We start from the raw sequence: 43,093 nt of genomic DNA on the forward strand, positions 1-43,093 counted from the left end.
GCGCGGCTCGTCAATACCCTGAATTGGTCTTTGAAATTTTGGTAATACGTTTTTCATGTGGTTAAATTTTGGGAGTCTTAGAAATTGTCTCTTTACAACGGCTAATCCGTTAATTTATTTTTATCTCATTCTCCGATATGAATATGAATTGAACTCCATACAAAGGTCTTCGTAAATAGCGGTTTATGTAAACCTGATTGCAGTGAAACCAATTACCCTGAAAAACGGGAGGTGAATCAAATACGAGTTTTGTTTAATTATTGATGAAAAATTGCTCACAAAAAATAGGAGTAACGGCACTTCTCTGTTACTTAGTTTAGGTGAAAATTCAAAACAAACAGATCGGAAAATGATTGCCACTACACAACTTGAAAGCATAGTTGGCCCTATTGCAAGAAATACAAACATTTCCATCTTGGCTACTGCTGCCAAGACGACCAGCTTAGCGAAATTCTTGAGTGCTGAGAGGCCATTTATTGCATTAGTTACTAGCTATGAGGGGGCTGAAATTATCCAATAAAGCGGTAGCTAGTGGGTTGATTCTGATGTTAAAGCCGATGAAGTCACTCTTTCCCCAAAAAGATGGTTGAATGATGCAATAGGAGGTATGTATGCCGTAGTAATTGTTGCTATTGATAGCAGTATCGGTCTTATTGAGACTTTTGATTTTGTCGTCATGCCTGTATAGCAATATGACGAAATTGCTCCTAACAAAAAAACCGCTGTTTTTAATACCAGCGGTTTTTTATAATAGCTATTGTTTGCTCAATCGGCAGAAGTTCCATTATTGGATTTTGCTCTGCGCAGCTGCCGCTGTATTTTCTTAATTGCCGATTCAATAGACTTTTCAGGTTCGATAATATTGTACTCACCCCAAAAATCTGGATCTGCGAAACCTAGGGCCTCATCATTTAATATAATAGAATACTTCATTCTGTCTTTGAACTTTGGTACTTGGCTATCCATATTTTTTTCCCAATCAGTAACTGCCATTTCACATGCCATACTATAGACGGAGTTAAACAGCTTTTTATCCCAATCTACTTTAAACTCTAACAGAACATTACTGTATCCGTAGTACCACCGGCCATTTTTTTCACGGTAATCTACCCGATAAGCTACCTCTGTTGGCCATACTTTGGCATTTCTAGGTTTTTTTCGTACAAACATTTTAGAAGCCTTTACTCTGTCTGTAATGTTTAAGGAGTAAATAGCACTTGTTAGAATTTTGTTTTCAGCATCGATATATAATTTGCCTTGATACAGCGGGTCAAGAATATCTCCATGCTGCTTAAAATTCACAATAAATATGAGCTTGTCGTTCACTCTAGTTGAACGATCAAAAGTAAAAGCATAATTATCAATAGATTCTTCAGTAAAGATATATTCTGGATATTTCATAAGGTCGACAAACAAAGCGTTGAACGGCCCACCTTGTAACTTGAGAGCAACAGTGTCTAATTTGTTATAATCCGTGCTCTTTCGTGCCTTATATAGTTTCACTGCATCTTTTCGTACCGAGGTATATGGCGTTTTGTAAATATTTACCACTGCCTCTGATAAAGAGACGTTCTTTCTTCTCTTTTTAATAGTCTCTCGATAAAAAGCAGTCATCAAAGTTGGATCGTCAAAATAATTTTGCCCCCGCTTACTAAGTGTTTCCTTCACCAGGGTTTTTGCATCCTTTGGAACACTCAAATCAACTCCTGAAAGTTCCATTACCGAAATATTCATCAAAATTTTATTTTTCCCGTCAGAAAGTTCGGAAAGTGGAATTGTTCTTGATTTATAACCTAAAAAAGAAACCACTACCTTATCAGAATCAATACCTTCAGGCACTTTTAGAGTAAATTCACCTTCGGTGTTCGAGATGGTGCTTATATTCGAGTTGGCCATAGAAAGAGTAGCAAAAACCAAGGGTTTTTTGCTGTCAGCATCTAAGATTTCCCCAGTATACTGTGTGTATGCAACAGTTTGCTGTTCCTCCTCTTGCAATAAGGCGAAGGCGCTATGAGTTCCAGTTACCCCAACCAATACTAACAGTAGTAGCATTGAAATCAAGGATTTTTTAGATAAACCGCTATTTTTTTGTATCATGATCGAATAATTATTGGCAAACAATTTTTTTAAAAATCGTATTCTACCCTAAGTTACGAATTTGTAGTCACAAAATTTGTTAAAAAAGATATTCATATTAGTATGGCAAAGCCTTGTATCGCTCACCTTGTCTTAAACTAAGCCCGTTTGCTCTGGTATTGCTAAAGGTAGTGGGAAAGGACGTATATGGATACTCCCATGAATCATTAACCGTGGCGACAAAATGCAAATGCGGATATCCGGCAAGCCCGGTACTGCCACTATATGCTATTAATTGCCCTTTGTTAATTCTTTGACCTACTTCTACCGCTGCACCATTGTGCGTAAGATGCATATACTGCAAATAGGTGCCATCTGCATGTTGAATGACCACCTTATTGTTCGGGAATTCGCCATCATAACCTGATTCTTCCACAAAAATCACCTCACCCGCTCGCGAAGCAATAATTTTGGTTCCGATATCCATATTAAAATCGATCGCAAACTGATCAGGAAGACCTATGCCGTGATATGAACCTGAGCAATGTGATAACCCTATAGCATACGCTTTGCCAACCGGAAAAGGAAGGATGTATTCAGAGGTTTCCCAGTCGGCATATTTGGTGCTGTCACATCCTAGATTGACTTCTTCCAAGCCTATTTCCGCAGGAGGCCTAGGGGTTTCTTTAATACAACTACCTTGTGCTAAAACGAGAATAAAAAAAAGACTTATTAAACGTATTATTGATTTCATCATCTTTTGCTAACTGAGTGAAATGTACAAAGCAGTTTGAATGTAAGTGTCACTCCTTAAGAAGATTGACAACTTTTATAGCGATTTATGATGCTTTGGTATGCTTCAAATATTCAGTGGGGTTATAATCGGTAAATTTTTTAAATGCTTTATAGAAAGATGCTCTATTGTTGAAGCCAACATCGTAGGCGATTTGAGTAGTTGTCAAGCCATTCTTTTTCGTGTGCATCAATAGATTTTTTGCATCCTTGATGCGATAGCGATTTACGAAATCAAAAAAAGACAAATTAAAATGTTCGTTGATGATTTGCGAAGTATGATTTCTTGATAAGTTCATTAAGCGCGAAATATCGTCCAAACGTAGTTCGTGGTTGAGGTAAGGTTTTTCACGTTGCATGATCTCTAGTAGTTTTCCCTTCATCTCGAGCGATAGGGCCGCCGAGAGTCCTGTTTTTTGATATTTTATAAAGGGAAGGATTTCTTGCAGAGATTTTCCTTCGAAAACCTCAGGCTGTACAAAGCCAAAGAAAGAGAGCATTCCTATGAAAAAGACTATCGCGATATCAACCAAATAGTCGTAAGAAGGATCCATGATTTGGAACCGGACTAAAAAGATGTAAAGCCCGAAGGCAAAGACAAACCCGAAATAGGAGCCGACAAACCATTGTAACCATCTATTTTCACGGAAACCCAGACGTTTGTTGTACCCAAACTTAAAGTAAGTGTAGAACGCGTAAAAGAACATCAATAGAATTACCAACCAAATGGCATAGGATGGAAAGCTTGCATATTCCCAAGTTCTGCCTTCCTTTACGATCTGCAATTTATCACTAGCTCCATTGAAATAAAACGGCGATAGCAGTGCGAAAATAATTGCTGGAGGTGCTAAAAACAACAGGTCGGAAGATTTGAATTGGGTTCCTTGCAATATGTTTCGAACATGAATAAAGACCAAGGGACCATAAATAAGCCATAATGGAAAGTGCGTTAAATCGATATGAATAAATTGCGTTGTATATAACCAGCCAGACCAGCGTAGGCAGTTGTTTAGCATTTCGAAAGCAAACAAGAGGGTATAGAGGGCGAGAATGCGATTCGCAAACCTATTTCCTTTCTTTTTTAAGAGGAAAAGTGCAGAAAGCAAAACGCCAAGAAATACAAAAAAGAGAAATAAAATGATAACGGGTGACATCGTGTGATTAATAGCTTTTAAAGATACTATTAACCATTTTTATAGGTGTCTCTTTCTATAGGGAGATGGCTGCTAAGATTCAGTTCGTCTTTGAAGAATCAGAAACCAATATATGAATCTCTCGGAGTTCTTCTGGGGTCAAATCACGCCATTTGCCTAAGGGCGTATCCAATTTAACATTCATAATACGCACACGTCTTAGCTTTTTTACCCGGTAGTTTAAATATTCGCACATACGACGTATTTGCCTGTTAAGACCTTGTGTCAATATAATTTTGAACTGGTATTTGCTAATTTCTTCTACCTCGCATTTACGCGTAACGGTACCGAGAATAGGCACGCCATTTCTCATTCTTTGCAAAAAAAGAGGTGTTATGGGTTGATCTACCGTGACAATATATTCTTTCTCGTGTCGGTTTCGCGCTCGCAGAATTTTATTCACAATATCCCCATCGTTGGTAAGAAATATAAGTCCCTCACTAGGTTTATCTAGTCGGCCGATGGGAAAAATTCGTTTCGGATAATTGATAAAATCAATTATGTTGTCTTTTTCAACTCTAGTATCTGTAGTGCAAACAATACCAATGGGTTTGTTGAAAGCGATGTATACGGGTTTTTCCTTGGGCTCTGAAATAGGTTTCCCGTCAACGCGAACTTCATCTCCTTCAAAGATTTTCGTTCCCATTTCTGGAATTTCTCCATTTATCGTTACCCTACCTTGCTCAATTAATTTATCTGCAGCTCTGCGTGAACAATATCCTACTTCACTTAGGTATTTATTGATACGGGTTTGTTTGGGTTCACTCATTATGTTACCACAACCAGATTAATATATAGGCGATGACGATTACTAAAACTACAATATGATAGATATAGTTTTTATACCAAGGTACATCTTCGAAACCATCCATCAAGAGTTCTTTTCGATAGGTGAGCAGTTTCATCTTTTCACTATCTGGAGCAGCGGTCATTAAACTGACAACAACAAAAACTACGGTTGAAAGTAGAATCATCAGGCCAACATTTATAGTGTAATGCAAATGCCACATATCGAATTGTTCTAGAACGAAAAGACATATTCCTGCCAAAGTTCCTAAAATCAACGTCCAAAAGGCGCCATCTCCATTTCCTCTTTTAAAGAAAACACCAACTAAAAATATAACGGCTACGGGAGGTACGATGATAGAGAACATTTGTTGCAGGTAATCCCATAAACCTGTAAAATTTTGAATCTGGGGAGCCCATAGGGCCGCAATGACCATGAATACCAGAGTGCTAATTCTTCCGTATTTTACAATATCTTTTTCTGTAATATCTTGCTTTACGGGTTTTATAAAATCAATTACCAACAAGGTAGAGGAAGAGTTTAAGGCAGAATCTACACTCGACATAATCGCTGAAATTACCCCCGCTAATACAAGGCCTATTAAGCCTACAGGAAGCACCTTGGTAACCAAAGTTGGAAATACTTGGTCACCATTGGCTATACCCGGAAACAGGCTTATCGCCATCGCTCCAGGAATCACCATGATAAAGAGTGGAATTATTTTCAAAAAGCCTGCAAAAATAACCCCCCAACGTGCTTGTTTTATGTCTTTGGCACCCAACACACGTTGAAAAATGTATTGATTGGTAGACCAATACCAAAATCCCAAAAATGGCACACCCATCAGCAAACCTGGCCATGGAAGGCCTTCATCATCTAAAGGTTGCACTACCGAAAAATGGCCCTCTGGCGCTGCCGCAACGACACGAGCCCAATCATAATCTAATTTGCCAAAGAGAATCCAAGTAATAATACTACATCCAACAATTAATATTACGGCTTGAATCGCATCGGTATAGACCACGGCTTTTAGTCCGCCACCAGCAGTATAAATACCTGCTACGATGGCTAATACAAGCGATGTCTGCCACATTATTAAATTTGGAAAAAAGGTTTGGAGTACCAAGCTACCTGCATAAAGTGCCCCAGCGGTTTCAATCATTATGGTACTGAAAATAGTGATGATAGAGAAAAACTTCTGAGACCTCCTATCAAATCGCAGTTGCAAGAATTCTGGAATGGTGGTGATTTTACTTCTTAAATACAGTGGAATAAAAATAAGGGCCGCAATGATCAAAGGCAGACCTGACATCCATTCGTACACAGAATTTACGATTCCTGTCGTGTATGCTGCGCCTGCTAGGCCTACAATGGTAGACCCTGAAATGTTGGAGGCGAACAAAGACAATCCGATGATACCCCATCCGAATGTTCGCCCTCCTAAAAACAGGTCTTCGCCAGTTTTGGTTTTTCTCGATATCCAAAGACCAATGAACAAAACGATAAGAAAATAGGAGATGACAATGCCAATGTCAATAGTTGAGATGGTACTTTCCATAGAGCAATAGGTTTGGTTTAGTCGATTTTTATAAATATAGTGAAAGAATAGCTCTTAGCTTCAACTTGGTATTTCTCCATTGGAGCTGAAAGCCATGAGTCGATTCCGCCAAGTCCCATATGCTTATGGTCAATACACAAATGTACCCCACCTGCTTTACTCAGTTCGTAATCTCGACCTTTATCTCTATCAGTTCGATTCAATTGCTCCGGACTATATTCTAATGCGCTGAATCCGAAGGAGTCATGCGTGCTAACCTTGATATTTCTACCGTTTTGGTCCTCCAACTGCAACCACTTACAGTCTTGTTTTGCACCATTTTCTTGGTGAGAGATATAAGGCACATATTGTTCGGAAATGGAGGTCTGGTAGCTATCGATATCGGCAGCATATTTTCTATCAGGATAGTTTTCAAAAGGCCCCCGGCCATACCACTTTATGTTTGAGAAGGCATCATCTATATTGAAGTGAAGACCAAACCTAGGTAATATTGGAAGTGGATTTAAAATTTTCAACTCTGTGCTTAGGGCTAGTTTTCCCAGGCCAACCAAACGGTAGGTTAATTTGATTTCTGCATCGGCCTCGCCTAAGTTGAGAACGACTATCACGGTGTTGTCTTCTCCTTTTAAAGAAATCAATTTTAGATTTTGGTTTACGGTTCTCCAAAAAGCACATTTTTTGGGCATATCCCAACCAAAATCATTGTCTACTGGAGGGCGCCAAAAATTCGGCATTACCGGTTTTATAAGCACTTCTTTATCCTTTGAAACCAGTGAGGCGATAAGTCCGGTTTTAGTATCGATTTTTATGGCAATTTCACTATCGCTCAAGGTCCAATAATCCTTGGTTTTTAAAACACGATTTTTCCCTTTATTGACTTCAATAGCTAACTGGGTATTACTTTCAACAAGCTGAAACTGTTCTTTTGACAGTATATCGCCCTTTGTTGCCCATTTTTTTTCAGTATTTGATACAATGGAAAGATTTAAATACCAATCAAATTGCCTGTCTATTTCGACTAAGGAGTAGGGCAAATCTATAGTTTGTTCAGAAGTAGCTGGAATGTTCATTTCCAATTTTCCAGAATCGTAGATTCCCTTTTCTGAGGTAATGCACCAATGCAAATGGTATTGATTTTTGTCTAGGGAAGTAAAAAGCCATTCATTAATAATTTTTACCCTTCCTGTGTCAGCATGCTGTAAAGAGAATTTTACCGGAGCGTAAAGTTTTCTAACTTCTTCTAGAGCCGGTTTGGGAGTGTGGTCTGGCCATAGTAAGCCGTTGATGCAGAAGTTTCCGTCACTTGGGGTGCCTGATGGGCCGAAATCACCCCCAAAGGCCCAAAATGTCCTTCCATCTTTTTGTGTAACTAAACCTTGATCCATCCAATCCCAGATAAAACCACCTTGTAGGCAAGCGTATTGATTGATGATATCCCAGTACTCCTTTAGATTACCATTGCTATTTCCCATAGCATGTGAATATTCGCACATAATAAAGGGGCGGTCACCTCTATTTTTAGCATAGTCTTCAAGATGCTCAGGTGTCGGATACATGGGGCAAATTATGTCGGTATTCGCTTCCTCCATAGACTGCTCGTATTGTATAGGACGCGTTGGATCTTGCTTTTTTAGCCAGTCATAAATCACCTCAAAATTGACACCGTTTCCCGCCTCATTCGCCATTGACCAGATGATAACGGAACAATGATTTTTACTGCGATGGTACATGCGTTTAACCCTATCCAAATGCGCATCTTGCCAATCGATGTCTTTCGCCAGACTATCTTCTTCGTAACCCATGCCGTGACTTTCGATGTTCGACTCATCTACCATGTAAAGTCCATATTCATCACACAACCTATACCATTCCGAATGATTGGGGTAGTGGCTGTTTCGCACCGCATTGATATTGTACTTTTTCATCAGTAGAATATCTTTCACCATAAGCTCTCTGGTAATTATATGCCCCGTATGCTGATCGTGTTCATGTCGGTTAACTCCTTTTAAGTTCAACGGTTTTCCGTTAATACAAAGTTGGTTTTTATTGATGTTAACCGTGCGAAAACCAATTTTACTTTTAATTCTATCCTTAGTTATACCACTTTCAACTAGCTCTAGAGAAAGTTCATAAAGGTTCGGATGCTCTGCACTCCATGGCTTTACCTCAGGAATTAGATGGTCAATCTCTATATCTATTTCCTTATTGCAAGCACATGAATACGAGGTCTTCAAGGAGGCCACTTCTTTTCCAGCACTGTCTACTATGGTAATTGAAAGTTCACCATGCGAAGTCTTTTCAGAAGTATTGGTAATCTTCGTATTTAGAACAAACTTTCCGTCGGTATAGTCGTTTTCTAAACCGCTTATCAAATTATGGTCGCTGAAACGAACTTTGTTTCTAGCCACTAAATATACCTCTCGTTCTATACCGCTTAATCTCCAAAAATCTTGACATTCCAAATAGCTGCCATCACACCAGCGAAAGGCCTGAATGGTGATTTCTATGGCCGAATGTGCATATTTGGTAACATCAAAAACGACTTCTGTTTTACTGTCTTGATTGTAGCCTATAAACTCCCCATTGATCCAAAAGTAGGCGGCTGATTTGATAGCACCCACGACCAAAAAGATATGTTGATCTTGCCAGTTCATGGGAAGCTCAACTGTTCGTTTATACACCCCTGTTGGATTATCGCTGGGCACCAAGGGAGGGTTCTTTTCAAAGGGGTAGCGATCGTTTACATATATAGGAATGCCATAACCCTTGAGTTCCCAATTCGAAGGAACTTCAATTTTATCCCATTGCGAAGTATCAAAACCAAGTTTCTCGAAACCTTGAGGTAAATTCTTTTTGTTTTCGGCCCATACAAAGTCCCACGCTCCATTCAAGGAGATTATGTTTTTGCTGTCAGGTTCTTCATGGCGAAATGAAGCCGGTGGTTCTTGGCCAATATTGTAGACCGACGGGTTGGCAAGCCAATCGTAGGTTGGGGTCGGTAGGAGTTGGTTTTTTTTCATGATTTATGAAGCAGATGACTTTGCTAAATTACCGCTTTTAACAAAACGCAATCCATTACATATTCACAAACTGAAACCCCGCTAGCGGAATGTCTCGCAAATCGAATTCTGTTTCATTGAGTAGGATGCCATGTTCGAGATAGGCTTTTAAATTGGCAAGCCAAAACGTCCATCCGTTGCTGCAGCCATGATGAATGTTGAGCATACTTTCTTCATCGGTAGGAATGTCATACTGCTTTAGCGTGAGTAGTACGGCAGTACCCTTATCTTCTAAAGTAATGGATACCTTGCTCGGGTCTGCGAAAACAATTTCTATACAATCGGTTCCGTTGGCTTTCAATACGGTTCCTTTTTCTTGGCCATCCCAATTGTGCCATTCCCAGATATAGGCATCTCCAGCTTGTATTTGCTCATCAAGATTGCGCGGTTGACCCGCTGCGTCGAAATATTGTGCTTTGCTTAGGAACCAGGTGGAAATACCTTCGCTCGTTGCCCAAGACCAGTATAACTTCTCAAGGGAAGTTTTGATGTAAATTTTCTTGGTAAAAGAATCGAAACTGAGCTTTTCCATGTGGTGTTATTTTTTTTGGTTCAATTCGTATTCGTATAGTTCTCTTCCCAAAGCCGCCAAAAATGGGAAGCCGATCTCATCGTATTCATAGGTGTTATCATTAAAAATACCATTTTTATTGATCAAAATTGTAGCCGTTAACAGGAATTCTACATTGTTTTTGGTATCCTGTATATAGGCGCAATCGGTCAGCGTTCCGTAGGCATCGCCCACCTTATTGTAGATTTTTATGTGATCAGGAATGTTTTCTTTAGTATCTCCGAACATGAAGAATTTGCAATATCCGTCGTAATAGGTTTGAGCATCGTAGCCGGTATTTTTAGGTAGTGTACTCATTGCTTTATGCACAAAGCCTAGCTGATCCTTCGTAAGGTTTAGCCTTTCATTCAATTGATATTTTTCAGGAAACATGACGGTCTTGAGGAACCTGTGCTGAGTTGCAATAGGATAATAATTTTTCAAACGAAAGTCGAAGGCGCCGTCCATCAAAGAATCTTCTACTATATAGCCCAATCCTTTTTGAGTATCGCTCATCTCCAAAGGCTGAGCTGATGTATTTATGGTGTTTGCAATGATCGCGGTTGTGCTGTCGTTCTGATAAACGATCAACGGTTTTGTCGTAATTTCTTCTGAATTCGGCGTAGACAATCGATGTGAAATACGCACTGGTCCAATTCCAATAGTGTTTAATTCACGATTAATATAGTCTTGTCCTAAGAACTCGAAAAGCCTGTTGTACGATTGGTTGTCACTAACGGCAAAGATCTTTTCTATTTCACGAGCAAATGTTGATTCTATGGTATCACCCTCAACATAAAACCTGGTGTTTCTATTCAAGTGTTCGTTGTCGTTAAGTTTCGATAAGGCTAATAAGGCAATAGGAAATTTCACTGTACTTGCCGGATAGAAGTATCGATTAGCATACACCTGAAAGTCATAATCTTGAAAAGAGATTTGGTCATCTTCTCGTTCGATCTGAGTGAACCTAATTTGTACGGCATGTTTATGAACACTATCTATAACCCTTTTTATACTTGGGTTTTGCGAGGCAAGTACAATTTGTAGTGGATTTCTGGCCTCAATTTTTTCTTGACTGCCGCAGGAGAAAACCAAAATTAGGGTAGTTAGGTAAACTAAAGTGAATTTATTACGCATGTATCATAACCTTTTTTATTGACCTGATAATTATTCGCTTTCTTTTGAGTGCTAAGAGGAGGCCTCTTGGTATACCTCTCCGCGATGCGGTTTCAAAGCATCTCTTAGTGTGATCATATTTGATTCTTCGGTCACCATAAAGGCATAGCTGTGAATTTCACTGACATGCTGAAAACCTGTGATATTCAAGTCGAGTGCTTCAATGGCAATATATTCTTTAAGATGTTTTTCATGATGTTCCGCAGTCTTTGCGGCCGCGGGGCCCCTGAAATCCCAAATCAGTTTTATTTTCCGCATCATCGATTGATTTTAGCAGTGTATGGTAACGAAATTAGCAAATTCTTGAGAAGCACTATAAAAATCTGTTAATCATTATAGCAACTACTTGCCGGGCATACGATATTTGTTATTTTTGCGGGATGTTTTTAAAGAAAAGAAAAGCGCTAACCCTTGGTTTTACTGTAACAATTGCATTCCTATTTATAGGTTCTTGTGGTTCCTTCCTAAAAGATGCTGATGAAACCGGACCTATTGCCAGAGTTGGCGAGAGTTATTTGTACAAGGAAGATATTGCTTCACTGCTCTATGATGGCATGACGAAAGGAGATAGCGCTACCATAGTTACCAATTTCATCAACAATTGGGCAACAAAACAACTACTGCTTACTAAGGCAAAAATCAATCTTCCGGAGGATAAACTGGCAGAATTTGATGCGCTGGTTGCCGATTACCAAACTGATTTGTACACGCGCGCATACAAAGACGCTCTAGTGCAACAGGCCGCTGATTCTATGGTAACTGAGACCCAGTTAAAGCGCTTTTATGAGAACGAAAAGGAGAATTTTAGGCTGCAAGAGCGTCTGGTTAAAATTAGATTCGTTCAATTGCCAAAACGCTTTTTGAATAAGGATGAGGTTACCAAAAGATTGAAGAGCTTTAAGAAGAAAGATATTGCTTATCTAGATTCCATTGGGGTGCAATTTAAAAAACTGAATTTTAATGATTCCTTATGGGTAAGTGCATCGAGGGTTATCAACGAAATACCACCCTTAACCCTTGAAAATCAGGATAAATACTTAAAAAAATCCCAATTTTTCGAATTGGAGGATGCATTAGGGGTATATTTGGCAATGGTAACAGGGGTACTTCAGGTAAATGATGTTGCTCCTTTATCTTTTATAGAGCCAACCATAAAACAAGTATTGATCAATCGACGGAAACTAAATTACATACGACAGTTAGAGACTGAAGTAATAGATGAGGCTATTAAAGAAAAAGAATTTGAAGTTTATGCACATGAAGATTAAAATTATTGCGAGTCTTGTATTTATGGGAGTTTATAGTATTGGATTTGCGCAAACAGATTCCATACAATTACCGGATACCAATTTAGAGCCGCCCGACCTTACCGTAGAAAATACCGATTTCAGAAATGACTCTACCAAGGTTTTTAAGAAAGTAAAATTAGACGGTATTGCAGCGGTAATTGGTGACTATGTCATTTTAGATTCGGATATTGAAAAGACATTGATCGACCTCAGAAATCAAGGGGCTTCTACCGAAGATGTAACACGCTGTGGACTCTTGGGGAAACTTATGGAAGATCGTCTATATGCCCACCAGGCAGTTCAAGACAGTATATTGGTTTCAGATGACGAAGTGAATCTGACAGGTGATCGTCAACTACAATCTCTTGTGCAGCAAATTGGTTCTATGGAGAAGGTGTTGAAGTATTATAAGAAAGATAATGAGGCTGATTTTCGAGAAGAACTTTATAAAATCAACAAGCTTCGAATGCTTTCAGAAAAGATGCAGCAAAGTATAGTTTCTGAAATAGAAATAACACCTGAAGAAGTACGCCAGTTTTTTAATAAGATTCCAAAAGAAGAACGTCCAGTGATCGGGGCCGAGATGGAGATTGCTCAAATCGTTAAAGAACCCAAACCCTCTGATGCCGAGAAACAAAAGGTAATCGATAAGTTAAATGCGATTAAGGCCGATGTTGAAGACAATGACGCCAGTTTTAATGTAAAAGCCATTTTGTATTCCCAAGACCCAGGTTCAAAATCAAAGGGTGGATTTTATAGTATTACTAAGGATACAGGATTTGACAAAACCTTCAAAGATGTTGCCTTTAGTTTGAAAGAAGGCCAGGTTTCCGAACCTTTTGAAACACAGTTTGGATTTCATATTATTTACATAGAAAAGATTCGAGGACAAGAACTAGACTTGCGTCATATACTAATTATGCCTGAAATTTCACAGTCTACACTTGATGAGCTAAAGGTAGAATTAGACAGTATTCGCCAGCAGATTAAGGATGGTAAATATACTTTCGGAGAGGCAGCACGAAATTTTTCTGATCAAAAAGAAACGGCAAATGATGGCGGGAAACTTAGAAATCCTCAAGATTTTGGTCCCCGTTTTGAGCTTACAAAAATGGACCCTGAATTGTACAATCAAGTACGGAATTTAAAGGATGATGAAATTTCACTACCCATCTTCGAACAAGACCCTAGGGGTGGAGGCCCAAAATACAAAATCATGAAGGTGACCAATCGTTATGATGAACATGTCGCTGATTTTGCACAAGACTATACTAAAATTCAACAACTGGCAAAAACCGAAAAGCAATACAAGGCTATAAAAAAGTGGATGAACGAGCATATAGAAGACACTTATATCACCGTTAACGAAGGAAACCGCGATTGTGATTTTGCTAATAATTGGGTAAAAGAATAATGTCAGACGTCAACGCAATAAATAACCTAGTTACCAAACACAAAGCCTTAAAGCAAGAAATTTCCAAGATCATTATTGGTCAAAATGAGGTTATAGATCAAATTCTCCTCTCGATATATACGGGAGGGCATTCCTTGTTAATTGGGGTGCCCGGATTGGCAAAAACCCTGATGGTGAATACAATTGCACAAACTTTAGGCCTTGATTTCAAGAGAATACAATTCACTCCAGATTTAATGCCGAGTGATATTTTAGGAAGTGAGGTTTTAGATCAGAGTCGAAGCTTTAAATTTATTAAGGGCCCTATTTTCGCAAATATTATCTTAGCAGATGAGATAAATCGAACCCCGCCAAAAACCCAGGCCGCACTTTTAGAAGCAATGCAAGAACGTTCGGTCACCATTGCGGGCCAACAACATAATTTAGAGCTTCCTTATTTCGTTTTAGCCACTCAGAATCCTATTGAGCAAGAAGGAACCTATCCCTTGCCCGAAGCCCAATTAGACCGTTTCATGTTCGCGATTGAGTTGAAGTATCCCTCTGTTGAAGAGGAGATTCAGGTGGTGAAAACAACAACCAATGACGAAACTCCTACTATTGATGCTTTGTTCAATGCCCAAGAGATACTTGAAGTGCAGCATTTGGTACGACGTATTCCGGTACCTGATAATGTTGTGGAGTATGCGGTTAATCTGGTAAACAGTACACGACCTAATTTAGAAATCGCTTCTGATTTTGTACAACAATATATCGATTGGGGAGCGGGTCCACGGGCCTCTCAAAACCTTGTTTTAGCTGCAAAGGCAAATGCAGCGATTAATGGAAAATTCTCTCCAGATATCGAAGACGTAAAGGCTGTTGCGATGGGTATTCTTAGACACCGTATTATCAAGAATTATAAAGCGGAGGCAGAAGGTATTTCCGAAGAGGATATTATTCGCAAACTGTTGTAACGGTATGCTTGTTATTTCGATAGTTTTTTTCTTATAATTTTGTCAATTCTGCAAATGCAGAATATTCCAACAATCATTTCTGTAAAGGGCAATTAATCCTAGTCTAAAAATTTCATTTGCCACTAGTATTTTCTTAATTTCGTGAAATTGCAAATAACTAAAATTCGTATAGAATGGCATTTGATATTGATATGATCAAAGGCGTTTACGCCAGAATGGCCGAAAGAGTTGATAAGGCTCGTGAAATCGTCGGCAAACCATTAACACTATCTGAAAAGATCTTATATTCCCACTTATGGGATGGCGGTCCTTCAAAAGTGTTTGCCCGGGGCAAGGACTACGTTGACTTCGCTCCTGATCGTATAGCATGTCAAGACGCTACGGCTCAAATGGCTTTGTTGCAATTTATGCAGGCCGGAAAGGCTAAAGTTGCCGTGCCCACCACGGTGCACTGTGATCATTTGATACAGGCCAAAAGTGGCGCTGCTGCTGATTTAAAATCTGCCAACAGCACTAGCGCTGAGGTTTTTGACTTCTTAGAATCTGTTTCGAATAAGTACGGAATTGGTTTTTGGAAGCCAGGTGCGGGAATTATTCACCAGGTTGTTTTGGAAAACTACGCCTTCCCAGGCGGGATGATGATAGGAACCGATTCTCATACCGTCAATGCTGGCGGATTAGGAATGGTGGCCATTGGAGTAGGTGGTGCAGATGCTGTAGATGTCATGGCTGGTATGGCTTGGGAATTGAAATTCCCAAAATTAATAGGAGTTAAACTTACTGGTACCATATCGGGTTGGACAGCTCCAAAAGATGTTATCTTAAAAGTTGCTGAAATATTAACGGTCAAAGGAGGCACGGGTGCCATTGTCGAGTACTTTGGTCCTGGGGCAAAAGCGTTATCCTGCACAGGAAAAGGAACCATTTGTAATATGGGTGCTGAGATCGGGGCTACTACCTCTACTTTTGGGTATGATGAATCAATGGAGCGCTACCTTCGTGCCACGGAGCGAGCTGATGTTGCAGATGCCGCAAATCAAGTAGCAAAATATTTGACGGCCGATGATGAAGTTTATGCAAACCCTGAACAGTATTTTGATCAGGTTATTGAAATAGATTTGACAACATTGAATCCGCTATTGAATGGTCCGTTTACGCCAGATTTATCTACCTCCGTTGGCGATGCAATGACAGAGAAGGCTACTAAAAATGATTGGCCACTTCAAGTAGAGTGGGGACTAATAGGTTCGTGTACAAATTCCTCATATGAAGATTTGTCAAGGGCCTCTTCTATAGCCCAACAAGCATTGGACAAGGGTTTAAAAATGAAAGCGGAGCTCGGCATAAACCCAGGTTCTGAGCAAGTGCGTTTTACGGCAGAAAGAGATGGGATTTTAAACGTTTTCGAGAAATTGGATGCGAAAATATTCACAAACGCTTGCGGCCCATGTATAGGACAATGGGCAAGATATAGCGATCCGAAGAATGCGCCTAAAAACAGTATCGTACATTCGTTTAATAGAAACTTCGCAAAACGGGCAGATGGCAACCCGAATACACATGCGTTTGTAGCATCACCAGAAATAACGGCTGCAATTGCGATAGCGGGTCGTTTGGATTTCAATCCTATGACGGATACGTTGATAAGCGAAAATGGAGAAGAGGTGAAATTTGAAGAACCGACAGGATGGGAATTGCCACCAAAAGGTTTTGAGGTCGAGGATGCGGGTTTCTTAGCACCTGATGAAGATGGTTCGAGTGTTACCGTAGTGGTTGATCCGAATTCAGAACGTTTGCAATTGTTAGAACCTTTTGTACCTATTAAAGATGAAGAATTAATGGGCGCTAAATTGCTTATTAAAGCTTTTGGTAAGTGTACAACCGATCATATTTCTATGGCTGGTCCATGGCTGCGTTTTAGAGGTCATTTAGATAATATTTCAAACAATTGTTTAATTGGAGCTGTAAATGCCTTTGGCAAAAAAACTAATTTTATCAAAAACCAATTGACAGGTGAGTATTCAGGCGTTCCTGATGCTGCTCGTGCATACAAAGCCGCTGGAGTAAGAACTATAGTTGTCGGTGATCATAACTACGGAGAAGGTTCTTCTAGAGAGCATGCGGCTATGGAACCTCGTCACTTAGGTGTAGCTGCTGTAATCGTAAAATCTTTCGCTCGTATTCACGAGACTAACTTGAAGAAGCAAGGCATGCTTGGGCTAACTTTTGCCAACGAAAGTGATTATGATTTGATTCAAGAAGACGACACTTTTAACTTTGTTGATATTTCAGATTTTTCACCTGGAAAACCTTTGACCATTGAAGTTGTTCACGCCGATGGTAGTAAAGACACTGTTCTTGCCAACCATACCTATAACGAAGCCCAAATAGGATGGTATAGAGAAGGTTCTGCACTTAATGTAATTAAACGCGAGAACGCGGCTTAAGTTATTTTTCAAATAGTTTAGAAAAACTCCCGATAATCTTCGGGAGTTTTTTAGTTTTGAGCAGCGCATGCTATGTAAAGTCCCTCTATGAAGAAACAAACGGTTTATACCCTTTTAATAATTGCAGTGGTGCTTTCTTTCTTTGTGACGCCTTTGGGGTATCATGCCAAAGTGTGGTTGAACGCTTTGTTTTCATTTAGTCCGGTTGAAGTTGCTGTAGAGGAACGCCAAACACTTTCTAATTACGAATGGAAATTAAAGGATGCAAATTGGGATTTTTTCAATTTCAATCGATCTAGGGGTAAGGTGGTTTTTATCAATTTTTGGGCTTCTTGGCATTTGCCCTGTGCTGCCGAATTAAGTGATATACAAGTGCTTTACGATGCCTATAGCGATCAAATCGATTTTTATATTATTACCAATGAAGAAAGGCCACCCGTAGAGGAATTCATGGCCGAAAAAAAGTTTACCTTCCCGGTTACCTACTTACTAATTGGCTCGCCCTCACCTGTCGAGACCGAAGTAGTTCCTTCTTCTTATATTATTGATAAAAAAGGAATGGTAGTAGTACGTACAGATGAAATAAAGGACTGGGATAATAAAAAAGTACGTGACCTGTTAGACCGTCTCATTGCCGAAAAATGAAACTAAAAAAGGAGAATCTTTCGAATTTTGCTTTCATTGTTTTATTGGCACTTCTACTTTTTACTCCAGTTGGTTTTCATGCAAGAGTGCTCGTTTCGAGATTATTTTCTTTTAGCCCTTCTGAACTAAATGAAGAAGAGCAATTCACACTCTCCAATTACAACTGGGAATTGTCTACAGTTAATGGAGAAACATTTGATTTTAAAGATACCAAGGGAAAAGTGGTCTTGGTCAACTTTTGGGCTACCTGGTGTTCACCCTGTGTTGCTGAGATGCCTAGTTTGCATGAGTTGTACACAGACTATCACGATCAAATTGAATTTGTTATGGTTGCCAACGATGACCCTGAGAAGGTGAAGTTGTTTTTTAACAGTAAACACTATGATTTTCCTACTTATTTTGAGAGAACTGCTAGGCCCACGGTCTTGTCTGCCGATCATATTCCTACGACTTTTATTATCGATAGAACTGGTAAAATAGTGGTAGAGAAAACAGGTGCTGCGAATTGGAACAGCATAGCCACGCGAGATCTACTGGAAAATCTGATAGCTAGGTGATCTTACTTTTTGAAATACTTGAACGGAACGAATAACATTCCAAAACACTCACCGTCAGCTTTGCCCAGATGTTTGTGATGAATTTTATGCGCCCTTCGAACTCCTCTAGCATACCAGTGATCTGCATTGCGAAAAAGCTTAAAGCGTTGGTGAATGAAAATATCGTGCACTAAAAAGTAGGCAATACCATAGGCTAATATTCCAAAACCTAATGCCCAACCTGGCCACCAGCCGTTGGCTCCAGCATAAAAAAGTGACATGCTGACCACTGCATAAAAAATAAAAAAAGCGTCATTCCTTTCAAACCAAGAATCGTGGTCCTTGTGATGATGATCTTTATGTAAACTCCATAAAAAACCATGCATGACATATTTATGGGTAAACCATGCCATAAATTCCATAATGGAAAAGGTACCGAGAAATATTACTATCCAAAGAAAAGTTTTCATCTAGACCAAATGTAATTTATAATTAACGTATGATTTTGCTAAAAGTCCGAATTTCTGGTAATTTGGAACTCGTATCCTAGCATTCTTAATCTCCATAGAGGGTGTTTTCTGTAGCTTCTGGAGCAATTTATAATAATATTTGTAAGCAGTGTAAACACCAAACTTAGCCTCGTTGGGTAGCTGTAAAATGCCGGTGTAACCTGAGGCAAAATCAGCTTTGATTTCATTTACAATTTTACTTTTGGAGGTTTCGTCCAATTCTTCCAGGTTTGTGTTTGGAAAATATGCTCTATTCAAGTCCTCAAAATCAGCCCTTAGGTCGCGGAGAAAATTCACCTTTTGAAAGGCTGAACCTAAAGACATTGCCGCTTCTTTTAGTTTGTTGTATTTATTGGTATCACCATTTACGAACACTCTTAAACACATAAGCCCTACAACATCTGCTGAACCATAGATATATTCTCTGTACTCGGCATCGGTTCGATATTCGCTTTTGGTAAGGTCCATCCGCATACTTTTCATAAATGAAGCAACCAAATGATAGGGTATTTGATACTTGTGATACGTATGCTGAAAAGAGTTAAGTATAGGATTGAGACTTATTTTTGTAGCAATAGCTGCCTCTAAATCTGTTTCGAAATTATCTAGTAACTCCTTTTTATTGTAGGAGTGAAAGCTGTCGACTATTTCATCGGCGAAACGCACAAATCCATAAATGTTATAAATGTCAGGGCGGATTGAGGGGGCAAGCATTTTGGTTGCCAATGAGAAAGATGTACTGTAAGATTCAGTCACAATCTTGCTGCAATCATAAGATACCTTGTCAAAAATGCTTTTCATATTTGTTTGCTGTTTGCTTTGGCGATTAATTCAGAAACTAGTTTTCCGGAAATCAGGGAAGGTGGTACTCCAGGTCCCGGTACGGTAAGTTGCCCTGTAAAAAATAAGTTTTTCACTTTCTTACTTCGCAATTTTGGCCGTAGGAACGCAGTTTGTAAAAGCGTGTTAGCCATACCGTAAGCATTGCCTTTATATGAATTGTACTCTTCAATAAAATCATTCACACAAAAGGACTCCTTAAAGATAATATTATTTTCAATTTTTTGGCCTGTTCTTTCCTGAAACCTGGTCATTATTAAATCAAAATATTGTTGTCTAAGCTGCGGAGTATCCTCTAATGCGGGAGCTATCGGAACTAAAAAGAATCCTGTTTCACAACCTTCTGGAGACATACTTTCATCCGTTACCGAAGGAAAGTTGGCATAAAACAAGGGGTCGGAAGGCCATTTGGGGTCATCATAAATTTCTTCGGCATGCTTTTGAAAGTCGGTATCAAAGAATAAATTATGATGCTCAATGTTTATCAATCTTTTATTAAACCCAATGTAAAAAAGTAAGGAGGAAGGAGCAAAGGTCTTCTTTGTCCAATATTGCTCTGAATATTGCCTATATTGTTGGTCTAACAGGGTTTCGGAATGATGATAATCGGCCCCACTGAGCACATAATCACTGTTTATACTTTGCGCGTCTGTTGTAATGCCGGTGACTTTTCCGTTTTCTACTCTAATTTTTCTTACCGGTTTTTCAGTGTTTATAGTAACACCAAGTTCTATAGCCAATGCCTCCATTGCCTTAATAATCTCATACATGCCACCTTTAGGGTGCCATGTACCCAACCCGAAGTCGGCAAAATTCATGAAACTGTAGAAAGATGGTGTCTTGCTAGGTTTAGCACCGAGAAATAACACTGGAAATTCTAGTGTGGAAACCAGCTTTGGGTTTTTGAATTTTTTTCGGACCTCCCCGCTAATAGTCTTAAAAAATTGGTCAACTTTCAAAAGCGTATCCTTGGTCACTAGTTCAAAAGGTGATAAGCCAGGTCTAAGAACAACTTTATCAATAGCGATACTATAATTTTCTTGAGCGTCAGCAATGAATTTTCGCAGGTGTTGTGAGCTCCCAGGCTCAATTCTGTCGAATTCAACACAAATTTTATCCATAGTGTCGCCTATGGTTATCGAATCGTCGGAAAAGAATATTTTGTAAGCAGGACTTAGTTTATCTAATTGATAAAAATCAGATGTTTTCTTTCCAAAGTCGGCGAAGAATTTGTCGAATATATCGGGCATCCAGTACCAACTTGGGCCGATGTCGAATGTGAACCCGTCTTTTCTCAGTTGTCTTGCTCTACCACCAACGGTTTTGTTTTTTTCAAATACAGTGACTTTGAAACCCGACTTGGCAAGATAGCAAGCGGCAGACAAAGAAGAAAAACCTGACCCTATTATACTAACAGTCTTACTCATACAGATAACGAGATACGGATTTAAAGCTGTGCAACAACCTGCTCAATTGAATTGAAAGTTTTTACAAAACTAGGAAGGTTAGCAGTGTCTAAGTGCTTCGTTTGGTAACCGAGAAGCCAAATTTCAGCTGTGCCGAATTCTTTAACCAAATCGCTAAACTGACTTACGTATTTTTCAATTTTTTCCTTGGTTGGGGAGACGGTGAAATAAGATAAAAAACACAGATTATCAAAATATTTCATAACATCGTTCAATGTTTCCAAAGGTACGGTTTGACCTAGGTAAATTGACTTGTAACCTCTAAGCACGATCTCGTAGTTAAGATATAAAAGTCCGATTTCATGAATCTCATTTTCCGGTAAGAAAGGCACAAAAATTTTAGAGGTTTTTGTGGGTTCTTGATGCTGTAATTTTTCTGTATTGATTAGAATTTTTTGCTTTATTAGGCTGGTAATAAAATGCTCATGGGCCGGGCTAATCGTATCGGTTTGCCATAGCAGACCGATCTCGTTAAGTAATGGAATAAAGACTTCCTTAAAAACATCTCGAAACGATTTGTCGACCAAAACACTATTATAGGTGCTCATGAAAAGTGACTGGTCAAAATTGATCATTGCTAACTTAAATGCATTGATCGCGTGGTTTTTGACACTATTCTTCGCCACTATTTCCCTAACCATCAAAGGAATATTACCCTCGGGAATTCGAGAGATTTTAGAAATTTTATAGCCGTTATTGTAAAGCAAAGTTACATTCAATAGCTTTTGAAGACTACTAAGGCTATAAGTTCGAATATTTGTAGCGGTTCTTTCGGGGGCAAGGAGATTATATCTTTTTTCCCAAATGCGTATAGTGTGTGCCTTAATTCCCGATAGATTTTCTAGATCGCGAATGCTAAAATTTTTCTTTACATTGTTCATTGTTTTGTAAAAATAATTAAACAAATTCACAATTTAAAGTTTCTTGAAGTGAAATTTGGGTTAAAATTTGATATTCCCAGACTAGAATTAGCAAAACAGTATTTCAATAATCGTAATATGTTAACCATTTAGGTTCATAATTTGAAGGAAACACATAAATCGTTAAATACAATTCAGTATAAGAGATAATGTAGCATATGAAACTCCGAAGGGCCTGGTGAGCTTGCACGGCAAGCTCTAGTATATGTGTGGTTGTATGTTATTTTTGACCAAAAGAAAAAGACCGCTTCGTAAAGCAGTCTTTCTGTGCGCACGAGAAGACTCGAACTTCCACGGCCTAATGGCCACCAGCCCCTCAAGCTGGCGCGTCTACCAATTCCGCCACGTGCGCTTTTTTAGCTTGGCAAATATAGAAAGCATTGAGCTAACAGAAAATTAATTTCCTGTATTTATGCTTGAGAAAATCTTGGGGTGGTGCTTGGTGTAAAAAATAGTTTTTGAAGTGATTTAAGGGAATCAATTAATAGGTTTAAGTCAAGGTATTTGACGAGAGACCAATGGCCAATTCCGTCATAACTTTGCGATAGGATTTGGAAAATGGAAGTTTCGTTTTAAGTGGAGTTAAATGACATTCTGACTTCCCTAGGTGTATACGAGAGATATATTTTTGGTTGATCATAAAACTCTGATGTATACGGCTAAAAGATTTTGGCAATATAGATTCAAAATGTTTCAGCGTTTTAAAGGCCGTTATTTTCGATTTATCGCGCATGAAAAACTCTGTTGTGTTATTGTCAGCTTTTAGAAAAAGAATATCGTTGATCTCAATAAACTGATAATCGCTATAAGTCCGTAAACACAACTTTTTAGGTTTGTGATCATTTAAATCACGTTTCGCCCGTAATTTGTAGTTCAACTTTAACATTTCTTCTGCGTTTATTGGCCCCAACATGTAATAGAAAAAGTTATGCTTAATACAATCATATGCCTGTGTTTCTGATGTAGCCAAAGCTACCAGAAGGGGTTTGTGAAGAAACGATCTGTACAGGTCGTTAATCGTGTATGAAAGCTCATTAAAATCTTTGGTTTCGTAGCCATCAACCTTAACATATATTAAATCAGGGCTACTGGCTAATATAATGTCTAGCAGGCGCTCTGGGTTTTCAGAATTCCCAACCAGTCGATGTCCTTTTAATTTGGAAGCATGCGATATCAGTACATTTGCGTAACGGGCTTCGAGCCCAATAATGGAATATTTCATTATAATATAGGTTTCGGGGAGGAAACGTTACTAGAAATGTAAGAAAAAACTTATGAAAAACAAATCTTTTTTTGCTTTATTTTCTCTTAGCAAGGATGTTGTAAAATACAAGATAAGAATTCCCTGTAGGAAGATTACATCCTTATATGGGTTTCAGTTCATAGAAAAGATCAAATAGAAGAGCAGGGTTGTACACTCCTTTTGAACGTAAATCAATTTAGATCGGACGAAGGATAAGGTTAGAAACAAAAATACCTCTGTTTGAAACAGAGGTATTTTTGTTTTTGTGACCTGGCTGGGGCTCGAACCCAGGACCCTCTCCTTAAAAGGGAGATGCTCTACCAACTGAGCTACCAGGTCAAAATTTCAAAGCTAAAATTTTCTCCTTAGCGGCTGCAAATATAAGTCCATTAATTTATTTCACAAGTCGATTTTAAGAGAATTTTGAAATTCTTTTGAAATCAATTGTTTTTAGTTCAATTTTACAAAAAAATATAGTATGCAAATCGTTCTTTTAGGATATATGGGCAGTGGTAAAACAACAATTGGTAAACTACTTGCAGAAAAACTTAAGATTGAGTTTTTAGACCTTGACTCGTATATAGAAGAAATAGAAGGAACGACAGTTTCAACTGTTTTTAGCGAAAAGGGAGAGATTTACTTTCGGACAAAAGAAGCAGCATGTTTACGGGAGCTTCTCGCCACGCAAAAAGACTTCGTACTATCTATAGGCGGTGGAACACCTTGCTACGCGAATAATATGGTTGCTATCTCGGAAATGACGGAAAATGGAATCTATTTGAAAGTTGGTTTGGAAGAACTGGTTAACCGATTAACGAACGCTAAAGAGGAAAGACCAATGATAGCGAATATCGCCAACGAAGAATTGCACGAGTTTATAGGCAAACATTTATTCGAAAGAAGCTATTACTACAATCAGGCAGACCATGTGGTCAATTGTGAAAGCAAAAGCACAGACGAAGTCGTCACTGAAATAGCCCGATTATTAAGCTAAGGAAACAGAGTCATTCTTGGTTTTAAATTCTACACTAATATGCTCTTGTAGTGAAGTAGATAACGAAATACCTTTATAATCGGCCTTAACAGGGTATTTTTTATGATTTCGATTTACTAAGACAGCGGTTTTCAATTGCTTTAACGGGGTTTTTAAAAAGTGATGCACTCCATAAATTAAGGTCGTACCAGAATTTAAAACATCATCTACCAAAACAACAGATTTATCTGCATAGGCTTTCGCTGACATTGAAGTTTTTACACCGCTTTCGAGCGGATTTTTTTTGTTCATACTTACCTTACACAATAAAATTTTTGCCGTAGTAATATCTTGAAGCACCTGTTGTATTTTTTTGGCAAAACTGAGCCCACCCCCGTCAATGCCGGCCAAAACTATTTCCTTCTCGTCAACATTAGCCTCATATATTTGGTACGCAATGCGGCGAATTTTATGCTGAATCTGGGCGTGGGAAAGAATTCTATTTTGCATACTTTTTTAGTATTAATTGATATCCAAAGATAAAGAAACCTAGATTGATTTTTATTCTTCTTTTGTAGGATCAGTTGGAGTATCAAGGTAATCATCAATTTCCCTTCTATCTTTTTTGGTGGGCCTACCCATTCCTTTTTTACGATAATAGTCTTTTGAATATTGAAGTAACTCGTTGTGTTCAAAGGCTTCCTTCGGGGTAGTGTCTTTTCTGTAAAGGTCTACCAGTTTGGCGCCGACACGACTTTTCGGAATAGCTAAGACCGTTAATTGATAATTGATCTGGTTTTTCCGTACCACTATTTCGTCCATCGGATATACCTCGCGAGCAGGTTTCACTACCTGATTGTTAATTTTAATATGCCCCTTTTTGCAAGCCTCTGTGCCCATATTTCGCGTTTTGAAATAACGCGTACTCCATAAATACTTGTCTATGCGCATATCTTTATAAAATCTTTGTTAAGGTTTTCAACAAAAATAGGGGAAAATTGTATCTTGCCGACCTTAATAAAGAATGCATGAAAACAAGTCGATTAGTTGTTTATTTTTTAATGTTTTGGGTAATCGTGTCATGTCGCGATGACGACGGTGACATAAACCCAGGTACGGTGGTTCCTCCACAGACTTTGGCCGAGACACAGATTGAGAACGATGCTGAAATTGTATCATTTTTACAAACTCATTTTTACAACTATGAGGAGTTTGAAACGCCACCAGCAGGGTTCAATTTTAAGATAAAATTCGATACCATTGCCGGAGCTAATGCCGATAAGTTGCCGTTAATTGATTTCGTACAAACACAAACGATAAAAGAAGTATCATCAACTTTTGGGCGTGATGACGAGGAAGAAGTCGATCATATCTTGTACTTTCTCACTGCTCGTGTTGGGGAAGGCGATGAAGAAAATAGCCCCACCATAGGAGATAATACAGTGTTGCAATATGAGGGTTCTCTCTTAGATGGTACCTTATTTGATGCCGCGTCTACCCCGGTGAATCAGTACCTTTCAGGAGGCTTGATTAGAGGTTATGCCAATGGTGTTGAAAAGTTCAATGCTGGCATTGGGCCGATGGAAAATGGTGATGGCACGGTTAGTTTTGAAAATTACGGCGTTGGCGCAATATTCATTCCGTCAGGACTAGGGTATTTTAGTAACCCGCCTACAGGATCAGGAATTCCGGCTTATGCACCACTTATTTTTAAAATTGATTTATTGGCATTCGAAAAAGATACTGATTTTGACGGAGATGGAATACCTTCCATTTTGGAGGATGTAGACGGAGATGGCAATTTAAACAATGACAACACAGATGGCGATAGTGAGCCATTTAGCGTTTTTCTGGCAAATCATAACGACACTGATGACGATAATGATGGTATACCCACTATAGATGAAATTGAGTTGGATGAAGACGGGAAATTTGCGGGATTTAAAGATACGGATGGTGACGGAACACCAGATCACCTAGATAATGATAACTAAGGAAAGTAACTGTTTGATATAACAAAAAGCCCTGAGTCTATTGATTCAGGGCTTTTTTTAATTCGTATGGTTTGTAGTTAAAACTTAAGCGAAAGACTTAAGATCAATTGATCGGGTCGAGTATCAATTCTACTATCGGGTAAAGAGGTTATGTTGGTATTGATAAACTTCGCTTCATTGTTACTAAACCCTCGTTCGTAACGTAGGTCAATGCCCAGTTTACCCAAATTTACACCCGCACCAAGATGTGCTCCGACTGAAAAATCACTCTCAATATCATTTATTCCGATACCATCAAATTCAGAATCGAGTATATATTGAAAAGCAGGCCCGGCAAAAACATGAAGTGGTCCAATTACTTTTATACCCAATAATATGGGGGCGTCTAACTTGCTCATTTCGAATTCACCACCAGTATACTCTGATTTTGTTCTGGTGTAAATCAGTTCAGGTCGCACATAGAGGCGGCTGAATTTGATTTTACCAAAGACACCAATATGATATCCCAAGTTGCGATCAGGCTCTCTTGCAGCATCACCGGCTGACTCAAAATAGTCACCGTTGCCATTGTAATTTAAACCAGCTTTAATACCGAATCCAGAATCATTTTGTGCAAATGCAGTAATGCTTAGCATAGCAAAAACTGCTAGAAGAAGCGTTTTTTTCATAATCATAATAGGGTTTCGTTCGTAATACTTTCAACGGTATCAAAAACGATACCATTATCACTTTCGTTTCAACACTTTTAAAACGGCTTTCTCAATGGCTTTATTGTTAAGGCCATACTTTTCCATTAACTGGGCAGGAGTACCACTTTCTCCAAAAGTATCTTGAGTAGCAACAAATTCTTGAGGCGTAGGATGTTGATTAGCAAGCATTCCAGCAATGCTCTCGCCCAATCCGCCTAAATAGTTGTGTTCTTCAGCAGTTACGATACATCCTGTTTTTTTAACAGACTTTAACACCGCCTCGGAATCTAGCGGTTTAATCGTATGAATGTTTATTACTTCAGCAGAAATACCTTGACTCTCTAGGTTTTCACAGGCCGTCAACGCTTCCCAAACCAAATGTCCGGTAGCTACAATTGTAACATCGGTGCCTTCATTGAGCATAAGCGCTTTACCAATTTCAAATTTTTGATCAACCGGAGTGAAGTTAGCAACCTTAGGTCTTCCGAAGCGCAAATATACAGGGCCTTCGTAATCGGCAATGGCTATGGTTGCTGCCTTAGTTTGATTGAAATCGCATGGGTTGATCACTACCATACCAGGCAACATTTTCATGAGACCAATATCTTCTAATATTTGATGTGTAGCACCATCTTCACCTAAGGTTATTCCTGCATGTGAAGCACATATTTTTACGTTCTTTCCTGAATAGGCTATCGACTGACGAATTTGATCGTAGACTCTTCCTGTCGAAAAGTTGGCAAAGGTACCCGTAAATGGAATTTTACCACCAATGGTCAACCCAGCTGCAATACCCATCATATTGGCCTCGGCAATTCCGACTTGAAAAAAACGCTCTGGATTCTCATCGATAAATTGCTGAATCTTTAGCGATCCTACCAAATCGGCACATAGTGCGACCACATTGGGGTTGGTTCTTCCCAATTCTGTCATCCCTGCGCCGTAGCCGCTCCTTGTATCGTTTTTACCTTGATCTACGTATTTAGTCATCTATTTCTATTTTCATTCCTGCCCTTCGATTATCGCTCATGATAATCTACAGCCGAATCTTTTAATTGTATATTAATTTTGACGGGCCTAGTAATCTCCCAAAGTTTCTGCGTTTTGCCCCAGTGCATTCTCCAATTGTTCATCGCTGGGTGCCTTGCCATGCCAAGCATGTGTATACATCATAAAATCAACACCGTTACCCATTATGGTATGAAGCAAAATACAAACTGGTTTCCCTTTGCCAGTTCGACCTTTGGCTTCTTGCAGTCCTTTTATAATGGCTTCTAAATTGTTTCCTTCCTTAATTTCTAAAACGTCCCAACCGAAGGCTTCAAATTTCGCTTTGAGGTCTCCCATAGGTAGCACATCATCAGTTGCACCATCGATCTGTTGTCCGTTTAAATCAACAGTGGCGATCAGGTTGTCCACTTTTTTTCCGGCGGCGTACATAATCGCTTCCCAGTTTTGACCTTCTTGTAATTCACCATCTCCGTGTAGACTGTAAATCAATTTAGAATCACCGTTCAATTTTTTAGCCTGGGCCGCTCCTATGGCCACCGACATCCCTTGACCTAACGATCCAGAAGCAATACGCACCCCGGGTAAACCTTCATGTGTTGTTGGGTGACCCTGCAATCGGGAATCAATCAATCGAAAAGTGTTTAATTCTTCTACAGCGAAATACCCTTTTCGTGCAAGTACGCTATAGTAAACCGGTGAAATATGCCCGTTGGATAAGAAGAAAAGGTCTTCGTTCATTCCGTCCATATCAAACCCTTCTTTCAATTCCATGATTTCGTGATAGAGTGCGACAAAAAACTCCGTACAACCTAACGACCCGCCCGGGTGTCCAGAATTTACCTTGTGAACCATTCGAAGAATATCTCTTCTGGTTTGAATAACGATGTCTTGTAATTCTTCTATTTTCGGCATTTGATGATTGCTATTTTGTTGGCCTCAAAAGTAATGGCAATCTTTTGGGTACACAAGGGGGAGTTATTAGATTTTATTAACGATAGCGAGGTTCAAAGTTTACATCTTGCTCATTTGGTATTTGACATGCTGAGCCTTAGGTAACCAACTTTATATTCACCTTAAGGAAATTATGCAACACAGTTAACTATATTTGCCGCTATTATAATCCAATGAAGTTTACACTTGAACATACTGACCCGAAAAGCAGAGCAAGAGCGGCAACTATGGTTACCGATCATGGTAGTATTGAAACTCCTATTTTTATGCCCGTTGGCACTGTTGCTTCGGTTAAAGGGGTACATCAGCGTGAGTTAAAAGAAGAAATCAACCCTGATATCATTTTAGGTAATACGTATCATTTATTCCTGCGCCCAAAAATTGATATTTTAAAGCAAGCGGGAGGTTTGCACAAGTTTATGGGTTGGGATCGCAATATTCTTACCGACAGTGGAGGGTATCAAGTATATTCACTTTCCGCAAATAGAAAAATCAAGGAAGAAGGTGTAAAATTCAAATCACATATCGATGGGTCAATGCATCTGTTTACCCCTGAAAATGTGATGGAAATTCAACGCGTTATTGGCGCCGATATCATCATGGCTTTTGACGAGTGCACTCCTTATCCCTGTGACTATAATTATGCAAAACGCTCAATGCATATGACTCATCGCTGGCTTGACCGCTGCATTGCACACTTGGATAAAACACCTTTTGAATACGACTATGCCCAAACGTTTTTTCCCATAGTTCAGGGCTCTACCTATAAAGATCTGAGAAGACAATCAGCAGAGTATATTGCAAACGCAAGGGCTGAGGGAAATGCTATTGGCGGTTTATCTGTTGGTGAACCTGCAGAAGAAATGTATGCCATGACCGAGGTAGTTACCGAAATTTTACCAGAAGACAAACCGCGCTATCTTATGGGGGTAGGCACTCCTATAAACATTCTGGAGAATATCGCACTAGGAATCGATATGTTCGATTGCGTAATGCCAACTCGCAATGCCCGAAACGGAATGCTCTTTACCGCGCATGGAACTATAAATATTAAGAATAAAAAGTGGGAAGATGATTTTAGTGTGCTTGATGAAATGGGTACCACTTTTGTAGATCGTGAATATTCAAAGGCCTATTTACGTCACTTATTTGCTGCAAATGAATATTTGGGCAAGCAAATCGCCACCATACATAATTTGGGTTTTTACCTTTGGTTGACTCGTGAAGCGAGAAAGCATATTTTAGCAGGAGACTTTGTAGAGTGGAAGACTAAGATGGTAAAACAAATGGATAAACGATTGTAAAGTGACCATCTTAGATAGATACATACTCAAACGTTACCTCCTAACTTTCATCGTGATGCTGTTGCTATTTATTCCTATTGGAATTATGGCACATCTTGCAGAGCAAATCGGTAAGATTCAAGATAATGAAGCTCCCTTAAATGAAGTCTTAGCATACCTTGGGCATTTTAGCATCTATATCGGAAACTTTTTATTTCCGATATTTTTGTTTCTATCTGTCATTTTCTTTACTTCAAAACTGGCAAGTAATACTGAGATTGTTGCCATGTTAAGCTCTGGAATCTCCTTCAACAGATTCCTTAGACCTTATATGATAGGTGCGTCAATAATTGCTGTTTTCATGTTGATTATGGGTATGTTCGTTGTTCCATCCGCCAGTGCCGGATTTAATGAGTTCAAATTTAAATACTTAAAAAAGGGCAAGGAAGAGCGAGTCACCACCAATATTTACAACCAGCTCAATGAAAATGATTTTATCTATGTGAGCAGATTTGACCCCGGAAGAAAAAATGGCTCTAATTTTACATTTGAGCGTTTTAAAGAGGGTAATATTCTCGATTTTAAAATCTCTGCGGCCAGTATCAGATGGATTGATAAGGACAGCATTTACCGACTGACTTCTTATCGAAAAAGAACGGTTATGGGAGATACAGCCATCGTTGAAACCAAAAGGCGTTTAGATACCCTCTTCGCCTTTAAAATTGATGATCTAACTCCGGTTTCTTACATTGCGGAAACTAAAAACCTTCTCGAACTTAATCAATTCATAGCCGATCAAAGAAGAAAAGGAGCTTCAAATATTAACGCTTATATTTTAGTAAAATACAAACGTTGGGCCTTGCCTATAAGTGTTTTTATCTTGACCATAATAGCGGTAGGTGTTGCTTCAATAAAACGGAGAGGCGGAATGGGGTTGAATCTTGCGTTTGGAATTGTGGTAGCCTTCGTCTTTATATTTTTTGACCGTATTTTCAGTACGCTTGCTGAGCAAGCGGGCCTCGAACCCCTTACAGCCGTGGTTGTTCCCAATCTATTTTTTGGTATTTTGGCCTTCTATCTCTTGCAAAAAGCCAAACGATAGTTAGTTGCTCAACGACTTATGAAAACACAGTTAAAACACTACCTGCATCTTCATTTTATAGTTTTTATTTGGGGTTTTACAGCTGTTTTAGGGAAGCTCATCTCAACAGATGCACTTCCTTTGGTTTGGTACCGTATGGGAATCGCCTCTCTTTTGATTTTGGTATTTATTGCCGTCAAAAAATATCCTTTAAAAGTATCGCATAAGACCCTGATGCATTTAGCGCTTGGGGGCGCAGCGTTGGCATTACACTGGGTAACTTTCTTTATGGCGATAAAGGTTTCAAATGTCGCCATCGCATTGGCAACAATGTCTACGGGTGCTTTTTTTACTGCAATTATTGAACCGCTGTGGTACCGACGGAAAATAATAGGGTATGAACTGTTGTTTGGCGTAGTCGTAATTTTGGGCCTCCTACTTATTTTTAAGGTAGAAACCCAATATGGTTTTGGTATTTTGTTAGCGCTGCTGTCGGCATTTTTAAGTGTTATTTTCACTTTAATCAATGGTAAGCTGGTAAAAAAAGAGAAACCTAGTGTAATTTCATTTTATGAACTCAGTATAGGGCTGTTATTATTGTCTTTTTTTCTAGGTATTCAAGGGGGCTTTTCATCAGAATTTTTCCGGCTATCGCAAAATGATTGGATATTTATCTTCATTCTGGCATCTTTCTGTACTGCCTATGCCTTTATTGGGGGAGTAAAGGTTATGAAATATATTAGCCCCTATACCGTGGTACTTACAGTAAATCTAGAGCCTGTTTACGGTATCGTACTGGCATTTTTCATTTTTGGCGATAGTGAACGTATGAACCCTTTGTTTTATATTGGGGCATTGATCATATTTGTTACGGTTATTGCCAATGGCATATTAAAGAATAAAGACAAATTAAAAAAACAAGCCAGCAGGCAGGTTTAGTCTTTTATATTTTATATTTGCATGTCAAACTAATAAAACCAAAAACCTACTAAAAATGGAATACTTAGATTTCGAACTTCCCATTAAAGAGCTTGAGGAACAGCTCGATAAATGCATGGTTATTGGTGAGGAGAGCGATGTAGATGTAACCGAAACTTGCAAACAGATTGAAAAGAAATTGACCGAGACCCGCAAGGACATTTACAAAAACCTTACTGCTTGGCAGCGGGTTCAATTATCAAGACATCCCAATAGGCCATATACCCTTGATTATATTAATGCCATTTGTGGTGATACCTTTTTGGAGCTACACGGAGATAGAAATGTAAAAGATGATAAGGCAATGATTGGCGGTTTAGGGAAAATCGGAGATCAAAGTTATATGTTTATCGGCCAACAAAAAGGCTTTAATACCAAGACCCGTCAGTACCGTAATTTCGGCATGGCGAATCCTGAGGGATATCGAAAAGCATTGCGCTTGATGAAGTCGGCTGAAAAGTTTGGAATTCCAGTGGTTTCTTTGATAGATACCCCTGGAGCCTATCCGGGTATTGAGGCTGAGGAACGGGGACAGGGAGAAGCCATCGCCCGTAATATATTGGAAATGACACGTTTGAAAGTGCCTATTATTTGCGTAATTATCGGGGAAGGCGCTTCAGGAGGTGCCTTGGGTATTGGGGTAGGAGACCGTGTTCTGATGTTGGAAAATACGTGGTATTCCGTAATTTCTCCCGAATCATGTTCTTCCATTTTATGGAGAAGTTGGGAATATAAAGAACAAGCTGCTGAAGCTTTGAAGTTGACCGCAACTGACATGAAAAAACTGAAATTGATCGATGAAATTGTTCGTGAACCAGCAGGTGGCGCGCATAGTAATCGTCCTAAAACTTTTGATACTGTAAAGAACAAAATTTCGGCTCATTTTAAGGAGTTAGAAAAGTTATCCCCAAAAGAACTTGTAAATCAGCGAATGAACAAATATGCTGAAATGGGTGTTTTTGACGGTTAACCGTAGCTTTTTACAAGCTCAGAAAAATCTGGAGAATGAATTCTTCAGATTTTTTTTGTTATCAACACAAAATTGTAACTTATAAACACCTAATTGTTGAACAACTGTGAATATCGTCTTTGACCTATTCTATGTTAACTTAAGGTTAATTGCATACTTTCGTCGCTATGGAGAAACCAAACCCCGTTATTGGTCGTAAGATCGACAAATCTACCATAATCAACTTGGAAAGAGGTAAAATTCCACCGCAATCAGTTGATTTAGAGGAGGTTGTATTGGGTGCAATGATGATTGACAAGAAAGGGGTCGATGAAGTAATTGATATCTTACATCCAGATGTTTTTTATAAAGATGCGCATCGTTATATTTATGAAGCCATCTTTAAATTGTTTGAAACCTCTGAACCAGTTGATTTATTAACCGTTTCTTCTCAATTAAAGAAAGACGGACATTTAGAGTCTGTAGGGGGCGATTTTTATCTAATAAAACTCACGCAAAAGGTAGCTTCTTCAGCACATATTGAGTTTCATGCCCGTATCATTCTGCAAAAGTACATTCAACGAAGCTTGATCAAGATTTCGAATGAGATCATTGAAGAGGCTTACGACGATGGAACCGATGTTTTTGATCTGTTGGATGCCGCTGAATCCAAATTGTATGATGTCACCCAAGGCAACTTAAAGCGTTCTGCAGAAACTGCTCAAAATTTGGTAATACAAGCCAAAAAACGAATCGAAGAAATCGCAAACAAAGAAGGTTTGAGTGGTATTCCTTCCGGATTTGACAAACTCGATAAATTGACCTCGGGTTGGCAGCCTAGTGATTTGATTATTGTGGCAGCAAGGCCCGGTATGGGTAAAACAGCTTTGACCTTGTCTATGGCAAGAAATATGGCAGTGAATTCAAACATTCCCGTTGCTTTCTTCTCCTGTGAGATGTCATCGGTACAGTTAATTACCAGATTGATTTCTTCGGAAACCGGATTATCTTCTGAAAAATTAAGGACCGGTCGCTTGGAGAAACACGAATGGGAGCAATTGAATGTAAAGGTAAAAGCTTTGGAAAAAGCGCCTTTGTTTATTGATGATACCCCTTCACTTTCCATTTTTGATTTACGTGCTAAGGCAAGACGATTGGCTTCTCAACATGGTATCAAACTTATTATTATTGATTACCTACAGTTGATGACCGCTGGCGGAACTCAAAAAGGAGGTAACCGTGAGCAAGAGATTTCTACGATTTCTCGAAACCTGAAGGCCTTGGCAAAAGAACTCAACGTGCCTGTAATTGCACTCTCACAGCTTTCCCGTGCTGTAGAGACACGAGGAGGTAGCAAAAGACCTATACTTTCTGATTTACGTGAATCTGGTGCGATCGAACAAGATGCGGATATTGTTTCTTTTATATTTAGACCTGAGTATTATAAGATTGATGAATGGGACGATGAAGAACGTTCTCCTACCCAAGGGCAGGCGGAATTTATCGTAGCTAAACACCGTAATGGTGGTTTAGAAAACATTCGTTTGAAGTTTATCGGTCAACTTGGTAAATTCGATAATCTAGATGATTTTGATTCTCCTTTTGAATTTCAATCTAAAATGAACGAAGGTGAAGATAATCCGTTTATTACAAAAGGACTCCCTAGTGCCGATGAGGCTTTTGGTAGTTCAATGAATGATGGGTCGGGTATGGATGAAGATAATGATGTTCCTTTTTAATATTCTTTAACTTCCCTAAAATACGTTACCGCTATTTTTCGTTTATCTTTGAGAAGATCCTCAAAGTCTATTTTATGCGGAGTATGCTTTTCTCTATTTTCTTGATGCTGTTTGCTTTACAGGTTTCGGCTTCCTCCATTCTCATTCCTATGGATGCGGAGGGCCAAAAAAATCACCTAAAGGCTTATGGTATTACCTATTGGGTATTGACCAAGCAACAAAAAGTACAATGGTTATTAAACTATCGCGGCGGTTCTTTTTTACTACCCGATGGAGAACTTATTCGAAAAGAATGCCAAATTCGAGGCGTGTCTTTTGAAGTATTATCTGACGCTCAGAGGCAGGGCATATTAGAATCTATTAGCAGTCCTTCGCAAAATCAAGAAGCGGTAGTGCTAGAAAAGGCTCCTAAAGTGGCAGTGTATTCTCCTAAAGGAAATCCACCCTGGGATGACGCAGTGACCATGGTGTTGACCTATGCGGAGATTCCATATGTAACGGTCTATGATGAGGAGGTTTTGGATGATAAATTGGTACTGTACGATTGGCTACATTTACACCATGAAGACTTTACTGGACAATACGGCAAGTTCTACGGGGCATACAGGGTGGCCCCCTGGTATATAGAACAAAAACAGGAAGCAGAAGCCTTGGCTGCGAAGCTGGGATATTCCAAAGTTTCTGAAGAAAAGAGGGCCGTAGCTCTAAAAATCAGAAAGTATGTAATAGGAGGAGGGTTTATGTTTGCAATGTGCTCCGCTACCGATAGTTTTGATATTGCGCTATCTGCCTCCGACGGGGTAGATATTTGCGAACCTATGTTTGACGGTGACCCATCTGATGCCAACTATCAGAGCAAACTAAATTTCAACAAGACTTTTGCCTTCAAAGATTTTACCCTAGAGCGTAATCCTATGCGCTATGAATTTTCGTCTATAGATATGACGCCAAAAAGGGGAAATATTCCGAAGGAATCAGACTATTTTTCCCTGATGGATTTTTCGGCCAAATGGGATCCTATACCTACAATGCTATGTCAGAACCACACGGCATTGGTAAAAGGATTTATGGGGCAAACAACCTCCTTCGAGCGCAGGGAAATTAAATCGAATGTTTTAATTCTCGGCGAAAACAAACTCAATGAAGAAGCCAGGTACATTCATGGTATCAAGGGGAAAGGCTTTTTTACCTTCTACGGAGGTCATGACCCAGAAGACTACCAACATAGGGTAGGAGACCCCAAAACAGAACTGGAGTTGCATCCAACATCACCAGGGTACCGATTGATCTTAAACAACGTTTTGTTCCCGGCAGCTCAGAAGAAGAAACAGAAGACTTGAAATTTCAAACTCAGGCGCAAGTATCCGATATAAAATAAATGGTAGGGCCCAATCTATTTTTTCTTAGTGCAGTTTCGTGTACCATCTTGCGATATGGATCACCCAGTTTTGAGACGAAATAACTCAAGTGACTTCTTTAAGGTCTTTCCAAAGAAACTTGATTATCTTTTAATTAATTTCTCTAAAATACGCTCTACACCAAAATCATCATTACTTGTGGTTTTGTAGTTGGCTACTTCTAAAACATTGGGGTGCGCATTTTGCATTGCGAAACTATATTTCGCCTTCCCCAGCATTTCCAAATCGTTATTGTAATCACCAAACACCATGGTTTCTTCAGGAGAAATACCATAGCGTTCTTGCATTTTTTCAAGGGCAAAACCTTTATTAGCGTCTCTGTGATTTAAATCAACCCAGTTTAGTCCGGAGACTTTTACCTTAATCTGCCCTTCGAGATCTTTCATTGCCGGATAGATATATGTTTCGGCACTGACATTGTGATAGACCGCAATCTTAATTATTTCATCGGTTACGGTATTGAAATTATCATGAATTTCATAACTGGCATAGTATTCCTTTAACTGCTCAAGAAAAGGAGCTGATTTACCATCCAAATAGGCGTTGTATTTACCGCAAAGCATGGCATGCGCACCTTCTATATTCTCAATTTTGGAGAGCAAAGAACTTTTGAGGTGATACTGAATAGGAGTAACTAAGAGTTCCTTTTCTTTTTCCTTTACCAGGGCACCATTTTCGGCTATAACCAAAATCTCATTCTTAATGGGATCTAGTTTTTGTACAATACTATCATATTGCCTTCCACTTGCAGCGACAAAAAGAATATTTTGACTTCTTAGCAACTTGAAAAGCTCAAAAAAACGTGAACTGACTTCATGCTTTGAGTTTAGTAGCGTACCGTCCATATCGGTGACTACCATTTTTATGTGAGATAAATCCATATTAAAAAAATAAAGGCCAAAGGTATTTCTTATAATATTAATTATGGCGTGGCAGGATAAAGTTTTACATTTATTTTATACTTATGAAATTTTACCAAAAGGAAATTAAACTACCGGCTCATAAAAGGGGTTTTCATCTCATAACGGAGACGATACGTGCTAGCATGCTTCAAATCGTAGATATTCGAGCTGGAATGCTTCAAGTTTTCATAAAACATACTTCGGCTAGCTTGACGATTAATGAAAATGCCGATCCAACAGTACGCATCGACTTTGAGAGCCATATGAATACCATGGTTCCAGAAGATGCTCCATATTATATCCATACGTATGAAGGTGCTGATGATATGCCTGCGCACATTAAGGCTTCGTTGATGGGTACTTCGATTCAAATTCCGATTACTGATGGAAAACTGAATTTGGGAATTTGGCAAGGTATTTATTTATGTGAGCATCGTGATAATGCCTCTGCAAGAAAGCTAGTGATATCTGCTTTTGGCATATGAGCTATTCTTTATACCTTTAAATTACTAACTATAAACACTATACCAATGACTACCGAAGAATCTATTTTGAACAAAATTCAAATTTTAATCACAAATCATTTTGATACGCCTGAAGAAGCGTTCAATTTCTTTGACGCTGACGGTAGTGGAAAACTCAAAAAGAAAGAAATCGTTAAGTTATTGAAGCAAGCCGAAATCAGTGGATTCATTAGGGGCTTGGTCGGATCTAAACTAATTGAGGGATATGATAAAAGTGATGATGATGAGATTGATTGGCAAGAATTTAAAGCAGCCGTAGACCGAATCAAGAACATCTAACTCGGTTTCATCGCTAATCGAGCAGCTTATCTAGTTTTTTACTAATTTTTTTTACCCAAACTTTGTACATTTTTCGAGACGGATGTAAACTGTCTTTGGCTATAAGGTTATGGTCAAATAAAGCTTCTCGCGAAGCTTTAGTGATATCAATAAACAGCATTTTTCTTTCTTCGGTTTCTTTTTTAATTACCGCGTTATACGCTTTTAATTCTTGAACTATTTTCGCACGATTCTTTGACCTTGCAAATGGGGTCACGCTCCAATCAGGTATTGATAGTACAAATACTCTAGATTTATCATTTTTCGCTAGGGCTATGCTCTTATTTAGCAAAACGATAAAATCTTCTTGAAAGTCAGTAACACTTTGGTTTCTGTATTGATTATTCACACCAATGAGTAAGGATACTAGGTCATAGGTAGGAGCTGGCTTTTCAATTGCCAACTGTTCTAGGAGTTTCTTGGTTGTCCATCCTGCCCCAGCAATGATTTTAGGATTATTTAGTAAAACTTTCTTTTTGGCGAGTCTTTCTTTTAACTGAACGGGCCAACAATAACGGTAAATTTCACTTGTTCCTACAGTGTAACTATCTCCGAGTGCAAGAAATGAAAGACTATCTTTTTGAGCAAAAGCAGCGGTAGCTACCAGCATGAAAATTACTGAATATATTAATTTGAAAGGAGCATTTGACAAGGCGATGCGGATTTGTTTGGTCAAAAATCAAGATACAAAAAATCCGATTTGCAAATAGCAAATCGGATTTCTTATAAGTGAGATATTCTTAAATCTATTTTACTTGGTCGACAATTGCTTTGAAAGCATCTGGGTGATTCATAGCTAAATCGGCCAAAACCTTACGGTTCAACTGGATGTTGTTCGCTTTTACTTTGCCCATGAATTGTGAGTACGACATTCCGTGCATACGAGCACCTGCATTGATACGTGTAATCCATAAGGCGCGGAAAGTTCTTTTCTTATTTCTACGGTCTCTATAAGCATATAACATTGCTTTTTCAACCGCATTTTTGGCTACTGTCCAAACGTTTTTACGTCTACCGAAGTAACCTTTGGCTTGCTTCATTACCTTTTTTCTTCGGGCTCTTGAAGCGACTGCATTTACTGATCTTGGCATTTCTTTTAATTTTTTTTGTAGTAGGCGGGCGGTGATCGCCACTTGATAACTCACTCAAACGCTATAAAAGTCTTTGTGATTTGCCCAACTCCAGGGTTAATAATTTACCGTTGTTGCATAATTACTTTAAACGTAATTGCTCTTTAATACTGTTAACATCCGCTTGGTGAACCAAGGTGTCATGAGTTAACGCTAGCTTACGCTTTTTAGACTTTTTCGTCAATATATGACTCTTAAAAGCGTGCTTTCTTTTGATTTTACCAGTACCGGTCAACTTGAACCGTTTCTTGGCGCTGGATTTTGTTTTTTGTTTAGGCATTTTTCCTAATTTATTTGTTTCTCACTTACTGCACTAAACTTTTTCAGGTCACCCCTAGCGCAGCCACAGGGTTACTTAGCATGCTAAACGCTACTTACAAAAGTAAGCAGCGTTCAGTATTTTATAAATCGACTTGGTCGCTAAGCGCAACCGAAGTGCTATTTTCCTTTTGTTTTCGGAGCGATGAACATGGTCATACGTTTTCCTTCTAATCTCGGCATCTGCTCAACCTTTCCTAACTCTTCCAACTCAGATGCTAAACGGAGTAATAATATCTCTCCTTGGTCTTTGTAAACAATCGATCGGCCTTTGAAAAAGACATAGGCCTTTAGTTTAGCACCGTCTTTTAAAAATTTCTCCGCGTGTTTCTTTTTAAATTCGTAATCATGGTCATCCGTATTCGGACCGAACCTGATTTCCTTTACCACCACCTTTGAGGCCTTGGCCTTCATCGCCTTTTCGCGCTTTTTCTGCTCGTAAAGGAATTTCTTATAATCAATTATCTTGCAAACCGGTGGATTTGCCTTTGGTGAAATCTCTACCAAATCCAATCCTTCCTCAGCTGCAATATCCATTGCTTTTGCCAATGGATAAACTCCTACTTCAATGTTATCACCAACCAATCGTACTTCAGGGGCGATAATTCTCTCGTTAATTTTATGAGGGTTTTTATTTTCCCTCCTAGGTTGGGGCCTAAATCTTTTTCGTATTGCTATGACTTATAATTTTTAGTTAAACGTTATTTTTAAAACGACTTTAAGGTACTATTTATTTCTGTATCGACCAAGTTCGCAAAGTCTTCAACTGTTATTGCTCCTATGTCTTCGCGTCCGTGTCGTCGGACAGAAATGGTGTTAGCCGCCTCATCGTTTTCCCCAACAATCAGCATAAATGGAATTTTATTCATTTCTGCCTCACGTATTTTCTTGCCAACAGTCTCGTTTCTGTCGTCAACAAGCGCGCGAATTTCGTTATTTTCTAGGGATTTTAAAACTTTTTGAGCATATTTTTCGTTTTTCTCGCTCACTGGTAAAACAATTGCTTGCTCAGGAATCAACCATAAAGGAAAATTACCTCCTGTATGTTCAAGTAACAAAGCGATAAAACGTTCCATACTTCCAAAGGGTGCGCGATGAATCATAATGGGGCGGTGTAGCTCATTGTCACTTCCTTTGTATGTGAGGTCAAAACGTTCAGGTAAAGTATAATCTACTTGAATGGTGCCCAGTTGCCAATTTCTACCCAAGGCATCTTTGACCATAAAGTCTAACTTTGGCCCGTAGAATGCCGCCTCTCCTTCTTCGATGACATAATCTAATCCTTTTTCTTTGGCCGCATTGATAATGGCGTTTTCGGCTTTATCCCAGTTCTCAACAGTTCCGATATATTTTTCGGGCGTTTTCGGATCTCTAATAGAAACCTGAGCTGTGAAGTTTTCAAACCCTAAAGATCCAAGTACATATAATGATAAGTCAATAACGTTTTTAAATTCTTGATCTACTTGGTCGGGAGTACAAAAGATGTGCGCATCATCCTGAGTAAAACCACGAACACGAGTAAGTCCGTGTAATTCGCCGCTTTGTTCGTATCGATATACGGTTCCGAATTCTGCATATCTTTTGGGTAGTTCACGGTAGCTAAAGGGGCGATGTTTAAAAATCTCACAGTGGTGCGGACAATTCATGGGTTTCAACAAAAACTCCTCTCCATCTTTTGGAGTGTTTATAGGTTGAAAACTGTCTGCACCATATTTTTCATAATGTCCGGAAGTAACGTATAGCTCCTTCTGTCCGATATGGGGGCTAACAACCATTTCATAACCTGCTTTCTTCTGTGCCTTTTTCAAAAATTGCTCTAGGCGTTCGCGTAAGGCAGCTCCTTTAGGCAACCATAATGGAAGACCCTGACCTACCTTTTGGGAAAAAGTGAACAGTTCAAGTTCCTTCCCTAATTTTCTGTGGTCTCGTTTTTTTGCTTCCTCTAAAAGTTGAAGATACTCGGTAAGTTCTTTTTGTTTTGGAAAAGAAATACCATAAACACGAGTCAGTTGTGGCTTGTTTTCATCTCCTCTCCAATAAGCACCAGCTACGCTTAATATTTTAATAGCCTTTACAATGCCTGTATTAGGTATGTGACCACCTCTACATAAATCTGTAAAAGTGTCATGATCGCAAAAGGTGATAGTGCCATCTTCTAAATTTTCAATAAGCTCTACCTTATATTCATTGCCTTCAGATTTATATTTGGCCAATGCATCTGCTTTCGATACCGCTCGCATTTTGTACGGATGTTTTCCACGGGCAATTTCCAAAGCCTTTTTTTCAATGGTTGGAAAGTCCTTGTCAGAAATACTTCCTTCCGCTAAATCTACATCATAGTAAAATCCATTGTCGATTGCTGGTCCAATAGTAAGCTTGATGCCAGGATACAGTTCTTCAAGAGCCTGTGCCACAATATGCGAAGTAGAATGCCAGAAAGCTTTCTTTCCCTCTGGGTTATTCCAAGTGTACAAAACCAAAGAGCCATCTTCATGTAAGGGAGTTACTGTTTCGATAACCGCATCGTTGAACTTTGCTGATATAACGTTGCGTGCTAAGCCTTCACTGATGCTCAAAGCTACATCCATTGGAGAGCTCCCTTTGCTGTATTCTTTTATAGTACCGTCTGGTAAAGTTATCTTGATCATTGTAATGCTTGAATAAGAGCGCAAATATAGCATCTTGTATTGATGCAGACAATATATATAAGGAAGTGTTTCTTGGGTGTTTTGGTTGTACGGGGCAAAGGCGGTGTAATTCGCTATGTTTTTTACGCTAATAAAGAGCATAGCTGAAGTAAATGGCAAAAAGAGATATTGCCACTATGTTACCTTGAGCGCTACCAAAAGGTGCTTCTATAACCTTTTTTTTAAAGTTAAAACTTGTGGCAAACAATAAAATGACTTAAATTTAATACCCTTTTTTAAGCAGCGGGCAACTGTAAAATTCTAGTAGTTAGCCTATTGAAAAATAGGCTAAAAAAAAGTTTGAAAATACATTTGGAGAATTAAAAAAGCATCTTACATTTGCAGCCCGCTAAACATAATACTCAAATATGTTTTAAGGGATTTAGAGAGCATACGTTCTTAGGTTGAAATCTTGTTTTTTATCGCCATTTGAAAAAAAGTTTCTTTTTTTTAACTAAAAGATTGCGGGTTAAAAAAACAGTTTTATATTTGCAGCCGCTTAAAGAAATTTAGGTAAAGAAATTACAAGTTTTTAGGAGTAGTTTCTTTTATAAAAGTTCATTGACAAATTGTAGAGACAGCGCACAACAGAGATGTTGTGTAATATTATAAAGAATCGAATTATATATTTGAGAGATTGGGTATATAAAAGAATTAGATCGAGATTACGGAGCCTGGGATTTTTTTTTGGTTGT

General features: G+C 38.9%; 43 protein-coding genes and 2 tRNA genes (1 of these 45 running past the window's edge). 17 read left to right on the plus strand and 28 right to left on the minus strand.

All coding sequences use genetic code 11. From position 1 onward, the window contains the following. Window positions 1-57, minus strand: partial view of a hypothetical protein gene (locus ABJN95_RS20140; RefSeq protein WP_348373156.1) — the start only. The gene continues 1,107 nt to the left of window position 1, outside the view; only the first 57 of its 1,164 coding nucleotides appear in the window; its start codon is at window positions 55-57; its stop codon lies beyond the left edge, outside the window. Window positions 58-349: 292 nt separating this feature from the next. On the opposite strand from ABJN95_RS20140, the gene ABJN95_RS20145 reads away from it, so the two are divergent. Further along, window positions 350-520 carry a hypothetical protein gene (locus ABJN95_RS20145; protein WP_348373157.1) on the plus strand — a complete coding sequence of 57 codons (171 nt, stop codon included), beginning with the start codon at window positions 350-352 and terminating at the stop codon, window positions 518-520. 245 nt (window positions 521-765) lie between these two features. Here the strand turns inward: ABJN95_RS20145 and ABJN95_RS20150 are convergent, their stop codons facing one another. From ABJN95_RS20150 to ABJN95_RS20190, 9 genes are all read right to left on the minus strand, one after another. Continuing rightward, window positions 766-2,052 carry a carboxypeptidase-like regulatory domain-containing protein gene (locus ABJN95_RS20150; protein WP_348373159.1) on the minus strand — a complete coding sequence of 429 codons (1,287 nt, stop codon included), beginning with the start codon at window positions 2,050-2,052 and terminating at the stop codon, window positions 766-768. Window positions 2,053-2,194: 142 nt separating this feature from the next. Continuing rightward, window positions 2,195-2,833 (minus strand): M23 family metallopeptidase, encoded by a 639-nt coding sequence (locus tag ABJN95_RS20155; protein ID WP_348373160.1) that lies wholly within the window; start codon window positions 2,831-2,833, stop codon window positions 2,195-2,197. Window positions 2,834-2,915: 82 nt separating this feature from the next. After that, the gene (locus tag ABJN95_RS20160) at window positions 2,916-4,022 is read right to left on the minus strand and encodes a helix-turn-helix domain-containing protein (protein WP_348373162.1); all 1,107 of its coding nucleotides are present in this window, start codon (window positions 4,020-4,022) and stop codon (window positions 2,916-2,918) included. A 79-nt stretch (window positions 4,023-4,101) separates the two neighbouring features. Next, window positions 4,102-4,830: a 23S rRNA pseudouridine(2604) synthase RluF gene (rluF, locus tag ABJN95_RS20165; protein WP_348373163.1), complete on the minus strand. Its 729-nt coding sequence runs from the start codon at window positions 4,828-4,830 to the stop codon at window positions 4,102-4,104. Between the two features lie 4 nt (window positions 4,831-4,834). Then, window positions 4,835-6,406, minus strand: coding sequence for a sodium:solute symporter (locus tag ABJN95_RS20170; RefSeq protein ID WP_348373164.1), 1,572 nt, complete (start codon window positions 6,404-6,406; stop codon window positions 4,835-4,837). A gap of 17 nt (window positions 6,407-6,423) precedes the next feature. After that, on the minus strand, window positions 6,424-9,426 hold the full coding sequence (locus tag ABJN95_RS20175) for a glycoside hydrolase family 2 TIM barrel-domain containing protein (protein ID WP_348373166.1): 3,003 nt from the start codon (window positions 9,424-9,426) through the stop codon (window positions 6,424-6,426). Between the two features lie 55 nt (window positions 9,427-9,481). After that, window positions 9,482-9,997, minus strand: coding sequence for an SRPBCC domain-containing protein (locus ABJN95_RS20180; RefSeq protein WP_348373167.1), 516 nt, complete (start codon window positions 9,995-9,997; stop codon window positions 9,482-9,484). 6 nt (window positions 9,998-10,003) lie between these two features. Further along, entirely contained in the window at window positions 10,004-11,152 is a 1,149-nt protein-coding gene (locus ABJN95_RS20185) for a serine hydrolase (RefSeq protein ID WP_348373169.1), read from the minus strand. A 51-nt stretch (window positions 11,153-11,203) separates the two neighbouring features. Continuing rightward, window positions 11,204-11,452 carry a hypothetical protein gene (locus ABJN95_RS20190; protein ID WP_348373170.1) on the minus strand — a complete coding sequence of 83 codons (249 nt, stop codon included), beginning with the start codon at window positions 11,450-11,452 and terminating at the stop codon, window positions 11,204-11,206. A 119-nt stretch (window positions 11,453-11,571) separates the two neighbouring features. Here ABJN95_RS20190 and ABJN95_RS20195 point away from each other — a divergent pair, with 119 nt between their 5' ends. The 6 genes from ABJN95_RS20195 to ABJN95_RS20220 all read left to right on the plus strand — a co-directional run bounded on the left by ABJN95_RS20195 (window position 11,572) and on the right by ABJN95_RS20220 (window position 18,496). Next, window positions 11,572-12,459, plus strand: coding sequence for a peptidyl-prolyl cis-trans isomerase (locus tag ABJN95_RS20195; RefSeq protein WP_348373171.1), 888 nt, complete (start codon window positions 11,572-11,574; stop codon window positions 12,457-12,459). After that, window positions 12,443-13,894: a peptidylprolyl isomerase gene (locus tag ABJN95_RS20200; protein ID WP_348373172.1), complete on the plus strand. Its 1,452-nt coding sequence runs from the start codon at window positions 12,443-12,445 to the stop codon at window positions 13,892-13,894. Before ABJN95_RS20195 ends, ABJN95_RS20200 begins: the two co-directional genes overlap by 17 nt. Then, window positions 13,894-14,847, plus strand: a complete 954-nt coding sequence (locus tag ABJN95_RS20205; RefSeq protein ID WP_348373174.1) for a MoxR family ATPase — start codon at window positions 13,894-13,896, stop codon at window positions 14,845-14,847. Before ABJN95_RS20200 ends, ABJN95_RS20205 begins: the two co-directional genes overlap by 1 nt. A 173-nt stretch (window positions 14,848-15,020) precedes the next feature. Further along, window positions 15,021-17,294, plus strand: coding sequence for an aconitate hydratase (locus ABJN95_RS20210; protein ID WP_348373175.1), 2,274 nt, complete (start codon window positions 15,021-15,023; stop codon window positions 17,292-17,294). A gap of 87 nt (window positions 17,295-17,381) precedes the next feature. After that, entirely contained in the window at window positions 17,382-17,939 is a 558-nt protein-coding gene (locus ABJN95_RS20215) for a TlpA disulfide reductase family protein (protein WP_348373177.1), read from the plus strand. Next, a complete protein-coding gene (locus ABJN95_RS20220) occupies window positions 17,936-18,496 on the plus strand; it encodes a TlpA disulfide reductase family protein (RefSeq protein WP_348373178.1) in 561 nt (186 codons plus the stop codon). Before ABJN95_RS20215 ends, ABJN95_RS20220 begins: the two co-directional genes overlap by 4 nt. A 2-nt stretch (window positions 18,497-18,498) precedes the next feature. Here ABJN95_RS20220 and ABJN95_RS20225 read toward each other — a convergent pair whose 3' ends face one another. The 7 genes from ABJN95_RS20225 to ABJN95_RS20255 all read right to left on the minus strand — a co-directional run bounded on the left by ABJN95_RS20225 (window position 18,499) and on the right by ABJN95_RS20255 (window position 23,792). After that, entirely contained in the window at window positions 18,499-18,945 is a 447-nt protein-coding gene (locus ABJN95_RS20225) for a sterol desaturase family protein (protein WP_348373179.1), read from the minus strand. Beyond that, window positions 18,946-19,785 (minus strand): phytoene/squalene synthase family protein, encoded by an 840-nt coding sequence (locus ABJN95_RS20230; protein WP_348373180.1) that lies wholly within the window; start codon window positions 19,783-19,785, stop codon window positions 18,946-18,948. Continuing rightward, entirely contained in the window at window positions 19,782-21,251 is a 1,470-nt protein-coding gene (crtI, locus tag ABJN95_RS20235; RefSeq protein ID WP_348373181.1) for a phytoene desaturase family protein, read from the minus strand. Before crtI ends, ABJN95_RS20230 begins: the two co-directional genes overlap by 4 nt. A 20-nt stretch (window positions 21,252-21,271) precedes the next feature. Next, entirely contained in the window at window positions 21,272-22,171 is a 900-nt protein-coding gene (locus tag ABJN95_RS20240; RefSeq protein ID WP_348373183.1) for a MerR family transcriptional regulator, read from the minus strand. 307 nt (window positions 22,172-22,478) lie between these two features. After that, window positions 22,479-22,562 (minus strand) — tRNA-Leu (locus ABJN95_RS20245). A 138-nt stretch (window positions 22,563-22,700) separates the two neighbouring features. Beyond that, complete coding sequence (locus tag ABJN95_RS20250) at window positions 22,701-23,432, minus strand: LytTR family transcriptional regulator DNA-binding domain-containing protein (RefSeq protein WP_348373184.1); 732 nt, start codon at window positions 23,430-23,432, stop codon at window positions 22,701-22,703. A 287-nt stretch (window positions 23,433-23,719) separates the two neighbouring features. Next, window positions 23,720-23,792 (minus strand) — tRNA-Lys (locus tag ABJN95_RS20255). Between the two features lie 139 nt (window positions 23,793-23,931). Here ABJN95_RS20255 and ABJN95_RS20260 point away from each other — a divergent pair. Further along, window positions 23,932-24,447: a shikimate kinase gene (locus ABJN95_RS20260; protein ID WP_348373185.1), complete on the plus strand. Its 516-nt coding sequence runs from the start codon at window positions 23,932-23,934 to the stop codon at window positions 24,445-24,447. Here ABJN95_RS20260 and ABJN95_RS20265 read toward each other — a convergent pair. Beyond that, window positions 24,439-24,936, minus strand: coding sequence for a phosphoribosyltransferase family protein (locus tag ABJN95_RS20265; protein ID WP_348373186.1), 498 nt, complete (start codon window positions 24,934-24,936; stop codon window positions 24,439-24,441). The two genes, ABJN95_RS20260 and ABJN95_RS20265, sit on opposite strands and share 9 nt — an antisense overlap. A 51-nt stretch (window positions 24,937-24,987) precedes the next feature. Continuing rightward, window positions 24,988-25,377: an RNA-binding S4 domain-containing protein gene (locus ABJN95_RS20270; RefSeq protein WP_348373188.1), complete on the minus strand. Its 390-nt coding sequence runs from the start codon at window positions 25,375-25,377 to the stop codon at window positions 24,988-24,990. Between the two features lie 77 nt (window positions 25,378-25,454). Here ABJN95_RS20270 and ABJN95_RS20275 point away from each other — a divergent pair, with 77 nt between their 5' ends. Beyond that, window positions 25,455-26,420 (plus strand): FKBP-type peptidyl-prolyl cis-trans isomerase, encoded by a 966-nt coding sequence (locus tag ABJN95_RS20275; protein WP_348373189.1) that lies wholly within the window; start codon window positions 25,455-25,457, stop codon window positions 26,418-26,420. 77 nt (window positions 26,421-26,497) lie between these two features. Here ABJN95_RS20275 and ABJN95_RS20280 read toward each other — a convergent pair whose 3' ends face one another. From ABJN95_RS20280 to ABJN95_RS20290, 3 genes are all read right to left on the minus strand, one after another. Further along, window positions 26,498-27,088 (minus strand): porin family protein, encoded by a 591-nt coding sequence (locus tag ABJN95_RS20280; RefSeq protein WP_348373191.1) that lies wholly within the window; start codon window positions 27,086-27,088, stop codon window positions 26,498-26,500. A 57-nt stretch (window positions 27,089-27,145) separates the two neighbouring features. After that, window positions 27,146-28,099 (minus strand): transketolase C-terminal domain-containing protein, encoded by a 954-nt coding sequence (locus ABJN95_RS20285; protein ID WP_348373192.1) that lies wholly within the window; start codon window positions 28,097-28,099, stop codon window positions 27,146-27,148. Between the two features lie 87 nt (window positions 28,100-28,186). Then, window positions 28,187-29,032: a transketolase gene (locus ABJN95_RS20290; RefSeq protein ID WP_348373194.1), complete on the minus strand. Its 846-nt coding sequence runs from the start codon at window positions 29,030-29,032 to the stop codon at window positions 28,187-28,189. 212 nt (window positions 29,033-29,244) lie between these two features. Between ABJN95_RS20290 and tgt the strand changes: the two genes are divergently transcribed. From tgt to ABJN95_RS20320, 6 genes are all read left to right on the plus strand, one after another. After that, entirely contained in the window at window positions 29,245-30,375 is a 1,131-nt protein-coding gene (tgt, locus tag ABJN95_RS20295) for a tRNA guanosine(34) transglycosylase Tgt (protein ID WP_348373196.1), read from the plus strand. Between the two features lies 1 nt (window position 30,376). Then, window positions 30,377-31,456 carry an LptF/LptG family permease gene (locus ABJN95_RS20300; RefSeq protein ID WP_348373197.1) on the plus strand — a complete coding sequence of 360 codons (1,080 nt, stop codon included), beginning with the start codon at window positions 30,377-30,379 and terminating at the stop codon, window positions 31,454-31,456. An 18-nt stretch (window positions 31,457-31,474) separates the two neighbouring features. Beyond that, window positions 31,475-32,374, plus strand: a complete 900-nt coding sequence (locus ABJN95_RS20305) for a DMT family transporter (RefSeq protein WP_348373199.1) — start codon at window positions 31,475-31,477, stop codon at window positions 32,372-32,374. A gap of 55 nt (window positions 32,375-32,429) precedes the next feature. Beyond that, complete coding sequence (locus tag ABJN95_RS20310) at window positions 32,430-33,383, plus strand: acetyl-CoA carboxylase carboxyltransferase subunit alpha (protein ID WP_348373200.1); 954 nt, start codon at window positions 32,430-32,432, stop codon at window positions 33,381-33,383. Window positions 33,384-33,550: 167 nt separating this feature from the next. Further along, window positions 33,551-35,101: a replicative DNA helicase gene (dnaB, locus tag ABJN95_RS20315; RefSeq protein ID WP_348373202.1), complete on the plus strand. Its 1,551-nt coding sequence runs from the start codon at window positions 33,551-33,553 to the stop codon at window positions 35,099-35,101. An 83-nt stretch (window positions 35,102-35,184) separates the two neighbouring features. Then, window positions 35,185-36,441 carry an asparagine synthetase B gene (locus tag ABJN95_RS20320; protein ID WP_348373227.1) on the plus strand — a complete coding sequence of 419 codons (1,257 nt, stop codon included), beginning with the start codon at window positions 35,185-35,187 and terminating at the stop codon, window positions 36,439-36,441. Between the two features lie 161 nt (window positions 36,442-36,602). Here ABJN95_RS20320 and ABJN95_RS20325 read toward each other — a convergent pair whose 3' ends face one another. Further along, window positions 36,603-37,400, minus strand: a complete 798-nt coding sequence (locus ABJN95_RS20325) for an HAD family hydrolase (RefSeq protein ID WP_348373203.1) — start codon at window positions 37,398-37,400, stop codon at window positions 36,603-36,605. An 83-nt stretch (window positions 37,401-37,483) separates the two neighbouring features. On the opposite strand from ABJN95_RS20325, the gene ABJN95_RS20330 reads away from it, so the two are divergent. Both ABJN95_RS20330 and ABJN95_RS20335 read left to right on the plus strand, forming a co-directional pair. Continuing rightward, entirely contained in the window at window positions 37,484-37,906 is a 423-nt protein-coding gene (locus ABJN95_RS20330; protein WP_348373205.1) for a secondary thiamine-phosphate synthase enzyme YjbQ, read from the plus strand. A 45-nt stretch (window positions 37,907-37,951) separates the two neighbouring features. After that, entirely contained in the window at window positions 37,952-38,224 is a 273-nt protein-coding gene (locus tag ABJN95_RS20335; RefSeq protein WP_348373206.1) for an EF-hand domain-containing protein, read from the plus strand. Window positions 38,225-38,237: 13 nt separating this feature from the next. Here ABJN95_RS20335 and ABJN95_RS20340 read toward each other — a convergent pair whose 3' ends face one another. The 5 genes from ABJN95_RS20340 to thrS form a co-directional block, all read right to left on the minus strand. Further along, window positions 38,238-38,873, minus strand: coding sequence for an SGNH/GDSL hydrolase family protein (locus ABJN95_RS20340; protein WP_348373208.1), 636 nt, complete (start codon window positions 38,871-38,873; stop codon window positions 38,238-38,240). Between the two features lie 136 nt (window positions 38,874-39,009). Beyond that, entirely contained in the window at window positions 39,010-39,354 is a 345-nt protein-coding gene (gene rplT / locus ABJN95_RS20345) for a 50S ribosomal protein L20 (protein WP_348373210.1), read from the minus strand. 121 nt (window positions 39,355-39,475) lie between these two features. Then, window positions 39,476-39,673 (minus strand): 50S ribosomal protein L35, encoded by a 198-nt coding sequence (gene rpmI / locus ABJN95_RS20350; protein WP_348373212.1) that lies wholly within the window; start codon window positions 39,671-39,673, stop codon window positions 39,476-39,478. Between the two features lie 158 nt (window positions 39,674-39,831). After that, complete coding sequence (gene infC / locus ABJN95_RS20355) at window positions 39,832-40,383, minus strand: translation initiation factor IF-3 (protein ID WP_348373228.1); 552 nt, start codon at window positions 40,381-40,383, stop codon at window positions 39,832-39,834. A gap of 35 nt (window positions 40,384-40,418) precedes the next feature. Beyond that, window positions 40,419-42,359 (minus strand): threonine--tRNA ligase, encoded by a 1,941-nt coding sequence (gene thrS / locus ABJN95_RS20360; protein WP_348373213.1) that lies wholly within the window; start codon window positions 42,357-42,359, stop codon window positions 40,419-40,421. Window positions 42,360-43,093: the final 734 nt, after the last annotated feature.

Origin of the sequence: Maribacter sp. (assembly GCF_039974175.1) — a bacterium.
Lineage (GTDB): Bacteria > Bacteroidota > Bacteroidia > Flavobacteriales > Flavobacteriaceae > Maribacter_C.

What these genes read in the sequence shown, in the direction of transcription:
- ABJN95_RS20325 (WP_348373203.1), bottom strand. Translation starts at nt 37,400, where the DNA reads ATGGATTTATCTCACATAAAAATGGTAGTCACCGATATGGACGGTACG.
- ABJN95_RS20230 (WP_348373180.1), bottom strand. Translation starts at nt 19,785, where the DNA reads ATGAAAAGCATTTTTGACAAGGTATCTTATGATTGCAGCAAGATTGTG.
- tgt (WP_348373196.1), top strand. Translation starts at nt 29,245, where the DNA reads ATGAAGTTTACACTTGAACATACTGACCCGAAAAGCAGAGCAAGAGCG.
- ABJN95_RS20145 (WP_348373157.1), top strand. Translation starts at nt 350, where the DNA reads ATGATTGCCACTACACAACTTGAAAGCATAGTTGGCCCTATTGCAAGA.
- ABJN95_RS20205 (WP_348373174.1), top strand. Translation starts at nt 13,894, where the DNA reads ATGTCAGACGTCAACGCAATAAATAACCTAGTTACCAAACACAAAGCC.
- ABJN95_RS20330 (WP_348373205.1), top strand. Translation starts at nt 37,484, where the DNA reads ATGAAATTTTACCAAAAGGAAATTAAACTACCGGCTCATAAAAGGGGT.
- crtI (WP_348373181.1), bottom strand. Translation starts at nt 21,251, where the DNA reads ATGAGTAAGACTGTTAGTATAATAGGGTCAGGTTTTTCTTCTTTGTCT.
- ABJN95_RS20155 (WP_348373160.1), bottom strand. Translation starts at nt 2,833, where the DNA reads ATGATGAAATCAATAATACGTTTAATAAGTCTTTTTTTTATTCTCGTT.
- ABJN95_RS20340 (WP_348373208.1), bottom strand. Translation starts at nt 38,873, where the DNA reads ATGCTGGTAGCTACCGCTGCTTTTGCTCAAAAAGATAGTCTTTCATTT.
- ABJN95_RS20190 (WP_348373170.1), bottom strand. Translation starts at nt 11,452, where the DNA reads ATGATGCGGAAAATAAAACTGATTTGGGATTTCAGGGGCCCCGCGGCC.
- ABJN95_RS20240 (WP_348373183.1), bottom strand. Translation starts at nt 22,171, where the DNA reads ATGAACAATGTAAAGAAAAATTTTAGCATTCGCGATCTAGAAAATCTA.
- ABJN95_RS20285 (WP_348373192.1), bottom strand. Translation starts at nt 28,099, where the DNA reads ATGACTAAATACGTAGATCAAGGTAAAAACGATACAAGGAGCGGCTAC.
- ABJN95_RS20290 (WP_348373194.1), bottom strand. Translation starts at nt 29,032, where the DNA reads ATGCCGAAAATAGAAGAATTACAAGACATCGTTATTCAAACCAGAAGA.
- rpmI (WP_348373212.1), bottom strand. Translation starts at nt 39,673, where the DNA reads ATGCCTAAACAAAAAACAAAATCCAGCGCCAAGAAACGGTTCAAGTTG.
- rplT (WP_348373210.1), bottom strand. Translation starts at nt 39,354, where the DNA reads ATGCCAAGATCAGTAAATGCAGTCGCTTCAAGAGCCCGAAGAAAAAAG.
- ABJN95_RS20210 (WP_348373175.1), top strand. Translation starts at nt 15,021, where the DNA reads ATGGCATTTGATATTGATATGATCAAAGGCGTTTACGCCAGAATGGCC.
- ABJN95_RS20275 (WP_348373189.1), top strand. Translation starts at nt 25,455, where the DNA reads ATGAAAACAAGTCGATTAGTTGTTTATTTTTTAATGTTTTGGGTAATC.
- ABJN95_RS20180 (WP_348373167.1), bottom strand. Translation starts at nt 9,997, where the DNA reads ATGGAAAAGCTCAGTTTCGATTCTTTTACCAAGAAAATTTACATCAAA.
- ABJN95_RS20185 (WP_348373169.1), bottom strand. Translation starts at nt 11,152, where the DNA reads ATGCGTAATAAATTCACTTTAGTTTACCTAACTACCCTAATTTTGGTT.
- ABJN95_RS20175 (WP_348373166.1), bottom strand. Translation starts at nt 9,426, where the DNA reads ATGAAAAAAAACCAACTCCTACCGACCCCAACCTACGATTGGCTTGCC.
- ABJN95_RS20250 (WP_348373184.1), bottom strand. Translation starts at nt 23,432, where the DNA reads ATGAAATATTCCATTATTGGGCTCGAAGCCCGTTACGCAAATGTACTG.
- dnaB (WP_348373202.1), top strand. Translation starts at nt 33,551, where the DNA reads ATGGAGAAACCAAACCCCGTTATTGGTCGTAAGATCGACAAATCTACC.
- ABJN95_RS20270 (WP_348373188.1), bottom strand. Translation starts at nt 25,377, where the DNA reads ATGCGCATAGACAAGTATTTATGGAGTACGCGTTATTTCAAAACGCGA.
- ABJN95_RS20320 (WP_348373227.1), top strand. Translation starts at nt 35,185, where the DNA reads ATGCTTTTCTCTATTTTCTTGATGCTGTTTGCTTTACAGGTTTCGGCT.
- thrS (WP_348373213.1), bottom strand. Translation starts at nt 42,359, where the DNA reads ATGATCAAGATAACTTTACCAGACGGTACTATAAAAGAATACAGCAAA.
- ABJN95_RS20195 (WP_348373171.1), top strand. Translation starts at nt 11,572, where the DNA reads ATGTTTTTAAAGAAAAGAAAAGCGCTAACCCTTGGTTTTACTGTAACA.
- ABJN95_RS20335 (WP_348373206.1), top strand. Translation starts at nt 37,952, where the DNA reads ATGACTACCGAAGAATCTATTTTGAACAAAATTCAAATTTTAATCACA.
- ABJN95_RS20220 (WP_348373178.1), top strand. Translation starts at nt 17,936, where the DNA reads ATGAAACTAAAAAAGGAGAATCTTTCGAATTTTGCTTTCATTGTTTTA.
- ABJN95_RS20260 (WP_348373185.1), top strand. Translation starts at nt 23,932, where the DNA reads ATGCAAATCGTTCTTTTAGGATATATGGGCAGTGGTAAAACAACAATT.
- ABJN95_RS20310 (WP_348373200.1), top strand. Translation starts at nt 32,430, where the DNA reads ATGGAATACTTAGATTTCGAACTTCCCATTAAAGAGCTTGAGGAACAG.
- ABJN95_RS20200 (WP_348373172.1), top strand. Translation starts at nt 12,443, where the DNA reads ATGCACATGAAGATTAAAATTATTGCGAGTCTTGTATTTATGGGAGTT.
- ABJN95_RS20170 (WP_348373164.1), bottom strand. Translation starts at nt 6,406, where the DNA reads ATGGAAAGTACCATCTCAACTATTGACATTGGCATTGTCATCTCCTAT.
- ABJN95_RS20305 (WP_348373199.1), top strand. Translation starts at nt 31,475, where the DNA reads ATGAAAACACAGTTAAAACACTACCTGCATCTTCATTTTATAGTTTTT.
- ABJN95_RS20215 (WP_348373177.1), top strand. Translation starts at nt 17,382, where the DNA reads ATGAAGAAACAAACGGTTTATACCCTTTTAATAATTGCAGTGGTGCTT.
- ABJN95_RS20225 (WP_348373179.1), bottom strand. Translation starts at nt 18,945, where the DNA reads ATGAAAACTTTTCTTTGGATAGTAATATTTCTCGGTACCTTTTCCATT.
- ABJN95_RS20150 (WP_348373159.1), bottom strand. Translation starts at nt 2,052, where the DNA reads ATGCTACTACTGTTAGTATTGGTTGGGGTAACTGGAACTCATAGCGCC.
- rluF (WP_348373163.1), bottom strand. Translation starts at nt 4,830, where the DNA reads ATGAGTGAACCCAAACAAACCCGTATCAATAAATACCTAAGTGAAGTA.
- ABJN95_RS20280 (WP_348373191.1), bottom strand. Translation starts at nt 27,088, where the DNA reads ATGAAAAAAACGCTTCTTCTAGCAGTTTTTGCTATGCTAAGCATTACT.
- ABJN95_RS20160 (WP_348373162.1), bottom strand. Translation starts at nt 4,022, where the DNA reads ATGTCACCCGTTATCATTTTATTTCTCTTTTTTGTATTTCTTGGCGTT.
- ABJN95_RS20265 (WP_348373186.1), bottom strand. Translation starts at nt 24,936, where the DNA reads ATGCAAAATAGAATTCTTTCCCACGCCCAGATTCAGCATAAAATTCGC.